This window comes from Candidatus Nitrotoga sp. BS (assembly GCF_927797785.1).
Lineage (GTDB): Bacteria > Pseudomonadota > Gammaproteobacteria > Burkholderiales > Gallionellaceae > Nitrotoga.
In genome coordinates this window covers 1-57,671 of record NZ_CAKMLL010000070.1, presented here as the reverse complement: position 1 = coordinate 57,671, position 57,671 = coordinate 1, and the positions used below count along the sequence as shown (strand labels likewise).

General features: G+C 48.3%; 50 protein-coding genes and 1 pseudogene (1 of these 51 running past the window's edge). 21 read left to right on the top strand and 30 right to left on the bottom strand.

Annotation, left to right across the window (positions count from 1 at the left end; all coding sequences use genetic code 11):
* Positions 1-703, top strand: the 3' end of a protein-coding gene (locus tag MJ769_RS09270) for an O-antigen ligase family protein (RefSeq protein WP_239236651.1). Its footprint begins 2,177 nt before the window's first position; only the last 703 of its 2,880 coding nucleotides appear in the window; its start codon lies off the left edge, out of view; the stop codon is at positions 701-703.
* Between the two features lie 262 nt (positions 704-965).
* Here the strand turns inward: MJ769_RS09270 and MJ769_RS09265 are convergent, their stop codons facing one another.
* The gene (locus MJ769_RS09265) at positions 966-4,133 is read right to left on the bottom strand and encodes a transglycosylase domain-containing protein (protein WP_239236649.1); all 3,168 of its coding nucleotides are present in this window, start codon (positions 4,131-4,133) and stop codon (positions 966-968) included.
* Positions 4,134-4,724: 591 nt separating this feature from the next.
* On the opposite strand from MJ769_RS09265, the gene MJ769_RS09260 reads away from it, so the two are divergent.
* The 3 genes from MJ769_RS09260 to MJ769_RS09250 all read left to right on the top strand — a co-directional run bounded on the left by MJ769_RS09260 (position 4,725) and on the right by MJ769_RS09250 (position 8,803).
* The gene (locus MJ769_RS09260; protein WP_239236647.1) at positions 4,725-6,770 is read left to right on the top strand and encodes a thioredoxin domain-containing protein; all 2,046 of its coding nucleotides are present in this window, start codon (positions 4,725-4,727) and stop codon (positions 6,768-6,770) included.
* Positions 6,771-6,843: 73 nt separating this feature from the next.
* On the top strand, positions 6,844-7,389 hold the full coding sequence (locus MJ769_RS09255; protein WP_239236645.1) for an NUDIX domain-containing protein: 546 nt from the start codon (positions 6,844-6,846) through the stop codon (positions 7,387-7,389).
* A gap of 202 nt (positions 7,390-7,591) precedes the next feature.
* Positions 7,592-8,803, top strand: coding sequence for an ammonium transporter (locus MJ769_RS09250; RefSeq protein ID WP_445083084.1), 1,212 nt, complete (start codon positions 7,592-7,594; stop codon positions 8,801-8,803).
* A gap of 149 nt (positions 8,804-8,952) precedes the next feature.
* Here MJ769_RS09250 and tnpA read toward each other — a convergent pair whose 3' ends face one another.
* A complete protein-coding gene (gene tnpA / locus MJ769_RS09245) occupies positions 8,953-9,414 on the bottom strand; it encodes an IS200/IS605 family transposase (protein ID WP_239236644.1) in 462 nt (153 codons plus the stop codon).
* Between the two features lie 470 nt (positions 9,415-9,884).
* Between tnpA and ylqF the strand changes: the two genes are divergently transcribed.
* Both ylqF and MJ769_RS09235 read left to right on the top strand, forming a co-directional pair.
* Positions 9,885-10,796: a ribosome biogenesis GTPase YlqF gene (gene ylqF, locus MJ769_RS09240; RefSeq protein WP_239236642.1), complete on the top strand. Its 912-nt coding sequence runs from the start codon at positions 9,885-9,887 to the stop codon at positions 10,794-10,796.
* A gap of 121 nt (positions 10,797-10,917) precedes the next feature.
* Positions 10,918-12,300, top strand: a complete 1,383-nt coding sequence (locus tag MJ769_RS09235) for a transglycosylase SLT domain-containing protein (protein ID WP_239236640.1) — start codon at positions 10,918-10,920, stop codon at positions 12,298-12,300.
* 57 nt (positions 12,301-12,357) lie between these two features.
* On the opposite strand, the gene MJ769_RS09230 is transcribed toward MJ769_RS09235, so the two are convergent.
* The 5 genes from MJ769_RS09230 to MJ769_RS09210 all read right to left on the bottom strand — a co-directional run bounded on the left by MJ769_RS09230 (position 12,358) and on the right by MJ769_RS09210 (position 20,624).
* Positions 12,358-14,430, bottom strand: coding sequence for an ABC transporter ATP-binding protein (locus MJ769_RS09230; RefSeq protein ID WP_239236638.1), 2,073 nt, complete (start codon positions 14,428-14,430; stop codon positions 12,358-12,360).
* On the bottom strand, positions 14,427-15,884 hold the full coding sequence (locus tag MJ769_RS09225) for an ABC transporter permease (protein WP_239236636.1): 1,458 nt from the start codon (positions 15,882-15,884) through the stop codon (positions 14,427-14,429). Before MJ769_RS09225 ends, MJ769_RS09230 begins: the two co-directional genes overlap by 4 nt.
* A gap of 300 nt (positions 15,885-16,184) precedes the next feature.
* Complete coding sequence (locus MJ769_RS09220; protein WP_239236634.1) at positions 16,185-17,162, bottom strand: ABC transporter permease; 978 nt, start codon at positions 17,160-17,162, stop codon at positions 16,185-16,187.
* Positions 17,163-17,857: 695 nt separating this feature from the next.
* The gene (locus MJ769_RS09215; RefSeq protein ID WP_239236632.1) at positions 17,858-18,253 is read right to left on the bottom strand and encodes a hypothetical protein; all 396 of its coding nucleotides are present in this window, start codon (positions 18,251-18,253) and stop codon (positions 17,858-17,860) included.
* A gap of 232 nt (positions 18,254-18,485) precedes the next feature.
* Positions 18,486-20,624, bottom strand: coding sequence for an ABC transporter substrate-binding protein (locus tag MJ769_RS09210; RefSeq protein WP_239236630.1), 2,139 nt, complete (start codon positions 20,622-20,624; stop codon positions 18,486-18,488).
* Between the two features lie 78 nt (positions 20,625-20,702).
* Between MJ769_RS09210 and ygfZ the strand changes: the two genes are divergently transcribed.
* Entirely contained in the window at positions 20,703-21,773 is a 1,071-nt protein-coding gene (gene ygfZ, locus MJ769_RS09205) for a CAF17-like 4Fe-4S cluster assembly/insertion protein YgfZ (protein ID WP_239236628.1), read from the top strand.
* 260 nt (positions 21,774-22,033) lie between these two features.
* On the opposite strand, the gene MJ769_RS09200 is transcribed toward ygfZ, so the two are convergent.
* From MJ769_RS09200 to tadA, 3 genes are all read right to left on the bottom strand, one after another.
* The gene (locus MJ769_RS09200; protein ID WP_239236665.1) at positions 22,034-22,408 is read right to left on the bottom strand and encodes a GNAT family N-acetyltransferase; all 375 of its coding nucleotides are present in this window, start codon (positions 22,406-22,408) and stop codon (positions 22,034-22,036) included.
* 104 nt (positions 22,409-22,512) lie between these two features.
* Positions 22,513-22,992 carry a L,D-transpeptidase gene (locus MJ769_RS09195; protein ID WP_239236663.1) on the bottom strand — a complete coding sequence of 160 codons (480 nt, stop codon included), beginning with the start codon at positions 22,990-22,992 and terminating at the stop codon, positions 22,513-22,515.
* Positions 22,993-23,118: 126 nt separating this feature from the next.
* Complete coding sequence (gene tadA / locus MJ769_RS09190; RefSeq protein ID WP_239236627.1) at positions 23,119-23,598, bottom strand: tRNA adenosine(34) deaminase TadA; 480 nt, start codon at positions 23,596-23,598, stop codon at positions 23,119-23,121.
* A 1,377-nt stretch (positions 23,599-24,975) separates the two neighbouring features.
* On the opposite strand from tadA, the gene MJ769_RS09185 reads away from it, so the two are divergent.
* On the top strand, positions 24,976-25,464 hold the full coding sequence (locus tag MJ769_RS09185) for a cytochrome c (RefSeq protein WP_239236625.1): 489 nt from the start codon (positions 24,976-24,978) through the stop codon (positions 25,462-25,464).
* Here MJ769_RS09185 and MJ769_RS09180 read toward each other — a convergent pair.
* Positions 25,441-25,785 carry a hypothetical protein gene (locus MJ769_RS09180; protein WP_239236623.1) on the bottom strand — a complete coding sequence of 115 codons (345 nt, stop codon included), beginning with the start codon at positions 25,783-25,785 and terminating at the stop codon, positions 25,441-25,443. The genes MJ769_RS09185 and MJ769_RS09180 overlap by 24 nt on opposite strands.
* A gap of 783 nt (positions 25,786-26,568) precedes the next feature.
* Here MJ769_RS09180 and MJ769_RS09175 point away from each other — a divergent pair.
* The 3 genes from MJ769_RS09175 to MJ769_RS09165 all read left to right on the top strand — a co-directional run bounded on the left by MJ769_RS09175 (position 26,569) and on the right by MJ769_RS09165 (position 29,926).
* Positions 26,569-28,113 (top strand): bifunctional aminoglycoside phosphotransferase/ATP-binding protein, encoded by a 1,545-nt coding sequence (locus MJ769_RS09175; RefSeq protein ID WP_239236615.1) that lies wholly within the window; start codon positions 26,569-26,571, stop codon positions 28,111-28,113.
* Positions 28,114-28,408: 295 nt separating this feature from the next.
* Complete coding sequence (locus MJ769_RS09170; RefSeq protein WP_239236613.1) at positions 28,409-29,110, top strand: YebC/PmpR family DNA-binding transcriptional regulator; 702 nt, start codon at positions 28,409-28,411, stop codon at positions 29,108-29,110.
* Between the two features lie 90 nt (positions 29,111-29,200).
* Positions 29,201-29,926: a DsbA family protein gene (locus MJ769_RS09165; protein WP_239236611.1), complete on the top strand. Its 726-nt coding sequence runs from the start codon at positions 29,201-29,203 to the stop codon at positions 29,924-29,926.
* Positions 29,927-30,044: 118 nt separating this feature from the next.
* Here the strand turns inward: MJ769_RS09165 and MJ769_RS09160 are convergent, their stop codons facing one another.
* The 12 genes from MJ769_RS09160 to MJ769_RS09105 all read right to left on the bottom strand — a co-directional run bounded on the left by MJ769_RS09160 (position 30,045) and on the right by MJ769_RS09105 (position 40,495).
* A complete protein-coding gene (locus MJ769_RS09160; RefSeq protein WP_239236610.1) occupies positions 30,045-30,458 on the bottom strand; it encodes a DUF1641 domain-containing protein in 414 nt (137 codons plus the stop codon).
* A gap of 16 nt (positions 30,459-30,474) precedes the next feature.
* Positions 30,475-31,674, bottom strand: a complete 1,200-nt coding sequence (locus tag MJ769_RS09155) for an NAD(P)/FAD-dependent oxidoreductase (protein ID WP_239236604.1) — start codon at positions 31,672-31,674, stop codon at positions 30,475-30,477.
* Between the two features lie 69 nt (positions 31,675-31,743).
* On the bottom strand, positions 31,744-32,028 hold the full coding sequence (locus tag MJ769_RS09150; protein WP_239236602.1) for a DUF4242 domain-containing protein: 285 nt from the start codon (positions 32,026-32,028) through the stop codon (positions 31,744-31,746).
* 124 nt (positions 32,029-32,152) lie between these two features.
* Entirely contained in the window at positions 32,153-32,488 is a 336-nt protein-coding gene (locus tag MJ769_RS09145; protein WP_256445710.1) for a rhodanese-like domain-containing protein, read from the bottom strand.
* A gap of 167 nt (positions 32,489-32,655) precedes the next feature.
* Positions 32,656-33,243, bottom strand: a complete 588-nt coding sequence (locus MJ769_RS09140; protein WP_256445708.1) for a TetR/AcrR family transcriptional regulator — start codon at positions 33,241-33,243, stop codon at positions 32,656-32,658.
* Positions 33,244-33,406: 163 nt separating this feature from the next.
* Entirely contained in the window at positions 33,407-35,272 is a 1,866-nt protein-coding gene (locus MJ769_RS09135; protein ID WP_239236583.1) for a BatD family protein, read from the bottom strand.
* Positions 35,179-36,240, bottom strand: a complete 1,062-nt coding sequence (locus tag MJ769_RS09130) for a hypothetical protein (RefSeq protein WP_239236581.1) — start codon at positions 36,238-36,240, stop codon at positions 35,179-35,181. Before MJ769_RS09130 ends, MJ769_RS09135 begins: the two co-directional genes overlap by 94 nt.
* A complete protein-coding gene (locus tag MJ769_RS09125; RefSeq protein WP_239236579.1) occupies positions 36,180-37,184 on the bottom strand; it encodes a vWA domain-containing protein in 1,005 nt (334 codons plus the stop codon). Before MJ769_RS09125 ends, MJ769_RS09130 begins: the two co-directional genes overlap by 61 nt.
* Positions 37,181-38,149: a VWA domain-containing protein gene (locus MJ769_RS09120; protein ID WP_239236577.1), complete on the bottom strand. Its 969-nt coding sequence runs from the start codon at positions 38,147-38,149 to the stop codon at positions 37,181-37,183. The genes MJ769_RS09125 and MJ769_RS09120 overlap by 4 nt, the downstream gene beginning before the upstream one ends.
* On the bottom strand, positions 38,146-38,607 hold the full coding sequence (locus MJ769_RS09115) for a DUF4381 domain-containing protein (protein ID WP_239236575.1): 462 nt from the start codon (positions 38,605-38,607) through the stop codon (positions 38,146-38,148). Before MJ769_RS09115 ends, MJ769_RS09120 begins: the two co-directional genes overlap by 4 nt.
* Positions 38,595-39,533, bottom strand: a complete 939-nt coding sequence (locus MJ769_RS09110) for a DUF58 domain-containing protein (RefSeq protein ID WP_239236573.1) — start codon at positions 39,531-39,533, stop codon at positions 38,595-38,597. Before MJ769_RS09110 ends, MJ769_RS09115 begins: the two co-directional genes overlap by 13 nt.
* Complete coding sequence (locus MJ769_RS09105; protein ID WP_239236571.1) at positions 39,494-40,495, bottom strand: AAA family ATPase; 1,002 nt, start codon at positions 40,493-40,495, stop codon at positions 39,494-39,496. Before MJ769_RS09105 ends, MJ769_RS09110 begins: the two co-directional genes overlap by 40 nt.
* Positions 40,496-41,095: 600 nt before the next feature.
* Between MJ769_RS09105 and MJ769_RS09100 the strand changes: the two genes are divergently transcribed.
* Positions 41,096-41,776, top strand: a complete 681-nt coding sequence (locus MJ769_RS09100) for a DsbA family protein (RefSeq protein ID WP_239236563.1) — start codon at positions 41,096-41,098, stop codon at positions 41,774-41,776.
* Positions 41,777-42,240: 464 nt separating this feature from the next.
* Positions 42,241-43,056: a PEP-CTERM sorting domain-containing protein gene (locus MJ769_RS09095; RefSeq protein ID WP_239236561.1), complete on the top strand. Its 816-nt coding sequence runs from the start codon at positions 42,241-42,243 to the stop codon at positions 43,054-43,056.
* 243 nt (positions 43,057-43,299) lie between these two features.
* Here the strand turns inward: MJ769_RS09095 and MJ769_RS09090 are convergent, their stop codons facing one another.
* On the bottom strand, positions 43,300-43,416 hold the full coding sequence (locus MJ769_RS09090) for a chaperone modulator CbpM (RefSeq protein ID WP_256445707.1): 117 nt from the start codon (positions 43,414-43,416) through the stop codon (positions 43,300-43,302).
* Between the two features lie 636 nt (positions 43,417-44,052).
* Between MJ769_RS09090 and MJ769_RS09085 the strand changes: the two genes are divergently transcribed.
* A complete protein-coding gene (locus tag MJ769_RS09085) occupies positions 44,053-44,538 on the top strand; it encodes a Crp/Fnr family transcriptional regulator (protein ID WP_239236557.1) in 486 nt (161 codons plus the stop codon).
* A 497-nt stretch (positions 44,539-45,035) separates the two neighbouring features.
* Here the strand turns inward: MJ769_RS09085 and ltrA are convergent, their stop codons facing one another.
* Both ltrA and MJ769_RS09075 read right to left on the bottom strand, forming a co-directional pair.
* On the bottom strand, positions 45,036-46,091 hold the full coding sequence (ltrA, locus tag MJ769_RS09080) for a group II intron reverse transcriptase/maturase (protein WP_256445709.1): 1,056 nt from the start codon (positions 46,089-46,091) through the stop codon (positions 45,036-45,038).
* A gap of 780 nt (positions 46,092-46,871) precedes the next feature.
* Positions 46,872-47,240, bottom strand: coding sequence for a group II intron maturase-specific domain-containing protein (locus MJ769_RS09075; RefSeq protein WP_239236555.1), 369 nt, complete (start codon positions 47,238-47,240; stop codon positions 46,872-46,874).
* Here MJ769_RS09075 and MJ769_RS09070 point away from each other — a divergent pair.
* Positions 47,214-47,357, top strand: coding sequence for a YebC/PmpR family DNA-binding transcriptional regulator (locus tag MJ769_RS09070; protein WP_239236676.1), 144 nt, complete (start codon positions 47,214-47,216; stop codon positions 47,355-47,357). The genes MJ769_RS09075 and MJ769_RS09070 overlap by 27 nt on opposite strands.
* A gap of 51 nt (positions 47,358-47,408) precedes the next feature.
* On the opposite strand, the pseudogene MJ769_RS09065 reads toward MJ769_RS09070, so the two are convergent.
* A pseudogene (locus tag MJ769_RS09065) lies at positions 47,409-47,627 on the bottom strand (IS110 family transposase); the annotation flags it as partial.
* 540 nt (positions 47,628-48,167) lie between these two features.
* Between MJ769_RS09065 and MJ769_RS09060 the strand changes: the two are divergent.
* The 4 genes from MJ769_RS09060 (at position 48,168) to MJ769_RS09045 (ending at position 52,669) form a co-directional block, all read left to right on the top strand.
* Positions 48,168-50,120 carry an AsmA family protein gene (locus MJ769_RS09060; RefSeq protein ID WP_239236553.1) on the top strand — a complete coding sequence of 651 codons (1,953 nt, stop codon included), beginning with the start codon at positions 48,168-48,170 and terminating at the stop codon, positions 50,118-50,120.
* A gap of 802 nt (positions 50,121-50,922) precedes the next feature.
* A complete protein-coding gene (locus tag MJ769_RS09055; protein WP_239236546.1) occupies positions 50,923-51,720 on the top strand; it encodes a PEP-CTERM sorting domain-containing protein in 798 nt (265 codons plus the stop codon).
* Positions 51,721-51,742: 22 nt separating this feature from the next.
* On the top strand, positions 51,743-51,946 hold the full coding sequence (locus tag MJ769_RS09050) for a hypothetical protein (RefSeq protein ID WP_239236545.1): 204 nt from the start codon (positions 51,743-51,745) through the stop codon (positions 51,944-51,946).
* A 255-nt stretch (positions 51,947-52,201) separates the two neighbouring features.
* Positions 52,202-52,669 (top strand): hypothetical protein, encoded by a 468-nt coding sequence (locus MJ769_RS09045; protein ID WP_239236543.1) that lies wholly within the window; start codon positions 52,202-52,204, stop codon positions 52,667-52,669.
* 7 nt (positions 52,670-52,676) lie between these two features.
* Here MJ769_RS09045 and MJ769_RS09040 read toward each other — a convergent pair whose 3' ends face one another.
* The gene (locus tag MJ769_RS09040) at positions 52,677-53,396 is read right to left on the bottom strand and encodes a glutathione S-transferase (RefSeq protein ID WP_239236541.1); all 720 of its coding nucleotides are present in this window, start codon (positions 53,394-53,396) and stop codon (positions 52,677-52,679) included.
* 273 nt (positions 53,397-53,669) lie between these two features.
* Here MJ769_RS09040 and MJ769_RS09035 point away from each other — a divergent pair, with 273 nt between their 5' ends.
* Both MJ769_RS09035 and MJ769_RS09030 read left to right on the top strand, forming a co-directional pair.
* Complete coding sequence (locus MJ769_RS09035; RefSeq protein ID WP_239236540.1) at positions 53,670-53,918, top strand: addiction module protein; 249 nt, start codon at positions 53,670-53,672, stop codon at positions 53,916-53,918.
* Complete coding sequence (locus tag MJ769_RS09030; protein ID WP_239236538.1) at positions 53,919-54,161, top strand: hypothetical protein; 243 nt, start codon at positions 53,919-53,921, stop codon at positions 54,159-54,161. It begins immediately after the preceding gene.
* Positions 54,162-54,267: 106 nt separating this feature from the next.
* On the opposite strand, the gene MJ769_RS09025 is transcribed toward MJ769_RS09030, so the two are convergent.
* On the bottom strand, positions 54,268-54,714 hold the full coding sequence (locus MJ769_RS09025; RefSeq protein ID WP_239236537.1) for a type I CRISPR-associated protein Cas7: 447 nt from the start codon (positions 54,712-54,714) through the stop codon (positions 54,268-54,270).
* A 558-nt stretch (positions 54,715-55,272) separates the two neighbouring features.
* Positions 55,273-57,360 (bottom strand): AAA family ATPase, encoded by a 2,088-nt coding sequence (locus tag MJ769_RS09020; protein ID WP_239236535.1) that lies wholly within the window; start codon positions 57,358-57,360, stop codon positions 55,273-55,275.
* Positions 57,361-57,671: the final 311 nt, after the last annotated feature.

Here is a 57,671-nt window from a genome sequence, read left to right as displayed (position 1 = left end):
TAACCGTTATCTGAGTTTGAATTCAGGTGGCACGCTGTATATGGCACAGAGTGTCGCGGTAACGCCCGATACGCCGTATACGCTCGAACTGGATGTGCGCTCAAACGATCAGACCAAACAACTCGATGTACCCATCTGCGAGAAAAAATTGCTCAACTCACATCTTTGCCAATGGGAGAGCGTAGCTGTTACACCGGGCAAGGGATGGCAGCATCGAAGCATTGCTTTTTCCAGTGAACAGATAGGACAGGGTGCGTGGTGGGCCAAACGGCCAGTTCAGTTATCACTCTATAATCCACAAGACAAGGGCGTCGTGGATGTCGATAATATTCGCCTCCTTGATCGTGGCGGCACCAACCTCATCTCGAATGGCGACTTCACGCAAGGAGGTGATTATTGGTTCTTTAAATCCGGTGACCACCTTCCTTGGCACATAAAAAATATGTGGGTTCACCTGACTTTTGAACAAGGATTGGTAGGATTGGTGATTTTTTGTGCTTTGATCATCGCAGCGGTTTGGCGCTTGATGCGCGGTTTATGGGCTGGAGAACCACTTGCAACTGTATGGCTGGCTGGAATCAGTGGATTGCTTACCATTGGATTTGTGGATAGTTTGCTTGATGCTCCGCGGTTAGCGATGATGCTTGTGTTAGCACTGCTTGTTGGCGCTTCACATAAAGCGCGGCGCGATACAAGTCGATGATATTTAAACACCTATCGTCTAAAATTGGTTGGTTTAAATTATGGACTGAAGGTTCGGATAAATATCGCTAAAACAACACGTCTTAATCGGATTCTATCTCTAAGTAATCATTCGGCTTAGGGTCAACGTGATACTCCAAATACTGCTAAATTACCCGCCTGACTTTGACTTTGGTATAGCTCAAATTTTTAGAGAGGTCGAAATCGTCGTCACACTCAATGACGACGTCCTGTAGAAATTAATTTATTGCCAGCTTCACCCATCAAGGTAAGTCATCTTCTATCGGAAATGGGAGTTGACTGGAATGCACAGCCTCATCTTCCCCTTTTTCTTTTGGCGAGCTGTGTTTGACGATTGGTTTCGATGATATTTGTTCGGGCAGAGGTTGAGCCTTATTAATGAGTGGTTTCAAAGTGGGCAAGAGGTATTTCAAAACTTGCGCAGAGAGTGCTGAAGTAAACTGATAATTAGCCGCGTCCGCACCGGGCACAAATGCTGTAAGCGTCCCGTAAAATCGATCCCCGATGAAGAACACAAAAGTTGCGGAGCGATTTACCGCATGGGATTCCTTAATAACACCCGCCGATGAAAAGGTGACATAACGATGATCGCCGGTTCCAGTCTTACCGCCTATCGGAATCCAGGTGCCATCCTCTTTCACTATTGCGTGACCGAGTCGTGAAGCTGTGCCTTTTTCCACTACTCCGGTCAATACGTCACGAACCACAGCTGCCAAATCAGGTGAAAATATTTTTTCGCCTTGGTCAGGGGTACGTTCCACTATGGATTCAAAAGGAGTGTTTGCAGCAAAGTGCAGACGTTCGATAAGTATCTCGGGTACCCGAACCCCATTATTCAAGATAATACCCATAAGTTCGGCGAGTGCGGCCGGGCGGTCAGCCGAACTGCCAATAGCGGTGGCGAGCGATGGTATAAGTGCATCGAAGGGATAACCGAGACGTTTCCAACTACCATGAATCTCCAGAAAAGCTTCCAGTTCCAATAGGCTGCGGATTCGAATGTCCTGTGCATTCTTGTGGATGGTCTTGAATAGCCAGCGATAAACAGCCACACGCTCCTCGACGCTGGCTTTGATCACGTCCTTATGTTTCGCATTCGGGTGGTTATTTAAATAGCGCACCAGCCATAGCTCCAATGGGTGTGCGGCGACGATATAACCCTGATCCGCCAGCGAAAATTTACCTGGCTCATAGCGCTGATACTGCTCTTGGAGAACGCGCTCAACTGGTTCCTGGAGGCCAGGCAGACGAGCTTTCATGAATTTATTGAACTCAGCAAGTGTAGCCTCAGGGTGAATATAGCGGTAAGCGGCGGCAAGCCGGCGCGGCGTCTGTCGTAAACTGGAAAAAAAGATCTCGTCAATCTCGCTTGCCGTTTTATGATTGTATTTAACATAAAATCGGTTGATGAATATCGTTCCTTCCTTGTCAGCAAATCGCCTGAGATATACATCGCGATCAGGATGGTTAGCATCTCTGAGGATCTTGGCAGATGAACCCTTGATATGAAGCATATGGTAGCGCACTATATCGCGCATAAGGCGGATGTAAACGAGATTGACGGAATTGTACGTCGCTTCGCGAACACTTAATGTCCTGCTATCGTCTTCATGTTTGAAATTCTTAAAATAATGCGCCCCACCACCGGTAAAGAACTGTTCATGAGGGTTAGCAGAATATGTACGTTCCAAGGCAGCGCCCAGCATGGCTGCTAAACTTTTATCCGTGCTATGCAGCAGATATTCGATCGCCCAGCGACTAAGGACGTCGTTAGGATCACTCTCTTCTTTATGTAACGCATCCGGCTCGAGTGCAGCATATTTTTGATGCAACTCTTCGATAACTTCAAGATAAGTGACCAGCGTCCTTAGTTTTGCTGTGGATCCAAGATCCAGCTTGGTGCCTTTATTGATGTCTAAGGGTTGATCGAAATTGTCGGCCTGAATTCGCGATTTTGCACCCTGCAGCGTCAACTCTGAAAGCGTGAAGCTGTAAATTATTTTGCCCGGATCCGCTTCGCCCAACAGACGATTGCCATAGAGTCCCGCAGCGCGGGCATATTCTGGGTTCTTAAGCTGACGCAAGATATCAGTTGTCTTTTCTTGTAACTCACCGTCGAGCGTGCTTTGCACTGATAAATCCAGACGATCCAACTCATACAGGCGTTGTACACCCATTTGGGAAGCAAGACGCATGCGCACCGCATTAACAGCCTTTGAGGCAGAGAAATTTCTGGTTCTCACTGGCACAGCAGCATCGCGGAAGCGAAGTGGCACTCTCAGCGCAGCCTCACTTAGCCTGGGCGATATTACGCCAGCCTGCGCCAGCACACGCAGGTGACTATTGGTAAGCTCATTCAGTGCTTTGCGATCGCTAATTAAATAACCGGAAGGCCTGCGTTGGGCAACCATGAGACTTAGCACATGTTTATAGTAACGTGCGGTCTCGGCCAGGTCTGTGCTGTTTGCAGACCAAACTTTCAGAATCCGATTTGCAACTTCGAAATCCAGGTCGTACCATGCCCACAGCCCGTCTCCCAATCCATTTACCTCCCCGAAGCCCGAGGCAGCGGCAAGTGGAACCGTATTAAGATAATCTACTACGATACGCCTGCGGGCAGGCATTGTTTCCTCCCCATCCAAATAAGCGCGTACAGAGGCGGAGGCGATCTGCTGCACCTTGTCAGTGGGACTGAGGGTCATCCCCTGGGGAGAATGCCGGTATTTCTCAATTTGAGTTGCAAGCGTGCTGCCACCTGGTACGTCGTGTTCGGGGCGAACGAACTGAATCGTTTTGTCCAGAACAGCCTTTCCAAGACGGGTCCACTCGATGGCCGGATTTTTTTTGGGGTGGCTCGGATCCAACAGCTCACGATTCTCGATAAATAGCAGGCTGTTCGTTACTAGTGGCGGAACCGATTTAAAGTTTGCATAAACGCGAGCCGGGAAAACAGTACGGTAAAGTGACTGACCGTTGTCGTCGACAATTTCTAGACCGGCCTGTGCTTTTTCGCGGTAAGGAACGAATAACCCCTGTTCAACAAGCTTCTTCATACGCGGAGAAATACTTGCCTGAGCATGCACATGGAAGCCGTGCTCGGTTAAATTCTGAAGCAAATTTGGTAACCGACCATACCCAAGGCGCATGTCGTATGGCCCTGCCTGCGGTAAGTGTAACCCGCCATTTGAACCACTTTTTACTTCCCAGCGAAGATCATTGGCCAGTTTTGACAGGCGGTGTGCCTGGTATGCAGAGGTTTCAGTTTCTCGATAAATAAAGAAGGCAGTAAATGCCAGCACAATAAGAAGCAAGATAAGAACAGCAATGGCAAGGGCAAAAAATTTGTGAGTGCGCTTAATGATTGAGTTACCAGGATAATTGAGAAACACTTGTTGAGTTCTTTTTGACAAGGCAGACGAGTGGATTCAAACTGAAGTTGCACAAATAATTAAACGAATTCGAATTTGATGGTTGTCTTATAAAATTCAGCGTTTGCCGGAATGCAAGTCATGAAATTAATTCAGGACAGCGCATTTGTCTGCATATAGATAAACAAAATATTGGGCTGAAACCTAATTTTAGAAGTGCCATGAGAAGCGCAAATATCACCTTCGCTAAGTATAGCTGATCCCAAACATATCGTTAAGCGTTCAACTCTGACCAAGTTAAAAAATGCTTTCAGCAGAGAGTCCTGAATTTAGCATGCGTGGGTATTGTGCTCATTCAGTAGAGATGGTAATGGTAATGTTGTATAACTGTAAACTCTGCGTCAAGGAAGCATCCGCGTTGACCTAAGGGCGTCTCGAATAATTCAAGTTTCTAAGCAAGGTAAGGCATGAGTATAAAATTTTAGCTGAGCATACAGTTGATATATAAGCTATATTTTTATTAAAGCCGTATTGTAACGATGCAAAGTAAGCAGGCAAGCCGGTAAGCGGCTGTTTGAAGAATTGGATTATTTAGAGGTGCCCATAATCGAAGTATTTATTATTGAGCCCAATATGCCTAATCGCCTTACCCAAGAGACCAGCCCCTATTTACAGCAGCATGCCGACAACCCAGTAGATTGGTTCCCGTGGGGTGAAGAAGCACTGAAGTGCGCTCGCGAACTGAATAAGCCGATCCTGTTATCCATCGGCTATTCCGCCTGCCACTGGTGTCACGTCATGGCACACGAGTCGTTTGAGGATGCAGACGTCGCCGCAGTGATGAACCAATATTTCATCAATATCAAGGTAGATCGTGAAGAGCGGCCCGACTTGGATCACATTTATCAGGCCGCCCATAATATGCTGACCCAGCGAAATGGCGGCTGGCCACTCACCTTATTTTTAACGCCCGATCAAGTGCCGTTTTTTGGCGGTACCTATTTCCCAAAACAGGCACGCTACAACTTGCCCGGCTTTGTATCTTTACTCGAACGCGTGGCAGAGCTTTATCGCACGCGTCAGGATGACATTGCCAAACAAAGTTTGTCGCTGATGCAAGAATTTAGCACCATCCAACCGAGCGAAAAAAATCAGGTTAGTTTCAATAAAACGTCATTAGAAGATGCATTCAGCGGATTTCAAAGATTGTTTGATCCTGTTCACGGTGGTTTCGGCGGTGCACCCAAATTTCCGCTCCCGACCGAGATGGAATTTTTGTTAAGGTATACGATGCGTGGCGGTGATCCCGACGCGCGTCGCATGGTGCTCTTCACGCTGCAAAAAATGGCGGATGGCGGGATTTACGATCAGCTGGGCGGCGGTTTTTGCCGCTATAGTGTGGATGAACGCTGGGAAATTCCCCATTTTGAAAAAATGCTATACGACAATGGCCCATTGCTGGCACTTTACAGCGATGCGTATGTGCTGTCAGGCGAAACATCGTTTAATCGCGTTGTACAAGGTATATCGGGTTGGGTCATGCGTGAGATGCAGTCACCGCAAGGCGGTTATTACTCCAGTCTAGATGCGGATTCTGAGCACGAGGAAGGCAAATTTTATGTGTGGACGCCGGAGCAGGCCGCAAGCTTGTTAAGCGTGGAAGAATATGCCATCGTCGCCGCTCACTATGGACTTGATCAGCCGCCTAATTTTGAAGATAAGTATTGGAATTTGATAGTTGCCCAGCCGCCAGATAGCATAGCGGAAGCACTACATCTTCCCCTTGAACAAGTCACGCAGCAACTCGCCAGTGCGCAAGAAAAAATGTTCGCCGCGCGTGCAAGCCGGATGCGCCCAGGACGTGACGAAAAAATACTGGTTAGCTGGAACGCACTTATGATCAAAGGTATGGCGCGTGCTGGCAGGAGACTGGGCGAAGCAGAGTGGATATTGTCGGCACAGCGCGCGGTAGATTTTATACATGCCACGATGTGGCAAAATGGTCGCCTGTTTGCTACCAGCAAGGACGGCAAATCGCATCTGAATGCCTATCTTGATGACTATGCATTCATGCTGGATGCTTTACTGGAATTACTGCAAACGCAGTTCCGACAGACTGATCTGGAATTTGCCCGCGCGCTAGCCGATGTGTTACTGGAACAATTCGAAGATCAGCAAGCGGGTGGGTTTTTCTTTACCAGCCACGACCACGAAAAGCTTATCCATCGCCCCAAGCCAGAGCATGATAATGCGATGCCTTCCGGCAATGGCATTGCAGCACTCGCATTACAGCGCCTCGGCCATATTTTAGGAGAGAAGCGCTACCTTGAGGCTGCCGGGCGCACGCTGACACTTTATTATCCATTTTTTGCAAAGCAACCCATGGGCTTCACTAGCCTGTTAATGACTTTGCAAGAATATCTTATGCCGCCGCAAATCGTCATTTTGCGTGGTGAACCGGGAACAAGCGCAGCCTGGTGCAAGCAATTATTTCAACACTACTGGCCTGACACCTTGATACTGGCTGTGGAAGGCGAGCCTGTCGGACTTCCGGAAACACTGACAAAGCCTCTCACACAAGGCCTTAGCGCGTGGGTCTGCCAAGGCGTGCAATGTTTGCCCGTAATCGAAGATTGCCAAACTTTGATAAATGTATGCAAATCTGGCGAGACGGGCTAAGACATTATCGATCCACACTTACATAGCCACCTGCGTGAAGCATCCCTTCGTTGATAAAATTTAAGGAGTATTTATGGATTTAAAAGAAACCCGTCTTGATTCGAAGCCTGTGTATGAAGGTGATTTCATCAAGGTATTCAAGGACAACGTGAAGTTGCCGGATGGCAGTGCGGGCATGCGCGAACATATAGTCCATCCCGGCGCGGTGGCCGTGTTGGCAATTCTGGATAATGGCAATCTATTAATGGAACGGCAATTTCGCTATGCGCCGCACCGTGTATTTATTGAGCTGCCTGCCGGAAAAATTGATCATGGCGAAGATATTTTGCTCACCGCGCAACGCGAATTATTGGAAGAAACTGGCTACCTTGCCAGCCAGTGGACGCATTTGACCACTGCTTGGCCGTGTATAGGTTTTTCCGATGAACGAATGGAATATTTTCTGGCACGAGGACTGACCTACCAAGGTCAACAACTAGACGATGGGGAGTTTCTTGAAGTATTTGAGCTATCGCTTAGCGATGCACTGGACTTGATAAGACAGGGGAAAATCAACGACAGCAAAACCATGATTGGCATTTTCTGGCTGGAAAAAGTGTTAAATGGCTGGGAAAATTAATAAATGACTGGAGGTCTCCATACCGTTACCTCAGGATGACGCGCCAATTTGAAGCGTCAATGAGGTAACAATGCACCAAATTGGTGTGTATATTCATGTATAAATATTAACTAAACAGAAATACGTATACAAATCAAGATACAGACAAGCTGGAACGAAACTTGCTTATAACCTCTGGGCTAGTTCATATACGGAGTAAGAAATGGAAAATATTGGAAACCTGAAAACAGGCAGTGACGCACTGTTTATACTGCTCGGCGCTATCATGGTTCTGGCGATGCACGCAGGGTTTGCTTTTCTTGAATTGGGTACGGTTCGTAAGAAAAATCAGGTGAACGCGTTGGTGAAAATTCTCACCGACTTCGGCATCTCCACGCTGGCATATTTTTTTATCGGCTACGGCATCGCCTACGGCGTTAATTTTTTCACCGATGCTGAACATTTGGCACAGAAAAATGGCTATGAACTGATCAAATTTTTCTTCCTCCTGACCTTTGCTGCGGCCATTCCCGCTATTGTTTCCGGAGGTATGGCAGAGCGTGCCAAATTCAATCCGCAGTTAGCCGCCACCTTTATACTGGTCGGTTTTATTTATCCCTTTTTCGAGGGCATCGCCTGGAACCACCGCTTTGGTGTGCAAAGTTGGCTACAATCCAAATTCGGCGCGGAATTTCACGATTTTGCCGGTTCTGTTGTGGTGCATGCAGTAGGTGGCTGGATAGCACTCGCGGCCGTTTTACTGCTTGGTGCGAGGCGTGGACGCTATACCAAAGAAGGTCGCGTCGCGGCGCACCCACCTTCCAGCATTCCCTTTCTTGCACTAGGCGCATGGATACTCACCGTTGGCTGGTTCGGCTTTAATGTCATGTCAGCGCAAGAAATTGGCAAGATCAGTGGCCTGGTTGCAGTTAACTCCCTCATGGCGATGGTGGGCGGCACACTGGTTGCACTTTTTGTTGGCAAAAATGACCCCGGCTTCGTACATAACGGCCCCTTGGCCGGGCTGGTAGCCGTATGCGCTGGCTCCGATGTGATGCACCCCCTTGGCGCATTGGTGACCGGCGGCATTGCGGGTGGGCTGTTTGTATGGATGTTCACCTTAACGCAGAACCGTTGGAAAATAGATGACGTACTCGGCGTCTGGCCGCTCCATGGATTATGCGGCGCATGGGGTGGTATAGCAGCAGGTATCTTCGGGCTGAAGGCTTGGGGGGGGCTTGGTGGGGTCAGTTTTATGGCGCAGACAATCGGTACGCTGCTGGGTATAGCGATTGCTTTCGGCGGCGGTTTTTTAGTCTATTTTATTTTGAAGAAAACAGTCGGTATTCGACTGAGTGCGGAAGAAGAATTCAATGGTTCGGATTTGAGCATACACAAAATTACGGCAACACCGGAACGAGAATCGGGGTGGTAGCGTCGAGCCTGTTTCAAGCATAAATTGCTTGAGCAAAAACGAGCTGTGCACCATCATTATGATATTTAAGGCAACTATTGATCCGGCAAGTAAACAAACCACGTTCGTAGAACGTGGTATTGCCCAATGCCCCCCAGAGGGGGGCACACCTATCGCGCCTTCCGAGAAGGCGCTCTGCCAGGTTCCAGTTGCAATTGCTCCTGATGCTGCTCTTCCTTCTCTTGAAACCGCACGTACTTTTGTATCATCTCTCCGTTCAGTCCCACCGTGTCAACACAGTAGCCCTTCGCCCAGAAATGATTGCCCCAATAGGGCCGTTTCTTGAGAAACGGAAATACGCTGAACAACCTTATCGCCGTCCGACCTTTCAATATACCCATCAAGCCCGATACCGATAATTTCGGTGGCACCTTTACCAACAAGTGTACGTGATCCGCCTGCACATTCAATTCCACTACTTCGCACCCTAACTGCTGGCTGAGTATCATCACGCATTTATAGACCTCTCGACCTACCGGCCCTTGGAGTATCCGAAATCTGTACTTCGGAACCCATACCAAATGATATTGACAATGCCAGATAACGTGCGATGCTCTTGAAAACCTGCTCATATCTTTTCCTTTCGTTAAGTGTTGCGGGGACAACACTCCGAAAGATAACTGTATGGGCAGGTACTCTGACAGGCAAAGCCAATCAGGTGATGACCACGTCCATAGGACGTGGTTTTTTAACTTTCAATAAAAACATCATCGATGAACCATTCAAACTTGACACTTCTAAGCCTTCTTCAACATCACTGGGATGATCACTTCAGTATTCGTCCAAACACAGCATCCGCTGGTCTGAACCAAATAATAATTACTTTCGAAGTGAGTAAAAATTGTTTTGAGATAGGTATATTAATAAGTAGGAAAGACCATTGAGAAGCAACTCTCTGCTGATCAAATGAGGTGGCTTCGAATGCTCCTAACTCAGGATATTGGATGGAATCTGGATTTTAGATGTACCCTCAGCAACGACATACATGACGTATCAATCAGCGAAGAGTAAAATGCACCTTTATCTAGATAGTTGATTACGAATGTCCATTCAGTGGTTCCCCGGCCACATGGTTTCGGCGCGCAAAAAGGCAGCCGAAACCATGGAACGCGTCGATATGATAATAGAGGTATTAGATGCACGCGTGCCGGAAGCGGGCAGCAATCCAGTCATTACAGAGCTGCGCGTGCATCGCCAGCGGCCCTGTTTAAAAATCCTCAATAAAGCCGATCTGGCTGATCCGGCGGCCACTAAAGCCTGGCTGAATTTCTACAATGAACAAAAAGGAATTAAAGCCATAGCGCTATCCTGCAAAAAACCGGGAGATGTCGCCAAGGTTCCTGGTTTATGCGAGATGCTTGCCCCGCATCGTGATAACAGACTTAAGCCACTACGCATGATGATCATGGGCATCCCTAATGTAGGAAAATCTACACTGATGAATGCGCTACTGAAGCGCCGAGTGGCTGCTGTAGGCGACGAGCCCGCAGTGACCAAAAACCAGCAGGGATTCGATTTGAATGAGCGGATGACGCTGATAGATACGCCAGGGCTAATGTGGCCAAAGATTGAGTATGACAGCGACGGCTTCATGCTGGCCGCAAGCCACGCGGTTGGGCGAAATGCCATAATTGACGAAGAAGTGGCCAGTTTTCTGGGTGACATCCTGCTAGCATGCTATCCCCACTTCCTGGCAAACCGTTACGGATTCTCCGTTGAAGGTCTGGATGGGGTGGGCATTGTCGAAGCAGTCGCTAAACGGCGCGGGTTTTTGCTCAAGGGAGGCGTTCCAAATCTGGAAAAAGCTGCTCTCATGCTACTACAGGATTACCGCACTGGAGCACTTGGACGTATCAGTCTGGAAACACCAAAAAGTCGCAATATAATGATTGCCGAACAAGCAGCTATTAAAGTAAGGGAGCAAGCTTCAAATATAACCGATTCATGCGAATAGCCGTCTCAAAAACTTCTTTGCCAAGTGATACTGCCTTGAAAATCTGGCTTGACCAATCATTGAAGCTCTTTGCACCCTCGGTTACCATCGACATAATTTTATTTCTGTAGGGCATCATTAAGTGCTGTTAAACAAATTATACATATTCGCTTTCTCTGCTTGCATTGCGCTGAACGCAGTGACTGTGGTTCATGCAGAGGAAAATATTTATCCTGATAGCTCGCTCGATGCCTTACAAGCAGATTCCACACCACAACCAGCTGCTACTTCCGCTGGCCTCGATCTGGCACTTACGGCCGACCTTAGCTTTTCACAAAATGACTTATGGCAACGCATCCGAAATGGTTACGCGCTGCGCAAATTGAATAGCCCGCTCGTGGCGAACCACGAGCAATGGTACGCAAAACGTCCAGACTATATGCAACGAATGACGGAGCGTGGAGAGCGCTATCTCCACTTTATTGTGGAGGAAGTCGAGCGACGCGGAATGCCATCGGAAATCGCACTGCTACCGATGATAGAAAGTGCTTTTAATCCAAGTAGTTATTCAACATCTAGCGCCTCTGGCATCTGGCAGTTCATCCCGTCTACTGGCAAACATTTCGGCATGCGGCAGAATTGGTGGTATGACGGGCGGCGGAATATTATCAGCGCGACCACCGCCGCACTCGACTACCTGCAAAAGTTGCATGGCATGTTCGGTGATTGGGAGTTGGCACTTGCCGCATACAACTGGGGAGAAGGGGCAGTACAACGCGCTCTTGCTCATAACCGCAAACTAGGTTTACCGGCAAATTATGCCAACCTTAAAATGCCATCCGAAACACGCAACTACCTACCCAAACTGCAAGCGATAAAGAACATTATTGACAATCCTGCCAACTTTGGCCTGGCGCTACATCCTGTTGCGGATCAACCGTATTTCGTTGCTGTCAGTACGTCAAACAATATTGACATGGAGCTTGCCGCAGGGTTGGCGGATGTTACGCTGGATGAATTCCGTGCGCTGAATCCCGCCCACAGCCGTCCGGTTATTCTGCAAGAAAATTCAGAAGTACTATTGTTACCCGTGGACAAAGCGGAAACCTTTCGCGCTAATCTGGCAAGCAACAGCCTGCCACTCGTATCATGGCAAGCTTACAAGATCAGAAAAGGGGAACACTTGAACGAGCTCGCGACACGCTTCGGCCTGTCACCAGAGACACTGCGATCTGTCAACGGCCTGTCAACGCGTCTTAAAGTAAATACCGGTCAGATGCTACTGGTACCACTCAATGGTCAAATTGCAGAAAATAAATTTGAATCACTCAATAATCGCCCTGCCCTTGCCAATCAGTTGCCTGGGAAGACTATTAAACACACGGTGCGTAAAGGTGACACACTGAGTACTATTTCTCGCCTCTACAAAGTGAGTGTGGAAAAACTGCAAAGCTGGAATAACAACGTAAGAGTACTCAACCCAGGTCAGCACATTTTCATCAGGCAACTCAACAAGTCGTATTAATTATCCAGTATTGATAGAAGCTACGGCAAACTTATACTGGTGAGAATTGCGCAGCCATTACTCCGCCGCACGATGACAATGCACGCGATGTGTGGCGCTAATTATGGTCTCTCCTGGATAAATCGCACTACATTCCGCTATAGCATGAACGCAACGCGTGTGGAAATGGCAGCCCTGAGGTGGATGCGAAGGAGAAGGCGTTTCCCCAGACAGACGAACAGTTTGCATGACCTGTCCATCTATTCTCGGTACTGCAGACAGCAGTGCCCGAGTATAAGGATGTTTAGGGGCATGCAATACCTCCTCCACCGTGCCGCGCTCGACGATACGTCCCAAATACATTACATATACTTCGTGTGCGAGATATTCCACCACCGCCAGATTGTGCGAAATAAACAGATAGCTTAATTTTAGTTGCTGCTGCAATGATTTCAGCAAATTTAAAATTTGCGCCTGCACCGAAACATCCAGCGCGCTGGTCGGCTCATCGCAAATCAGCAAATTCGGATTGACTGCCAACACCCGTGCGATAGCTATACGCTGCCGTTGCCCGCCGGAAAACTCGTGCGGATATCGCCACTTTGAAGATTTCTCCAGGCCAACCTGTTCCAGCAATTCGTCTATGCGACGTTGCCGCTCATCACTATTTTTAGCAATAGACAGTGCATCCATACCCTCTTGTAAAATTTCCGCTATGCGCATCTTGGGGTTCAAAGATGCATAGGGATCCTGAAATATCATTTGCATTCCGGCGCGCTGTTTGCGCAATTGCCTCGCATTGATGCCTATGAGTTCATGGCCCGCAAAACGCACGCTGCCTGCGGTAGGTGTAATAAGTTGCAGCAGCGCCTTGCCCACTGTTGTTTTGCCACATCCTGATTCGCCTACCAGCGCCAGCGTGCGTCCCGCTGGAATGTTCATTGACACGCCATCTACCGCTTTAACGTAACCTACCGTGCGCTGCAATATACCTTTGTGGATGGGAAAGTAGACTTGCAGATTGTCAACTTGCAAAAGTGGAGAGTCCCTCCCTTCTTCCCCAGATCCTTCCCCGCTTGCGGTAGAAGGCTCGGGGGAGAGAGGTACTTTCAAGTTGGATTCCTCACTCCCCATTTGCGATGTGTATAGATGGCACTTTACCCTCTGCCCGTTTTCCAACTGCGTCCACTCTGGCACCTTGTCGTGGCACAGTGCCCACGCTTTATCGCAGCGCGGAGCAAATCTGCAAGCTGCCAGTGATGCACCCAATGAAGGTACATTGCCCGGGATGGCCGCTAATGGTTGCCCACTGCGTCCAGCATCCGGCAATGCGGCAAAGAGTTTTTGCGTATAGGGATGAGCGGGACGCGCGAACAATTGCTCACGCGGTGCCTGCTCGATAATTTGTCCGGCATACATCACCCCAACCTGATGCGCCATTTGAGCTACCACGCCCAGATCATGAGTTATCAGTAACAACGTCATACCGGTTTTCTGCTGCGTATCGCGCAACAGTTTAAGAACCTGCGCTTGAATGGTGACGTCCAGAGCGGTAGTTGGTTCGTCTGCGATCAACAACTTTGGTTGTCCGGCCAGTGCCATTGCAATCATCACGCGTTGTTTCATGCCACCGGAAAGCTGAAATGGATATTCATACGCACGGCGTGGCGCGTCAGAAATACCCACTTGCTCCAGCAGTTCAACACATCGCGAGCGAATTGCATCACTACCCAATTCCTGATGTAATTTCAATGTTTCTGCAATCTGATCACCCACCGTCATCACTGGGTTCAAACTTAAACCAGGCTCCTGAAAAATCATTGCCATCTGACCACCACGCACCCTGCGCATGGCATATTCTGGAAGCGCCAAAATATCTTCTTCGTCAAGTTTAATATCACCGCTTGCGATGCGTATCCCATCCGGTAGCAACCGCATGAGTGATAATGCCGTCATGGATTTTCCACAGCCGGATTCACCAAGCAGTGCAAAGGTCTCGCCCTGTTTAATGCTGAACGAAATGTCGTCTACAATGCGCGCACCATTGTTCAGGTTTGTCACCAATCCATCTACATTCAGTAGGAATTCTGCTTTTTCCGGAAGAGCGTTGGGGAGAGGACGAAGCTGATTAATAGAGTGGTTAGATGTCATGCAACCGCTTCCGTCCGATTCAAGCGCGGATCAAACGCATCACGTACCGCATCCGCAAACAGATTGGCAGCCAACACCAGCACCAGCATAAACCCGAACGCAGCCGCCAACGTCCACCACACCATCGGCTCACGGCCCATCTCCATACGGGCGGAGTTTATCAAAGTGCCAAAACTCATCGTACTAGGGTCAACTCCCACTCCAACATAAGACAACACAGCTTCAGCCAGTACCAGGCTGCTGAAATCCATCACCACCGCAATCAGTACGATGTGCATCACATTAGGCACGATGTGGCGAGTAAGGATGCGAGAAGATGAAACGCCAAATGCCTGCGCCGCCTGGATGTATTCCATCTCTCGCAGTTTAAGTGTCTCGCCACGAAGTAGGCGACATAGCCCGGTCCAACTGGTCACACCGAGAATCAGACACAAAAACAACAAGCGTAAATCTGCACGTGCAGCAGAAGTTTCAAACCACTCGGGATGCATCTCAATATAAACCTGCATCATTAACACTGCAGCCGCAATCAACAATACGCTAGGAATAGAACTTAGTACGGTATAAAGATACTGGATCACATCATCCACCCAGCCACGCATGTATCCTGCAGCAATACCCAACAGCAACGCAAACGGCAACATCACCAGCGTTGTGACAGTGCCGATCACAAGCCCGGTGCGAATACTTTTCAGCGCGAGATACAGCACATCCTGCCCTACTTTGTCGGTACCTAGCACGTGATAAACCGCAGCCAGATTGGCAGTAACGCCAAGCAGCATGGCCATTAACAAAGCCGTTATCAGTAATGCTCTGAACGGCTTATTTTTCATTGCTTTCGTAAAGGTGAAAATCCCGCTGCCATCTTTACTGATTTCTTGTCCGGTCGATGACCGGTCTATCCTGGATTTGACGAAAAAACGGATTACCGTATTACCAACTACAATTAAGAATATACCAATTAGCAACCCCACTAAAGCACCGACCACTGTGCGTTTAAGCACATCACCTTGAAGTTCGCGCTGTGGATCAGCCAGATGGGCGCCACCATAAAGCAAGCGAGGATAATCCCGTCGTATCTTGCCATCTGTCGTTTCAATACTTTCCTTGGCATACAAATACGCCGCCAGTGGTGCAGAATATGTCTTTTCGGTACGGCTTCTTAAGCCTATTGCAAGTGCATCAAAGACACTCAACACCTCGGCCGAATAAACTGTCTGGCCATTGCTTTTTTCCGGCAGCGCCGCGCGGTAGTGCATGGTATCGAGTAAGCCCACCAACACGAATAACGACAACACCAGCAGCGATACCATACCCACACTGCCCTTTGCCACACGCTGCCATGGCAAAACAAGATGGGGACGCTTCCGTATCCACAATGCCGCAGCAAGAACCGTTGCGAGCAGCAGGAAAATCATCGCATCCGTCCAAAGAATAACGGGCATATTACTCATCCCGACATCGATTACTAAAAATCGCGCGTTCTAAGCACAAAATGAAATTAAAACATAGGCGGCTTGCCTCATACCTTAAGCTCGATCTGAGCTTAAGGTATGACTCATTTCGAACGGGAAATATGCTTAGGTAAGAAGAGGCAACCAACATCCAATTTTTGGATGCGCTGACGGGCAAATCGCGGTGCTGTGCCACGCTTCTGTGGCTAGCCACACAGCACTCGAAATGCATAGCACTACAACTAGCCAGCACCCCAAAAGATAGAACATCGGCTATTTCCTCATCCCTTGTAACGGCACTCATTGCAATCTCACACGCGGGTCAACGATGGTATATGAAATATCGGTCAAAACTAAACCAGTTATATACAACATCGAACCAAGAAATACCATGGCACGCACCACACCAAAGTCCTGTGCATTGATTGCGTCTATTGTGTAACTGCCCAGACCGGGGATACCGAAGAATGATTCGGTCAGCAAGCTGCCCATGAACAGCAGCGGAATGACTACCACCACACCAGTTAAAATCGGGATCATTGCATTCTTCAGTACATGCCGGAATAACACGCGTAATTCCGACAAGCCTTTGGCGCGAGCGGTTCGCACGTAGTCCTTACCTATCTCTTCCAAAAAAATCGTTCGATACCAACGGCTACTGGCACCGACACTACCCATTACACCAATCAACACAGGTAATAGTACAAACTTGATACTGTCTATACCGCCCGCATAACCCGAGATCGGTACCCAGTGCCACAATTTACTCGCCACGAACTGACCGCCAATAATGTAAAACAGACCGGAGATGGACATCAGCAAAACACAAAGCGACACGCCTAGCATATCCAGCGCAGTCGCTCTGAACAATGTCATCAGCAACGCGAAAGTAATGTAAATGAGCAGGCCAATAAGAAAAGTCGGCAGCGCGATGGCGAGACTGGGCATCATACGGGTCTGGATTTCACGTGCAACATTACGCCCGTCGTTGGATGAACCAAAATCAAATACAAACATCCTGGCTGACTTCTGAAAAAAAATCGTATCGCTAATTTTTTTCGCACCCTCTGCAGAAGCATTAAATAGCAGCGGTTTGTCATAACCATGCTGCTGCTTCCACTTTTCAATCGCTTCAGGCGTCACACGCTTCATACCCAATTGCATCCGCGCCATATCGTCTGCAGTATTTACCACGAAAAAAAGAGAAAAGGTGAGCAGATTTACACCGATCAAAATCGGGATAGCATACAGAATGCGACGGATAAGGTAAGCGATCATTTAGGGGTAACTGTAGGAAACGCTTGTATACCAGAATAGATTAGAAGAGACGGTACATGATGTATCTATAGTTTGCCCGAGAAAATGAGCCACAAATTTTAAATTTACAGATGTTATCCCTGAAAACAACATTTCATGGTTTAGCCGTTAACTGTTGATAGTACTTTGAGTTTTTCTGTTGCACCAAGCATGGTGGTAGTTGCTCAATTGTTGGCGAAAAAAAGCAAGCATTAGTGCAGAATATTGCACAGGTTGGATGTCTCAGCACGGCAAGGTATTAAGCACTCCCTCTATCATCCATCGACCGAGATGGCTTGATCGAACATTCCCATGTGCAAGGCACCACATAGTTAATCTGCTTCCATTCTGATCAATCTGGCTTGCAGATTGGTTTAGTGTGCGGTACTAACTCAGCAATTAATTTTACATCTACTGAAACATGTACTCCAGAGGAATTTACTTCAGTTCAGGAGGCTACATTGTTCATAAAATCTGCACTCGACAGCTTTCAATGATAATTACAAACCTCTGCTTATTCAGTCCTACGATCAAGACAAAAAATTCATCACTGATCATTGAGCAAAAACCTAAGCTGGCTCATTTTTAGCACCTGTTTAACGCACAAATAAGCCAGCAGCATGATCACTGATCAATGAGTTACTACTGATTAGATAAACACGATTAATACTAAGAATTCACTTGGATGTTTGGTAATAACTTTGTGAAGTTGAGCCATTACTTTTTTCTGGCTTAGCGTCCATTTTGCTTTCTTTATTTTCATTAGCATTGGCTGAAACGTCATGCTCCTGCAACAGTTTCAGTCTAGCTGCATCACGTGGGAAGCACACCATTTCCGAATCTATTTTCCGTTCAATCCCCTTAACCAATGCACAGACCATTATAGGGCCTAGAAGTGTTGCTTTAGGACCACGGCACCAGCCATCAGGAGGTGTAGTTTTAAAATCTATCCATATTCCTTCTGCTGCCTTGCATTCCTCTGGATTCGCAGGGTAAGCATGGCTAATAATTGGTACACCAGCCAATATTGCTACCAACGCGACCCCAGATGCTGTTTTTTTAAAAGTATTCAAAACTGCCCTTTCTTTAAAGAATTGCGGCAAAAAAAGTGTTACCGCACACCCGCATGTTTATCTAAAAAACCTTAACGTTTCATTAAGCACACTTATTAAACTGCCTTTCACTTTAACACTTAATCTAAAATTAAAGCACCCCCCATAGCAAGCTAGGGGATATCTACACCACTCTTCAAACTCTTGTCTACCGCCAACCTTGCCACAAGCAGTGGGGAAATACCCGAAAAAATCATCGCGCTTCTTCACGCTGCAACAATGCTCGCCGTAGCCACCAGCCCAGTAAGGCAAGTCCGATACCAATCAACCATAATGGCCACAGCTTCGGCTGATTCCAGCGGTTACGCAGTTCATCACGTTGCGCTGCATCTATACGTAAATATTTAATATTATTATTTGCCATTTTATTGGGCTTGCTATTGTTCAACCAAGCATTGCGCAGCACATAATCCTTAGGATGCTGTCCCCATATCCATGGTGAATCGCGGCGCAAAATTTCCAACATTTTATCAATTATTTCCTGGCGCACTGGGCTGTTTTCCATGTTTTTCATTTGCTCAAACAGACGGTCATATTCCGGGCTATTGTAATTCGATGCGTTCTCACCGCCCTTTACGACCTTGCTTTGCGCACCGTGTAGCAAAAATAAAAAATTCTCCGGGTCGGGATAGTCAGCGTTCCAGCCAAAATAAAATAGCTGTGTATCACCTTTGCGTAGCTTATCCTGGAAGCGGTTGTAGTCAGTACTGCGCGCCACCAGTTGTAAATTAAGTTTATCGAGTTGCTTGCGTAGCCAGTCCAGCCGCGACTTGCTTCCAACACCGGTGGCGGTAGTATCAAGATAGATAATCAGCGGCTGTTTTGTTTTTTCATCCAAACCATCGGGGTAGCCAGCTTCGGCCAGCAATTTTTTCGCCTCATTAATTGACTTACGTTGAGGTGCGCCGTTGACCCAGTCATACACGTAATGGTTGATACCGGCCTCGCCTTCGCGGTAACCGAAAATGCCAGGCGGAATAGGTGATTGCGCGCTAATGCCACGGCCGTTAGCAAAAATGGAAATAAACTCCTCGAAATCCACCGCGATGGAAATGGCACGCCGTAACTTGGTAGCACGTTCACTCGCTCCGCCCACAACCGGATCGAGCCAGTTGAAACCCATATACATAGTGGAGGTGGCTACCGATGTTGAAAGCTTAATGCCTTGCACTTTCATCTCGTTTGTAACGTTAGTCTCACCACCTACACTCACCTGTACCGCCTGATCAAAACTATCGGAACTGATGCCAGCAGCATCATAATATCCTTGCAGAAATTTATTCCAGTAGGGAATGGTTTCCTTCTCTAGGCTAAACACTACTTTGCTGATTAAAGGTAGAGGTTTACCCGCATCAACCAGCAACCCAGCTTCTTTATCCCCAGCCTCACCTTCCGCCGGATAAACTTCGCCAGAGAAATGCGGATTGTGCGTCAGCACCATGCGCTGATTGGGATTGTTTTCCGACAGATAATATGGCCCACTACCCACAGGCCACCAATCCAGAATCAGATTGCGCTCGGACATTCCTTCCTGCGCATAAAAGCGTTCAGCCTCCACCGGCATGGGCGAAAAAAATGTCATCGCCAACCAATAAGAAAACTGCGGATACTTACCGTAAATCTTGATACGGTAAGTGCGGTCGTCCACTATCTGTGCACCTTCCAGCGGATAGTCGTGGAGATCAAGGAAAGTATTGGGGCTCTTTTTTTTAGCAAGCTGCAAAGTTGCAATGTATTCTTTAAGACCAACGATGTAATCCACCATAAGTCCTACAATTGGCGAATGAATGTTCGGGTGAGCTAGCCGTTTTATCTGATATACATAATCTTCCGCTCTCACTTCCCGCGTGCCACTATGCGGGAAATCATTCAGTGCATGAATATTGAGTAAATCATTGCTCGCAAGCGCATGATATTCCAATTCGCCTTTGGCATTGCGTGCAAAAGCCGGATGCGGCTGGTAATTCAAACCACTACGCAAATGAATTTCGTAAACACTGAAAGCCACCTTCTCGGCAGGCGCATCGGCTGGTAACAATTGATTATCTTTGTCCAGATAACTCACTGTCGGCATTTCACTGGCTGCCTGCGGCACCAGTGTGTATGGACGCTTCAGGAAGTGATATTGCAGCGGCGGCTGATATATCTGCGCAAGGAATATATATTCATTTTCGCTATATGCAGACGCCGGATCAAGATGTTTAGGCCGTTCCGTAAAAGCAGAATAATAAATCGATTTACCTTGATCACTTACTGGGTAAGGATTGTTCCACAAACCGCCGTCGCAGGCCACAAGCATTAGGAGCAGCGGTAAGTAATATACGTATTTCATGGCAAGAGAGTTTATCCGAAATACCGCTATTCGTGGTAAAGTTGCAATTGTTTTTATACTTAACGAATGGGCAGCAGGATGAATTCGACTTGGCAAGATTTTTTACGGGAACAAGGTGCTGAAATAAAAGATGGCATAGTGCAATATTTTGGTGCTGGGCAAGGCGAACTCGCTGCCGCACAAAATGGCATGGTACTGTGCTATTTAAGCCAATTTAGCGTACTCAAAGTTTCTGGTGAGGATGCTGAAACTTTCCTACAAAACCTGCTTAGCAGCGATATTCGTGAAGTCACCCCGTGGCATGCCCAATTCAGCAGTCTTAGCAATCCAAAAGGGCGAATGCTGGCAAGCATCCTTATCTGGCGAAAAGGCGTACTTGATGACATAGACAAGGCTTTTTTCCTGCAACTGCCGCTTAGTTTGTGTGCTGACATTCAGCAACGCCTATCTAAATACATCCTGCGTGCCAAAGTAAAAATTGAGGATGTGAGCGATCGACAGCTAAGCTTTGGTTGTGCCGGAGAGGGTTCGGAGGAGCAGTTGCGGGAATGCCTGGGCTCGGTTCCGGCAGAATCTTGGGGAGCAGAAGAAGTAGGCAATCGCGTATCGGCACACAATGACACTGGTGTCATTCGTCTCGGAGAACAACGTTTTCAAATCAACACAACTATCGAGCACGCATCCGGGCTATGGCAAAAACTCGTCGTCACCGGACGCCCAGTTGGATCACCATGCTGGGACTTGCTCACGATCCATGATGGTATTCCGGTGATTCTGCCGGCTACCCAAGAGCAATTCGTGCCGCAAATGGCGAACATGGAGCTGGTTGGTGCAGTGAACTTCAAAAAGGGTTGCTATCCCGGCCAGGAAATTGTGGCGCGCATGCAATATCTCGGTAAACTCAAACGTCGCATGTATCTTGCGCATATCGAAAGCGACACCCCTCCACAACCCGGTGACGAACTCTTCAGCGCGGATATGGAAGGACAGGCCAGCGGCATGATAGTCAACGTCTCACCTGCCGCGGACGGCGGTTACGACATGCTTGCTGTGGTGCAAATCAGCAGCCACAAAGACCAAACTGTACATTGGAAATCTCTGCAAGGCGCTGCGCTACGATTCTTGAGATTGCCTTATCCGATCTACTAGCAGCCTGTCATCTATTTGACTATAAAAAAACGGACAACATTAATTTTATGAATCAAAAAATGTGAAAGGTGCCTCTAAAAATTCAGGCTGGGAGGCAAGACAAGGCACAAGTAAAAAATTTTAGCGCAACATTATAGTTAATATGTAAGCGCTAATTTTTTGCGAAAAGTACCGAATTGTGGCGAAACAATGTGAGCAACCAAGCCGCAAAGCGCCTGCACGCAAAAATTGGATTTTTAGAGGTGCCTTACAGGCATGTTTTAGGAATTTTTTAAGCTTAGCTGCATCTTGATGTGTGGCATATTGGCGTCGATGAAAATCTCGCCAACCGCTATAAAGTTAAAACGCTGATAAAACGGCACAGCATGCATCTGAGCGCCTAGATCCACCTGTGAATAATGCTGACTGCGCGCATAACCGAGCAGAGACTCCAGCAATGAACTACCGACCCGCTTGCCACGCCATGCTGACAACACAGCTATGCGTCCAATATGGCCATCAGGAGAAATGCGCCCGCACCCAATCGCATCACCAGTGGAACTTAAAGCCAGCGCGTGATAACAGACTCCATCCAGCCCGTCCCATTCCATCTCGGCAGAAACGCCCTGCTCATCCATGAATACGGCTTCGCGCACCTCGCGCAATAAAGTTTGGCCTTTATGCCAAGTAAGCAGTTGTACGCTAAAAAAATTGCTTATATTAGTCCCTCATTATCTAGCAACAAGATAAACACTGCAGATCACATGCCAATGTAAACTTCGGTATGTACCAAAACAAGGTCGAACAGCTCCACAAGGTCGGCGTTGCGCATGCGCACACAGCCCTTTGAACCAGGTTGATTAAGTTTCGTACTATCCGGCGTACCGTGAATATATATATAGCGGCGCATAGTGTCACAGGTACCCAAGCGGTTAAAACCGATTTCACTACCAGACAACCACAATATGCGCGTCAGTATCCAGTCACGGCCCGGATACTGCACACCAAGTTCCGGCGTATAAATTTCACCGGTAGGACGGCGTCTAACAAACACGGTATTGAGCGGCTGGCTTGCACCAATTTTGGCGCGGATACTGTGCTTTCCGCGCGGCGTGCAATAACTGCCGAATTTTTCACCGACTCCATTAGCAGCTGTAGAAACCGGATAACGATGCAACAGCGCGCCTGCATCGTCGAGTAACTCAAGTGTCTGCGTGGCGATATGAATGTTAATTTTTATCATATACCCTTACAAGTCGTTGAAAAAAATAGTCTCCCATTTTTTAAATGGATAAATTGTGTGAGAGGAAAGCAGGAAAAAGATATTGAATTTGCGCGACTCATTCCTTACTGCTTTTAAAAATGGTTACTTCACAGAATCATTTTTTTGTTGTTGCGCGCGACGCGCGGCAAAAAAATCACTCAACACTTGCCCACACTCTTTCGCAAGCACCCCGGCAGTCGTTTCAGCGTGATGGTTCAAACGCTGCTCGGCAAACAGATTAAGTACGCTGCCACACGCACCTGTCTTTAAATCATTTGCTCCAAACACCACACGTGCAATGCGTGCATGGAACATTGCACCTACACACATCACGCAAGGCTCCAGTGTAACGAATAGTTCACAACCAATCAGGCGATAATTTCCCAGATGTTGCGCCGCCTCCCGCAGAGCTAGCAACTCGGCATGCGCTGAAGGATCATGGCGGCTGATCGGCGCATTGCTTCCACGCCCTATGATAACGCCATCTTTCACCACGACGGCACCCACCGGAACCTCTCCAGATAGCTCGGCTTGTCTCGCCAGCGCAAGTGCGACGCGCATGTAATCATCGTCGTTTCTCATCACAGGGATATATCTAAAAAATTATGAGAATTCGTGTAAAAACAGTTTGTTAATAACGAACAAACGAAGGGGGGTTTAGAGCACAAAATAGCAGCGTGAACAAAAACATTCAGGCAACAATTCGTTTGATAAACACCGCCTGAAATGAATTGATACTCAGGCTTCATAGCCAAATTGGCTTAAGAAACTCTGTGGTATATCTGCATTTTTTCGCCCAGCAATTGCATAGTAGTATAGCAGCTCGCCTTTTATTGAAAGACGATGCCTATAGCGCGTCATGTGATAAAGGATTTAGGTGGAATATCGCCAAAACCGAGAGCAGCAACGGTTACCAAACAATTTAATTAGCACGATGCAATTTCATTTCGTTTATCGTCATTTAAATTACAGAAATCTTCAACATAGTAAGCGTCATAGACGCCAGGCCGATCTCTTTCAGATGCGGAAAACGCTTCAGGAAGGATATCGACACCGACAATTCGTGAAACACCATATTTCTTTAATTCCTCATCCAATATCCCATTACCGGCACCGAGATACAACACGCGAAGCTCAGAGAAGTTTTGCTGAGACTGTGCGATTGAAGAACTGAGGACTTCTGCTACTTTTGCAGGGGATTGGCATTTTAACTGTCGTAAAACTACTGCTCGTACAACCCCGGAACTTTATAAATGTCATCGTAGTCGTGGAATCGTATTTTTCTTTTATTCTCTTTACTCAAGTAAATAAAAAAACGTCTCATCCTGCCGCAAATCATGTACTTCGATAGCAGGAAACTGAATTTTATGCCTATAATTAACCATGCCTCTCCTTGAATCGGGCAGCCACCTATAGATCAAGAAACGATCATCCTTCTGCCGGAGGGAAGAAACGGTTTGTACACTATAGCGATGAGTTTGAATCTGTAACCCCAGAAGGCCAGAGTTTTTAGATATATTGATCTACTAACTTACGAATGCAATATACCATACGCTCCACAGCTTGCTCTTACCTGTGAGTAACGTATTCTATCAAGTCACTAAATTTATAAATAATTTTATAAATTACAGCCTGGCGTAATCTTCGGCCGATTTCCGGGCTTGGTTCAATTACCTCGCGAACTCCGCACTCAAACTCTGATTTTTGTACCCGCCACCCGGTGCTTTTGCTAACTTTCGCGACGCGGCGCGTCCGGGGCAAACGGTATGCGAGAAACCAAGGGGGCTCGCCCAACAGCTTCCAACGCAGAACGGCTGTTGCCCAGCCAAAACTCTATGAAAGAAAACAAGGTGGCATAAAACTGCTACATAGAATTACAATGTGTATCGAAAATTTGGTGATGAGTCATGCGTCTGAAGAGTCATAAAATTTAATTTATCAATCGCGATGGAGTACTGAATGAATTTTTTTCTTAAAGTTTTATCGGTGTTTTTACTGTTATACACAAATTTGGCACAAGCGTCCCATGATGAAACAGCAGGTGCGAAACAAAAGTTGCCCGATGTTAGTCAAACATACACCCCAGGCATTGGCGAGATAATGGTAGGAATACAAATTCGCCATGCAAAACTTTGGTACGCAGGGTTAGCCCGTAATTGGAGGTTGGCGAAATATGAGCTTGATGAGATCTTAGAAGGATTTGAGGATGCTAAAAAATATCAACCAGACTTTAAGGGTAAACCAATTGCAGAAATGATTGCCCTAATCACATCGGATCCCATTAGTAAGTTGGAGCAAGCAATCGAGGCAAAAGATAAAGCTGCATTCAAAAAATCGTTTGATGGAGTGTCCAATGCATGTAACGCTTGCCACACTACTTATGGGTATGATTTTATATCAATTCAAAGGCCTACAACTTTACCGCTAACTAACCAGCGATTCAATTGACGCCGAAGAGACTTTCAACCTCGCAGGGTACTGTAAGTCGCGACAGTATGCCGCGAACGGTGCTCCGATTGACATAAAGGGAAAGTGATTATTGACGTCCAAAAAAGATCTAGCGGGAGGATCGAAATACAGGTCGGCGATGTCTTCGAGCTTCTCGGTAAAATGAGGGGCTATAGAAAAGATACGGTCCGATGCGGCTTGATCCATTATCGCGCCCTCAGGAGTCCCTTCAAGCGTGACTCGCGCCAGCTCTTCCTTGGCTGCTTGGCGCGCCGTGCGTGGGCGTCCAATGCGCGCAGCACCTTGCATTACACCGTACATGCCTGTTGCAAGCCGTGTTGCACTTCGAACTTGAACCCGCCAACGAATCAAATGGATTTAATTAAGTATTTTATTGTCCACATAAACTGTGGATAACATTGTGAGTGTTTTTAATAAAACCAGGCTAACTATTCATATTACATACAGTTTTATCTAGCTGCTCATTTCATAGGCATATTTTAATTTAAATAAAAACAATCACTTAGTTTATCATTCAAATAAAAACGATACAATACATCTGGTTGCCAAATACTTATCCATCCTGTGGGCAACCAGCATAATGTCAAGCACTTTTGTTAATGTTTAGCTTAATTTTTGTACTGCCCATCTTTATCAACACAGCAGGCTGATTCTACAAACTATTCAGACCATGGCCTCGCATCGCACACACGACTTACCCTTATTCGGTAGTCAGCTTGGCTATTATCAGCGCGTTCTGTACTGACATCAGGATATTGCACATTCCCGCATGGCCGCGTTGTAAAGTTCGAAGTGTCATATACTGACCCTGTTTATTTGTTGCATACGCCTCAAAAGCAAGGATAGAAAATCCGACCGAGCAAATTAAAATGCATAGAACCGCCGCATTCCGATCGATGCCAATTTTTATTGTTGATATCCCAAAAAGAATCCGAATTTCGCCTCACCCACACTCATAATGGCAAGAATTTTTCCGGCTCCCACTGAAAACCTAGCCCTCATCAAGACACAGGTACTTAGCAGTTTGGCCATTGCAGATAAAACGAAATCTGAACAATTAAATAGCTCCCTACTGTATAGACGATGAGTAAATTAGAGAATCTGCCAACTCTTATTCGTGCGCTGATCAGCCCGGCCTGCTATGACCACGCAGTTGAAAAGATACAGTTGATTGAAACGCATATTTCCTGGGTATTACTCACTGGAAAGTATGCTTACAAGCTAAAAAAACCGTTGAATCTTGGTTTTCTGAATTTCAGCACGCTGGAGCAACGGCAGCAAGCTTGTGCCGACGAGGTACGTTTGAACTGTCGGCTGGCAGCAGAGACTTATATTGACGTGGTTGCAATCACCGGCAACACGGACGCTCCGCATATCAACGGCCAAGGCAAGATCATCGAATATGCCGTGAAAATGCGCCAGTTTCCTTGCGGTTCAACCCTTGATTCTATTGATGACCGCGGTAAACTGGCTGCTGAACATATAGACCAACTCGCCGGGCGGTTGGCACATTTCCACCTTACTGAATGTGCCCGTGCCTCCGTACATAGTCCGTGGGGTGAGCCGGACGCGATAGCACAATCAGTCGTAGAAAATTTTCAACTCCTGGACGGAGTATTGACGGTTAAAGCAGAAAAACAAGGTTTGGCTGAGTTGCAATGCTGGAGTATTGCTGAACACAGCCGACTCACACCATTGATGCGCGAACGCAAGCGCGATGGCTGGATCCGTGAGTGCCATGGCGATCTGCATTTGGGCAATCTGGCCTGGGTGAACGGACAGTTACTGATTTTCGACTGCATAGAATTTAATTCATCCTTGCGCTGGATTGATGTCATCTCGGAAGTTGCCTTTTGTTTTATGGATTTGCTGCATCGCCAGCATCGTGATTTAGCCATGCGTTTTCTCAATGCCTGGCTGGAGGTCAGTGGCGACTATGATGGCCTGGCGCTGTTGCGTTATTACGCCGTGTATCGCGCATTGGTGCGCGCAAAAATCGCTGCTCTACGCGCCAAGCACTCGGATGACGGCAATACCGAAACTAGCAGCGCCGAAGTGAGTTCTTTTTTGCAACTAGCCGAGAATCTGTCTCAAAATATACCGGTTCAACTCTGTATTACGCACGGTCTGTCCGGTTCCGGTAAAACCACGCTCACACAATTAATGCTGCAAGATAAAGGAATGATCCGCCTGCGTTCCGATATCGAACGCAAGCGTCTGGCCGGTTTAGACGCTCTGGCACGTAGTTGCAGTGAAATAGGAGAAGTACTTTATTCGGAGGAAGCTACCTTCCGCACATATACCCACTTGGCGCGTCTAGCGGAAAAATTGCTATGTGCTGGCTATCCGGTGATTGTCGATGCTGCTTTCCTCGCATGCTGGCAACGGGACTTATTAAGAAAAACTGCACAACGGCTCGGTGTGTGTTTTCGAATACTGGATATAGAGGTGGACCCCGCCACCCTACGCGAACGCATCCGCCACCGTGCGGAACAGGGGAAAGACGCTTCGGAGGCTAATTTGCATGTCCTGCAACACCAGATCGAAACTGCTCAGGTATTGAGTGCAGACGAGCTAGATGTGGTGACACAAATTTCTGGAACGACTGAATCGACCAATCTAATTTAAAATTAACCCGTCATGAGATAGGCGACATGACCAACCCGGATTTTATCTCTCAGCAATAAGTGGCATCTTTGTTTTCAGGTGTAGCTTTGACAATCGATATAGAATCGAAGCACAGCTTAATCGTCGGGCTAGCCCGCTGCCGAAGGGCGGCGAATGGCGTAGAGAGTTGAATACATTACGCCACTCGCCCCAAGCGTGTCGAAGGGAGATATTATCAGCGCTGTGATTGATGCAACTCCGTACTTGAGGCAAGATGCGGGAGATATTGAATAACCAACGAATATAGAGAGCAAACATGGGTGCACAATGGAAAGCCAGACATAAAGAAGTTGCAGCGAATGCCAAGGGCAAGATCTTCGGCAAGCTGTCCAAGGAAATTATGGTCGCAGCAAAAGGCGGTGCTGACCCGGATCTGAACTCGCGTTTGCGACTGGTGATCGAACAGGCCAAAAAAGTATCCATGCCCAAGGAAACACTGGAGCGCGCGATCAAGAAAGGTGCGGGTCTGCTAGACGGCGGTGCAAGCCTGGAGCGGCTAACCTACGAGGGCTTCGCGCCGCATAAAGTCCCGGTGATCGTCGAATGTCTAACCGACAACGCCAATCGTACCTACCCCAACATCCGCGTGCTGTTTCGCAAGGGTCTACTGGGAGCTGCCGGTTCCGTCTCGTGGGACTTCGACCATGTGGGCATGATCGAAGCAACGCCTAATTCTAAAGATGCAGATGCCGAAGTCGCTGCCATCGAAGCAGGCGCGCAGGACTTTGAACCCGCCGACGAAGGCACAACACTGTTCATCACCGACACTACCGACCTGGATGCCGTGTGCAAGGCACTGCCAGAACAGGGCTACACCGTAACTTCCGCTCAACTGGGTTACCGCCCGAAAAATCCGGTCACGTTAAGCGATGCAGAACGCGAAGAAGTAGAAGCGTTCCTGGAAGCGGTAGACGCGGATGACGATGTGCAGAATGTTTATGTGGGATTGGCGGGATAAGTAACGGGAGTGACGGTTCAAGTCGCTTGATCCGTAAATCTGAGCAAGGATATCGAATTAACGAATAAACTTGGTGAATTCAGGTTTGACATGTACATACACAACCGCCAGCCTTGTACTCAAGAAATGGGAAAAATTATCCAATCAGGTAGCACGGCTTCCCCGATAACCCGTCTTTTCTATATTCACGACCCGATGTGCAGCTGGTGCTATGCGTTTAGTCGAAGCTGGGCCGCACTGCAAGCCGAATTGTCTGAAGATGTTGCGATTATTTATTTAGCAGGTGGGCTAGCATCCGATACGACAGAACCCATGCCGCTGAGTATGCGGCATACAATTCAGCAGATCTGGCAGCGGATTGAGCAGACAGTGCCCGGCGTATCATTTAATTATGATTTCTGGTCACGTAATACGCCCATCCGTTCAACCTATCCGGCATGCCGTGCCGTTCTGGCAGCCAGAAAGCAACAGGCGGAATCGGAACCGGAAATGGTGCACGCCATTCATAGGGCCTATTATCAGAAAGCGTTGAATCCATCCTTGCCGGAAACGCTACAAGAATGTGCGCAAGAGATTGGACTGGATGTGGCAGTATTTGGCAGAGATTCGATCAGTCTGGAAATAGATGATGACCTGCAACATGAGATTCGCCAGTCACGGCAGCTCGGTGTTTGCTCCTATCCATCTCTGCGGCTTGTGCACAATAATGCCATCTTTCCCATTCCCATCGACTATCTGAATCACCGGTCTATGCGAGATGAAGTAAACCGCATTATCCGGGAAGCAGCTTTGACCAAATCTGCGCCAGAAAACTAAAGGTGTCGACCATACGTCTGTCCGGATGATGCTAATCAGGGACTCAAAACCATCACTTCGTTTAGCCTCTGTTTCCCTGATTTTCAGCGAAATAAGCGGGCATCCTAAAATTTACTGATTAGTCATTTTTCATCTGTCGGCCAATAATTCGCATCGTACCAATAAAAAAATGTAATGAACGACGAACATCGGGATCGTTTAGGGAGCTCATCAATTGAAACAAGCCGGGTGGTTTTTCTAATGCTGCCGTTTGAGCGTTCGCCATACGAACAGCATTACCGGTTGTCCAGCCCAGTGCTAAAATTTCCTCGCCGACTTTAGTGGTTTTTTCCAGAGCCGCTTCATCAAGAAATTGAATATTGTCCGATATGAGTGACAATAAATCGATGATGTTGTTGAACCGACCGGCTTGTACTAATGGCGCCGTTTTTTCGATTAAGTTCTTAATGCCTTCGATAGTTGCGGGGTCATTAAGGGCCGTATCCGACATGAGTTTTTTTTCAATTATATTTAACTGCTTTTCTTCAGACATATGCATTCCCCTTTAATCAAACTATCCCGCGCGCAACAGCCCAATAAATACCGCGATTAAACGTTTTACGCATTAATCCCCCGAGCTTGGTAGGTGGTGCGACCTGGACATCACTCTTATAGTCATACCAGAGTGGCATGCCGGCTTCCAATCCCATTTGAGCGATTGCTTGAACTTTTCCATCATAAATGGCAGAGGTATAACCGCGACGAATTTCCGAAGCGATATTTTCCACGACGACAGGTGACTGGTTATGACAGCTGCCTCCTGCTTTACTTACTGGTAAATCAACGGTATCTCCCATCACATAGACATTATCAGTACCGTACATTTTCAAGGTTTCAAAGTCAGTGGGTAACCAGCCTTCATTATTTTGTGCTTCTGATTTTCCTGAATTAATTACGGCATCTACCGCGCGGATAGGGGGAGTGGCCATTAAAATATCAAATTCTTGAGAGTTGCCTTCTTCCGAATAAGCTATTTTTGCTTCGGGATCAACCTTATCTAAAGTAAAACCACGTTGATATTTAATGTCTTTACTATCAAAAATGGTAGGCAACACATCACACGTTGGTTTTTGTAAAAATAAACAATTACGCAATAATTGAGAGACGGTAGGATAGCTATAAATAATCTCTATACGGTCTCGCACACCCCGGTTACGTAAATATTCATCAAGCATTAACGTGGTTTCGATAGGGGCAATACCACATTGATGAGGTACGTTAGGGGTTTTGGGGAAATTGACTGTTATAAATATACGACCCTCTTCAATGGTTCGTAATTTTTGAGCGAGTTGTTGCGCCGCTTTAGTCTGATAAAAATGATCACCTGCCTCCTTCAAGCCTTCAATGCGTTCTGGCGCGGGCACACAGCCTGTTGAAATAACAAGATACTCATATTCGTATCGCTTGCCACTTTCACAGAGGACGCGATTTTTCTCAAATTCAAAGCCTTCAACACCATCTACATGAAAAATAATTTCAGGGCGTAATAATGAACGTTGTTTGCGGACTAATTCATGAGGATGATAAGTATTAAAAGCCACATACATATTGGCTGGCTTGTAAATATGGTTGGGGGAATTTGAGAGCATCATAATCTCAATTTCACCATTTAAAATTTCAGGATAAAGCTTAGCGACTAAGTTGTTAGCGGTCATCGTGCCGCCAATCCCACCGCCAACAACAATAATACGTTTTGTTGCGCTAGTCATAATGACTCCTTAAATAGGTTATTAATTAATGGAAGAATCATTGTTTACCCTATTGTATTTTCATGGTGCTTAACCTCCCCTATGTTCTGCTGTTGTTGGATTGATTATGGCTTTTACTTCGGCAATAGAATTTGCCGGAAATTCACCACGTTCTGCATGTGTTTTAATGCTTTGTTTATCGGGTGCAATGTAAATGCAATAGATTTTGTCGTCCGTTACATAACTTTCTACCCACTGAATTTGCGGTCCCATATCGTTCAAAATACAGCAGGATTTTTGTGATATTTGTTGCAATTCTGCTGCGGTTAATTGGCCTGCGTTAGGGATTCCTCGTTCAATAATATATTTAGGCACATTGCCTCCTATGCAATAAGATGACCAGTCATCTTTTGATGAGTTGTAAAAAAAAAAACGATATAGGCCATTGTGGCCACATCGATTAAAACTTTTTTAGTTACACAGCTTTTAAAAGTAACACTTATGTCTGTGGTGGAACTTTCACTGCTAATCCAGCAGCTTTCCAGGCAGCAATGCCACCATTAATATTCTTGATGTTTTTAAAGCCCATTTGTTGCATCACAGCCGCAGCCATCGCAGAGCGCCCCGAACTGGCGCAAAGTAATAACCATTTTTTATCGCGATCCATTAACTCTTCACGACGACCTGTATATTGACGGTCTGCCGCCACTTCAAGTATTCCACGAGGAATATTTAACGCGCCCTCAATAGTACCTAACATAAATTCAGCAGGTTCTCGCACATCTAGTACGACATAGCCTTCATCCAATAGTGATTTAACATTTGATACCTCTATTTCGTGTATTTGCGATTTTGCTTATTGAACAAAATCCATTAAGTTTTTTCTTCACTCATATCAACCATCCATGGTTCATATATGATCGGTCGTCTTTTAATTGGTCATAAAAAGACCCAAACAACTAGCAGATATCTCGTCTTGCCTTGTTCCTAATCTATGATCAACTAAGCAACAAAATAATCATTCAGTAACGTATCGCAAAACTCTTGCAAAGGTTGCACGGACTGTTCAACTTTCATCCGTAACAACGCACCTTGCCAATTATTTACCAACAAGTTAGCCATAAATTCGGCATCCCTATCAGTACGCACCGTGCCCTCTTTTTGTGCTTGCAGTAAAGCCTTATATTGCAGCAATTTGTAACGTTCAACAGCAGACTTTAGCGCCTGATTGCACAGTTCACTGGTATCACCAATTTCACCCATCAGGTTGCCCAATAAACATCCGCCTTTGTATTCATTATTTTCTAATTCAACAATAAGTTCTGCATAGTAATTTTTTAAAGCAGTGAGTGAGTCAACTTGTGGGTGTTGTAGATGCCTCGTTAATCGCTCGATAAACGGTTCGATATAATGGCAAATGGCTTGAGCAGCAAAATTTTCTTTACTCTCGAAATAGCTATAAAACGAACCTTTAGGCACATGTACGGCGTTTACAATTTCATTAATACCGGTCGCATGATAACCCTGGTTCATCAATAGATAGACCCCTTGGTCGAGTAATTTTGTGCGTTTAGATAACTTGTTTATCATAGTTAATATGAAGGATACGACCAGTCGTCTATTCTGTCAAGAAATATTTCCCATACAAAATTAGAGCTTGAATCCGTGACTTCATTCTGTGAGGTATTTCAGGTAAGAGAGGAAGCATAAAAGTTGGGTTACCTTCTGCCAGCTCAAGCCTGCACTACTACACTTAAGGGTACAGCTCCGGTAGTGTGTTTTTGTTCTTCGGAGCAGTCGTTTGTGCAAGGGGTGCGGGTAGGGACAGCGCAAGGTCTTCACCATGCCACGCACTGCCCGTATAGCAGGCGCGATCCAGTTTCCGGAGCGCCTGGGTGAGTTTGGGATCATCCAGGCGGCGGGATAACGCATTGAGTCCGGATGGTGTGTCCGCAGGCCATACCGTGCTGGCCCACGCAAGCAGTTGCTGGCGCGCAGCATGCGGATCGTTGTCGCTGCAGGCACGTTTAAAAGCCTTGAAGGCGCTGGCAGCATGAATGCTGGCGGCCTGAACATTGCCCGGCTGGTTTTTAGCAACGTGATTTGCTGGCTGCGCATGCTGGACGCGCTGGCGTTCTCGCCACCAAGCCGCAGCTGTGCCCACCCAGAGCAGGCCCAGCGCCAGGCTGACCCACCTCCATGTATGGGTATTGGGAATCTTGATTGACTGTTCAATAGGGCTAGCCTGAGCAGCAGACTCAGCCTGAATCAACGTTTCCTGTTTTGCCGGCGGTGGTATCGCCGCACCGGTCGAACCGGCGAGAGCAGGGAGAATATCAAGGGAGCGCGCTGGCAGCATTGCTTCGTGCCGGGTGTTGTGCTGCGTGTCCCACCAGCCAAGCCGTATGGCTGGCAGCTCATAGTGGCCCGGACGCATGGCTATCAGCGCGATATCCTGGTCGCGTCTACCGAGCACCGTTTCGCCCTGGGGGCTGTCTGCTGCAATGGATCGGTCCGGATAGGCCTTGATGCCGTCGGGCACGGACATGATGGTATTGAGCTCCGGCAATTGTTCACCGGTTAGCCCCAATGCTTCGAGATGCAGATGGCGCGTGAGCGGTTCACCCACATGGATCTGTGTCACATCCGGGCGCCAGGTTTCTTCGAGTTTCACTTTTTGCGCGGGCAGCCAGTATGCGCCATCCGCGCTGTCCGGGCGCGGCAGAACGTTTAATTCGACGGGCTTGGCATGCAGACGTAGGGGACGTGTCGTATCCATAATGCCGCCGAAAGGCGTTTGACTGAACAGATTTCCGAACATCGGGTTGTTGCTGCCAGTATCCTGCACTTGGGCGTTGAGCACCGGCCCGTCCAGGCTGAGTTTGCCGCTGCGCTGCGGAAACAACAGATATTTGCGTTCAACAACATGGTAGCTGCGGTCATTGCGCACTTCATCCGTCTGCCTGTCCTTGCCAAGTTGCTTGACGAGCACATTGGCGCTGGCCTGTAAATCCATGCTGGCCTGATAGAGGGTTTGATCCGTGTAGAGCCGAACCGTCAGCACAACAGCTGCCTGAACATAAGGTTGCTTCTGGTCCAGCGTTGAAGTGAGGAAAACATGCTGCGATGTATCGCTTGCCGCTTCAGCACCTTCTCGAGTTGCGCCGCCGCTTCCGCCCACCGTCAGTTCGAGCGCCGCAGATTGCTGACCGTCCCAGTCCAGCGGCGGTATCTGAATCTTGCCATCGTGTTTGGGCGCGAGCAGGACATTGACCTGGGACAGGGAAGACATATGCCCGTTTATGATCTGAACTTTGGAGCCGCTGCTGCTGCTAAGGATGTCGAAATCGCGCTTGAGCGGGCCGAGATCGGGCTGTTTGCCGGTGCTGCCGTCATGTTGAAGAAGCAACTGTACCGTTTCACCGGATGCAACGCGGCTCCTTTCCACCGACGCCGTCACTGCCGCCCATGCGGACAGGCTGATACAGCAGGCAATCAGGGCGGCAGGAATGAGATACCTATTTTTCATTGTTGTGCTTCCCGTTGTCTCATCAGGTGTTGAATCATAAATTTGCGTTGCAGCAGGCCGCCCGGGTTGTCCGGGATACTGCGCAGCCATTGCTCCTGTGCAATCTGCTGTTCGGTCTTGCGAGCAGTGGCTGGCTTTGCGCTGGTAGTGTTTGCTTCATCGCCCATTTTCGCGCCATTTTTTCCATCGGCTGCAGGCCTGGCGAAGCTCGCTTCGGCATCGCGCCGGGCGCGTTCGGCATCATCTTTTGCCCGGGTTTGCTTGCCTGCCTGTCCGGATTGCGCAGCACTTTTTTCAGGCGATTGCGCCTGCTGGCCGCTTTCCTCTTTTTTTGTCTGCTTTCCATCCTGGGGCTTTCCATGCTGAGCCTGGTCGTTCTGTTTTTTGCCGTCCTGAGTTTTTCCGCCTGCTTTGCCCGGTTGTTCTGGCTTGTTCTGTGCGGAAGAATTCTGACCCTTACCCGGTTTATTATCGGACTGGCTTGATTTTCCCTCCTGGCTATTCTTGCCCTGGCTATCCTTGCCCTGGCTGTTCTGCTCACCCTGCTTGTCCTGCTGGCCTTCCTTTTTGCCATCTTGTGATTTTTTGCCGTCGTCATTCTGTTGTTGCGGCGGCGGCTGTTCCAGAGCCTTGGCCACCAGTTCGCGGTTATGACGTGCATCCTGATTGTCTGGATCGCTCTTCAATGCGGCATCGTATGCTTCGAGTGCACGATGCAGATCACCCGCATGCGCGAGTGCATTACCACGGTTGTAATCAGCTTCGCTATCGTGCAGATTTTCCAGATCATGCGCGGCGCCTTGATAGTCACCTGCTTTCAGTTTGGCGTAAGCTTTGCGCCTCGGGTCGGCGTACTCCTTGGCCGCGTTGCTTGCGTCGCCCTCCTGTAACAACGCTTCGCCCCGCTGGTCGGCGTTAAGCCACAGCTTTGACCAGAACTCGCTGGCCTTTACAGGCAGCATAAATACAAGCAGGATAAGTGCGAGTGCAATGCGCATCATAGCCAGCTCCTCCGCGCCAGCAGGCTCGCCAGCAGCAACAGTACGGGCAACAGCCACACACCCTCGTCGCGCCAATGCGAAACTTCAATACCCTGTGCCGCAATTGCGCTGCCGGTCGAATGCTGCGCCGCTTGCAGGTAAGTGACCAGGTTGGCCAATTGTGCAAGATCGACGTAGCTGCCTCCCCCGGCTTTGGCTAACTGCTGAAGTTGATCGATGTCGAGACGGGCCAGTTGAGACCTGCCCTGTGCGTCCTTCGCGAAATGCCCTTCCGCGTTTTGCAACGGGGCGCCGCCCGGCGTGCCTATACCCACCACGCTCAGCGTCACACCGCGCGCCTTGAGCGCTGCGGCAGCCGAAAGCGCGGCGGCAGGGTCATCGAAGCCGTCTGTCAGCAACACGATGCGTTGATCTTTCATGCCACCCGCTTGCAGCAGTTTTTCCGCACGATTGAGTGCGGGTGCGAGATGATCGCCTGCACTGGGCATGATGCCGGGTACGAGCGGAGGCAGCAGCGCCTGTATAGTGGCAACGTCCTGCGTCAGCGGTGTTACGGTATAAGGCTCTTCGCAGAATACGACCAGCCCTGCACGAGAGTCACGAGCCGCAGCCAGCAGGTCGTCCAGCGCGTACCGTGCGCGCGTGACACGATCCGGCGCAACATCTGCCGCCATCATAGAGGGTGAAAGATCGAGCACAAAAACCAAGTCAGCCGGAGCACGAAAGGCTGCGGTCTGGTTACGCTCCCAGCTGGGGCCGGCCAGAGCCAGCGCGGCAAGGCTCCACAGCAGCGCCAGCCACGGCCAGGGGCGCATGCTGGTAGCACTGGCAGCGTCCATGCGCAGCTCCGGCAGCAGATCGGCGTCGATGAAGCCGGACCAGTCGCCGTCACCTTTGTGCCGCCGCGCCAACCAGAACACCAGCATCCACAGCAGAGGCAAAGCGATCAGCCAGAGCGGACGCAAGAAATGGAAAGCATGTATGTAGGTACTGATGTTCATACCCGTTTCCTGATCATCACGGCGGGTATACTGAGCAATAGTGCCAGCGCCAGCGGCCAGATAAACCATTCGCTGTGCGGTCGGTACCATTGTTCGCGTCCGGCGCTCGGTTCGAGTTTGTCGATGCGTGCGTAAACCTCTTGCAGTGCGTCTGCGTCAGTGGCACGGAAATATTCACCGTTGCTGATGCGCGCGATGGACTTGAGAGTGTCCTCGTCGAGGTCGGTGTTGCCGCGTGTACCGAATAATATGCTTTGCTCGACCTCGGCACCCACGCCGATGGTATAGATGCGCAGGCCGGTGCTTACAGCAATTTTGGCAGCCGCCAGCGGACCCATCAGCCCGGCATTGTTGCCGCCGTCGGTGAGCAGGATCAACACCATTTCCCCCTGTTTGCCCGGGTCTGCTTGATTGCTTTGCAGACGCTTGAGCGCGAGCCCGATGGCGTCGCCTATCGCTGTCTGGGTCCCTGCCTCGCCGACTACCGACTCGCGCAAAAACTGGCTGACCGTGTCTAGGTCGGCTGTCAGGGGTGCCTGCAGATAAGGCCGCGTGCCGAACAGGATCAGGCCGACCTGGTCGCCATGGCGGTGTTGTATAAAATCGCCCGCCACTTTTTGAACGACATTGAGGCGAGAATAATTGCCGGCCATGTCCGGCGTCGCCATCGAGCCGGATACGTCGACTGCCAGCAAAATCCGCCGCCCGGTGGTCGGAACCGGCAGCGGATCATCCAGCCACTGCGGGCGCATGGTGGCAGCGACCAACAACAGCCATGCCAGTGCAAACAGCATACTGCGTTTGCGCGAATTCACCTGCAGGGCAGGTATCTTGTCTATCGGCACCAAAGCTGCGAACGGCAGGAACAATGCGCTGCCTTGCACAGTTGCCGGAGGCAGCCAGCGGCGCAGCAACCAGGGCAGCGGCAGGAATAAAATCATCCAGGGCCAGGCGATATGGATCATGACCGCCCCCTGATAAAACCATGCGCACCTTTCAGCCAGCCGCTGCGGTCTGCATTCACTGCGCCGCCGTAGGCTGCGCGCAGCAGGCTGGTTCCGCTCTTTCCGGACCATGCGGCACCGCCGTGTTTGACGACGAAAGCGATCCAGCGCTCTCCGCTTAAATTTGCCACCGTGTCGCGTCCGAAACGCGCCACCGCGTAACGGCGCAGCAGAAGCTCAAGCTCTCGCGCCAAAATGATGTCGTCGATTATGGTGGCTTGCAGATTTTTCAGTTCGCGCAAGGCGATGCGGCGCAGGCGAACAGCCGGACGGCGCTGCCAGTAAATGTAACCTGCAACCATCACAGCCAGCAGAATCAGCAACCCCCACCAGCCCGGTGCGAGCGGCCACCAGCCGGGCGGCGGCGGTGCATGGGCCGGTGCAAGCCGGGTGATCCAATCCGGGGTCATGTTGCCCATGCCGGTTCCTTCAACAACGCGACCATGCTGTCGATTACGGCATCGTGCGTATTCACGCGGCTAAGCGGAAGATTGAGACGCATGGCCAAATCGTTCATATTCTGTTCGCGCGCGCGCCAGGTGTTTTGCCATTGGACGTGCGTATCTTCGCCATTCATCCACCACAGGCGGCCAGGCAAACCGACACGGTAAGTGCCGGACGGCAGACCACCGCTTTCGAGCGGATCGGTAATCCATAACAGGCGGCCCTCGCTATGCAGGGTCGCACTGGCGAGGATATCTTCGCTAGAGGAATCCAGCCCGGCAAAATCGCTCAGCAGCAGAATCATGCTGCCCGGTTGCAGCAACGGGCGCAGTGTCGCAACGGCATTGTGCAAGCCGCCGTTTACCGGCAGACCGGGAGCGAGCGGTTGCGCTTCCACCAGCGCTTGCAGAATGGGCAGTACGCCCGCTTCACGGGCACGCGGTGGAAAAATCAGGGGTTCGTCATTGCCGACGGCAATCACCGCACCGACACGATCGCCGCCGAGTGCCGCCGCCCAGGCAAGCATGGCTGCGGTGCGCAACAGTACGGCCGATTTAAACTGGCGGCGGCTGCCGAAATAAAGACCCGGATGCAGATCTGCAACCAGCCAGACGGGGCGCTCGCGTTCTTCCCGGTACAGCTTGGTATGTGTCCGCCCGCGCCGTGCGGTGACGCGCCAGTCGATATTGCGCGCATCATCGCCGGGGGCGTAGAGGCGCACCTCTTCGAATTCCAGCCCGCGCCCGCGCTGGGCGCTGCGATGCCCCCCCTGCAACTGCGCCATTGCCGGACGGCGCGCCCGCAAACTTAATCCGCGAGCTGCGCCGCGCAAGGCCGAAAGCTCTGCAAGATCGGGAAGGATCATGGTGCGGGCACCTTCTGCAGCAATGCATTCACGCAATCCTGCGCGACAATGCCGCGCGCCTGTGCGGTGTAGTCGAGCAGCAGGCGGTGGCGCAACGCATCCGGCGCGATGGCCTGAACATCCTCCGGGCTGACGTAGTCGCGTCCGTCCAGCCAGGCCAGCGCGCGCGCACCGCGCTCGATGGCGATGGCCGCGCGCGGGCTGGCGCCCCAGCGCAACCATTCTTTCAGTTTGCCGCTGTAGGGTTCAGGCCGCCGGGTTGCATCGACCAGCGCAGCAATATAGTCGGCGACGGAAGGAGCGAGGGTGAGATTCAACGCTTCAGCGCGCGCGGCAAATACTAATTCCTGAGGCATGGTCTGAGCCGGCGGCGTCAACTCACGCCCTTCCAGCGCTTCACGTCGCGCCAGGTCCATAATCAAGCGAGTGGTTTCACGGTCCGGATAATCGATGAGCGTGTGCAGCATGAAGCGGTCAAGCTGGGCTTCGGGCAGCGGATAAGTGCCCTCATGCTCGATCGGGTTCTGGGTCGCCATCACCAGAAAGAGGCGCGGCAATGCATAGGTGGTCAGACCCACGCTGATCTGGCGTTCGGCCATCGCTTCCAGCAGCGCAGATTGCACCTTGGCAGGCGCACGGTTGATCTCGTCGGCCAGTATCAAATTGTGAAACAGCGGGCCGCGCTGAAAACGGAAACCGCCATCCTCCGGCCGGTAGATGTCCGATCCGGTAAGATCAGCCGGTAACATGTCGGGAGTAAACTGAACACGCTGGAAGTCACACTCCAGGCCGTGTGCCAGCGCCTTGATGGCGCGCGTCTTGGCCAGACCGGGCGGACCTTCAATAAGCAAATGGCCTTCTGCCAGCAAAGCGACCAGCAAGCTTTCGACCAGGCCAGGCTGGCCGAGAATCTGAGTATTGAGGTAGCGGCGCAGTTCTTTGAAGACAGCGAGGGCGTTGCCGTTTGAGCTGATTGAATCAGCCGCAGGTTTGTTCATTATAACTATCTCCTTTTTGAAGTTGAATCGTAGATTCAGCAGGCAACAGGGGCTTCACAGTCGTACTGAGCGCAAAAAATACTCGACCAGAACTATGCTCGGCACTCGCTTTTTCGATTGCGAAGTGATCGCAGACGGCCAACAAGAATAGCCGGATCGACATTTTTTCGCACTTACATATTGTTGTGAACATCTTTTTTGGATACGGTTAAGCGCAATATTTATTAATAGAAACTGCGGATGCTGCCTGAATATAAAATCTCGTAACGGGGCAGAAAATTACAAGTTAAGATCAGTGGACAATTCACGAAGTTCCGCAGAAAAAGGTACTCTACGGATTGTTCAAGCAATCGTGACGTTTTTGCATGGCAGCGTGACGCATTTGGTCCATCTGGGCGGTTTAACAGGGAGATTTCTGATGATGCGCTACTGAAAAAAAATGGCGTTAACTTTAAAGGAACAGACAGGAATCTATTCGATGCTAAGCGGGGACCGAAACCCATCAATCGATCGCCCCAAGGGACGAGCGCTATCCCTATTTAACCTGATAAACTCACTTTTGACACGCGCATCTCAAGCCGTAAGACTTCTACTCAAGCAATGAAACAAATTATCCAAACAGGTAGTACCGCTTCCTCCATAACCCGTCTTTTTTATATTCACGACCCGATGTGCAGCTGGTGCTATGCATTTAGTCGGAGCTGGGCTGCGCTGCAAGCCGAATTGCCTGAGCAAATTGCGATTATATATTTGGCAGGTGGACTCGCGCCCGATACGACAGAACCCATGTTGCTAAGTATGCAACATACAATTCAGCATATCTGGCAGCAGATTGAGCAGACTGTGCCAGGGGTATCGTTTAATTATGATTTCTGGTCACGTAATACGCCCTTCCGTTCTACCTATCCGGCTTGCCGTGCAGTTCTGGCAGCCAGAAAGCAACATGCGGAACCGGAAATGGTGCGAGCTATTCAAAGAGCCTATTATCAAAACGCATTGAATCCATCCTTACCGGAAACACTGCAAGGATGTGCGCAAGAGATAGGGTTGGATATTGCAATATTTGCCAGAGATTTGAGCAGTACGAAAATAGATAATCTACTGCAACACGAGATTCGCCAGTCCCGACAGCTCGGTGTTTCCTCCTATCCATCTCTGCGGCTTGTGCATAATAATTCTAACTATCCCATTCCCATCGACTATATGAACCACCAGACAATGCGGGATGAAATAAAACGCATTATTCGAGAAACAACATTGGCCAAATTTGCGCCCGGTTAGGGTCTATATCAATATTTGGAAGTAATAAAACCAGGTACCCGACTTAAAAATCAACAGCCGTATCAACGCAATTACCTGAAAGGGAAAAAATTGTGTGCAGATCTAATCCCTACGATTCTAAATCCACGATTAAAAAATAAGCGGTTGTGATTGGTTATTCAATCTGAAGAATAGTTTTATTAGAGACTGCCCACCTATGTAACCCATGTCGAATTTCTTTACAGTTCCTGAAAATTTTAAGCCATCAATTATGAAATAATTTTAGCGAGTTATTTTTATTCATTTTAAATCATATATATAAACCAACACATCTATTTATGGCATATTTCATGCTTGTTTTAAATACGCTTCAATTTAGCACTTCGTGTGGCATTTTTATCTTTTAAGTCCAACGAGGTTATTTAGATTGAAGGCAAACATATTGTGCCAATTATCTATAACCCTTAATTTTTTAGGAGGTTGAAATGCGATCTATAAGTTCGAAGGCAACAGAGCCAGCAACCAAGGCTTCTTTAGTAATCAATATTAATTTGATTCGTTCAATGAGCATTGTTGTAGGTCTGTTGATGTCCACTGTGGCTCATGCTGGGTTTGTCGACTTTATTATTCGTGGTACGCCAACGATAAGTTATCCAGCTGTTGGTCAAACAGATTTTTTAATCACAGTGGCTGGCCAAAAGGCTGCTTTAGGTTCGAATGACATTAACGGGCAAACGCTGGGAAGTTTGCAAAGTGTCGCTATAACACGGCTAGACGACGTGACTCGGTTCACTGCTGGTTCAGGACCTCAAGTGGCACCCTATCTTAATTTCTGGATTACTGATGGCGCTGGCAACTTTGCAGTAGTAGCAAATGAACCTTCAGACGTTAATTTTCAACCGCTGTACAGCAATGGTTACGATTTGAGCTTTGCTGATCTCTCAGACAAGGTGGCAAAAATTTTTGAAGTCACTGACAAAAGTTGGTTGCCGAATGCGGGCGTCGGGCTCACCTTCGCGGATCTCGCAAGCTTTGTTATTCAGGCACCTACGCCTGCTCAGCTAACTGCTGGCTGGGCTGGTCTGGGGACCGGTGCACCGGATGAGTTGGTTACCAATAAGGCCTACGGAGTAAACTGGGTATTCGGCGATACGCTATCAAATTATGTCTCAGGCACCCCAGGCTATCTGGTCTCAAATGCTTCAGTCAGCGCGGTGAGTGGCGTGCCTGAACCAGCAACTCTGGCATTATTAGGTTTGGGTCTTGCAGGTTTTGCAGTTTCTCGTCGTCGCAAAATATAATTACTTAATCAACAAGTTATTCTAAATTTAGACATCTGGCGTAGTAGTTCTTTACTCCAATGTGTTTGGTTTTGAGGTAGATGTATTTTAACTACCTCAAAACCTTTTTGAGTCTGCAATCATTACAACACCAAAATTTAAAAATCGAATAACCCGCTTGTAATTGCAGTCAATTTTTTTAACTCACACTTCTCAAAACACAATACTCCAGCGGAAAAATTCCGATGCCGAGCGATTAATCGCTCAGTACTCGCCACCCACCGTCCGCAAACGAGTGCGCAGCAATTCGATCTCATCCATTAATTGCATCGCCAATACCGCCCCGGCGAGACCAATATCCAGATCGCGCTGCAAGCGCAAAGCCTTACGAATTAATGGGGTCAGAATTAATGAGAATTAATGAGGTCAGAGGAATTAATGGGGTCAGAGTAGTATTGATTGGTAAGGTCTATTTTATTTTGTGGGCGCCCTGCCTTTCTTGGAGTAATTAATATTACTCTGACTCTATCTATTCTTCCCCCAAACTCCTGACCAATCTCATTCACCGTTTTGATGCCACGAATCCCTTCGATGGCCACTTTGACCTTAAATTTACCACTGAAATTCTTACGGTTCGATTCACTCGCAACCCGCTCCTTTTTACAGCAGGCTACCATCTTAATTCACTGTCCGGGAAACAGGGTCCACTACAGACAAGCAGCCTGTCGGACTTAAAGAATCGTAGCGAAAATTGAGCTGAGCGAGGGCAGATTTTGACGATTTTGCAGGGTAATAGTTGTTCTATTGCCCAAAAAAGCGGCGAAATATACACCGCTCAGCTCAATTTGCAGCCGATTTCCTTTAAGTCCGACAGGCTGCTAGTGTTGGCTCGGTCTTGAATGTCGAGCATGCAAAGTGACATTTTTCTGTCACCACGCCATGAGGATGCCCTTAAGCTATAATAAAACCGTGCAACATTACTGACTCGACGGCATAGAAGAAAAGGAGCATCTTGAAATGAGAAATGAGGCAGACTACAAGCTAATCGGCAAATCAGCGGTATGTTCGGAAATCACAGAAGACGAAGCCAAGATTCTGGCGGAGAAAATGGGTGTACGCCAGTTAAAGGATGGCGAATTGCTCGTCAGCGAGGGCGAAGCCGTCCAGTCACTTTTTATTCTCGCCTCCGGCAAGCTTGCCGTTTTCAGCGCCGACATTAGTGGCATGCAGAATTCGATATACACAATGACTGCCGGCGAGTGCGCCGGTACTCGCGCATTTGTAGACCAGACGCCGCGCAAGGCGACTCTGCGTGCGGTAGGCGATGCCACGGTCTACACGCTCACCCCGGAGGACTTTGACACAGTGGTGGACGCCCACCCTCGCCTAGCCTATAAAGTGATGCGCGCACTGTTCAGGGTTACCCACTCCAACTTAATGCGAATGAACCAGGAAACCCAGCAGCTTTCCAATTACATCAACAAAACACAGGGACGCTATTGAAACGCGGATAAACAGAATTTAAGGGATGGACTTGAGCCGCTCCGTTTGATTCTTTAATCTTCCTTGACAACAATTACAGGTGGCACTCAAGACGTGAGTTTTTACTCATCTGTCGGCTACAGCGCCACTGCCAAGTACGAAAGATCAATCTGATCTCATAATCCGGCTCGACGAAACATTGCGAGCATGGGGCGATGCCGACTTCAGGGTATCCGCTTCTCGGCGCAGCTGGTTTTATTTATTTACTTTAACAAGCAGTTAACAGCAGCACCATGAGGTAGAGTAGAGAACAGGTTCTCGCCTGCCCTCCCTCATCAGTAGGGTCGAGAACAGGCGCGCGCACAATCGTCACGTTTCCAGCTCCCGCCACGTCGAACGCAGCAGGCGGATTTGCGAGTTTTTGCTTCGCAAAAGCCCTGCTAACCCCAATTCCCGCACTACGCTCTCCTGCATGTTTCACCCCAAGGGTTATGTGACCTATCCTGCTGGCGTTGCTTTCAACCTTGATCCTGAAATACGGTAGCCTTTAAACAGCTCCAGCGTCTCATACAACCATTGCCTACTCCACCGCTGACGCCTGCGCCCTTGCGTTTCCGGGATCGCATCATATGCCGCCTTACCTTCTTTTCTACCCAGTCTTGGATAAAGTTAAAGCACTTGCCCGAGTCCCCAACTGCGAAGTAGTTCACCCAACCACGTATCATCGGGTTGATCAATGCTACTACGCGATCAACCGGTTGCGACTGATGTCTGCGGAACACCTCCCTGAGTTTCTCCAATAGCCCCGTCCGCTTTTTCAGCTTCGGTGCATAGTGTGGTCGCCACACCCCTTTTTTGCTGCGGATGCGTCGAAAGTCAAATCCGAGGAATCCGAAACTTTCCCCGCGACTCAAGTCCACCATGCTGCTTTTCTCTTCATTCACTTCAACCTGTAGCTTGGCGAATTCCTCTCGTAGTCGCTTTTCTACCGCCTTCACTAGCCATGCATTGCGCGGATGCGCATCGATCAATATAACCAGATCGTCTGCGAATCTTGCATACTCAACATAGGTGTACTTGCTGTTGCGTGTAACTTCCTTTGCCCGTTCCAACATTTTATCTACCTCGTTGAGGTAAATATTGCTGAGTAACGGTGAAATCACACCACCTTGCGGTACGCCTTGTTTGCCGGAAGCTTTCAGCATCACTTTCAACAAGTGCATCACGTCACAGTCATCGATGCGTAGCGCCACTTTCTTCAATAGCAGTTCATGCCGAACCGTATCAAAATAGGCGCGCAGATCAAAGTCAATCACGCGTGTCTTGTACTGAGCAATTGCTTTTGCTACCCGGTTCACCGCTTCATGCGCTGTCCGTTTGGGTCGGTAGCCAAATGACCCTTCCTGGAAATCAGCCTCGAAGACTGGTTCCAATATCAGCTTGAGCGCACCTGCCACCACCCGATCACGTATAGCCGGTATCGACAGGGTTCTGAACTTTCCATCTCCCTTCGATATTTCCTGCTTGCGCGCCGGTAACGGTACGTAGGTTCTCTCTGTAAGTTCGTCTTGTATCTGCCCGAAAATGTCGCCACCCCCAACGCCTCAATGTCCTCGAACGTGACCCCGTCTATTCCCGGTGCCCCGTCATTTTTCCGAGCCATCTCATACGCCATGACCAGTGTTTCCATCTTGCAGACGTGAACGTACAGCCCCCAAAAACGCCATGACGGTTCTGCCTTCGCCTTGACGTATATTCTCCTTCTCAGATCTTGCAAACTAACGGACGTTTTTATCATTTCGTCCCTGCCTTTCTTGTGTCAGAGAAATTACAATGCAGCAGGGTACCTTCGCTCCACGGACATTACTCCGCTTTATCGCTACTACTAACCCGTCCGCCTCCCTCCCGCCTTCAACCCATTTCCCGGATTTACCGGTTATAAGGTCTACCTTGCTCCAGCGATTTCGCGTCGGGGCGAGTAGGGTTTCTCCAGTTGCTTAGCATGTCCTTTGTCTCCGTGCTGTCGCTTTAACCCCGCCAAAGTGAAATAGTCGTATCGGTCAGATTTCGTCTACCCATGCTGCCTTCACCTTACGGTTAGAGGTTCGGCCTTTGGAATTAGCATTTTCGAGGCTAGTTCTGCGTTCACTTTCGTTACGGCCCAGTGACTCGCGCTTCCCCAAGGAAAGCTTTGTCGATAGGCTTCAGAGTTTTGGTTACCCGCTACCCTGCTATCCAAGCTACGGGGTTTCTGACTCTTTCCCCGGCAGGTCTATCTCCTGCTGAACACGCCAGCCTTCGCTGGACGCACAACCGTACGTGCGCTACTAACGCATACGGCTTTCCGATGTTCTTCACACCGAGGCATGCGCCGATTTCCAGCCTGCCGTTGTTGGAACCTTGTATAGCCCATATTTCGTATAAAGCTGCTGGCTCGGGAAACGGCCAAGGCCGATCCCTCGATCTTTGACCTTGTGCCGTTTCATCAGATGCTTTCGCAAACGTTCTTCCGCATGCGTCTTCATCTTCTCCAGCACACCATTGGAATTACGGTAGTGGAAGTAGTTCGACCACCCGCGAAGGCTGGCATTCATGCTCCCAACTATATTTTCCAGCAGTATCGGCGCTCGTTCCCGTGCAGTCAGTTGCGTTATACGCTCTTTGATTTTTACAAGAGATTTAGCTGACGGGCAGACATGCGGATAGCTTTTGCCCGTCTTCAACCCTTTACCCCCTGTGTCAGGCTAGTTGTCGCCGAGCGCGAAAAAGTGGAAGCGTTCCTGGAAGCGGTCGATGCGGATGACGATGTGCAGAATGTTTATGCGGGATTGGCGGGATAAGTAGCTGGCTTTTATGAATGGCTGGCTAGCGAGTAGATACCGTCTTTAAAGTCAAACATTTTTCAGATAATTGTGTTGATATGGCTGTTGAGTTTTGAGTACGCCAAAGCATAAATGCACCAGCTTGCGCATTGCGGCACCGAGGGAGGACGTCTTTGACTTGCCTCGGGCAAGCAGGCGGTCATAAACAGCTTTGACGTGTGGGTTGTAGCGTGTTCCTGCGACGGCAGCCATATATAACACGGCACATATTCTGGCGGAGCCGGCCTTTAATTTAAATGCGGCTTCGTAATGCGTGCGTTGCTTGTTCCTTGGACTTGTCTCTCTAGCTGAATAATGATCCTATCGAGGTGTACGTTTCTATTAGACCACTACATTTTAGGGCACCTCTAAAAATCCAATTTTCGTCACAATACTGCGTTACTCGAAAAAAATTATCGCTTACATATCAACCATATGCCGCGCTCAAATTTTTTACTCGCGTCTTGTCTTGTCTAGAAAATTGAATTTTTAGAGGCGCCCTTTAGAGTTATAGCGAAATATTATCTGCATCAGTCGATATACGATATGAATTTTGTGGCCGCGGTACTGATTTGACTCCAAGAACTGATAACGGCTCCGATATTTATAATCGACTAAGCGCGATCGCGCACAGACCCTGTCCAAAATGCTTTGTTATTCTTAATATTTAAGGGTTAGCCAAGTTAATGTAATCCGAGTAAAGCTTTTAAGAGTGACATGACGTCATGTCCTATACTCAATGCTCATGGAAAAGGTACATTGTTTTTCCTAATACCCCGGGAGAAAATCGTGTCACGTAACTTTCGCTCAAGCTTGTTCGTGCTGATATTGTTGTTGCTGGTTGGTGTGGTTGTCAGTGAACTGCTGGGGTGGCGATATTTGCGATCCCCGATAGCCACGTTTGCAAGCTCCGCCCTGAACCGTGAGGTTCAAATCGACCCTCCGTTTCGATTGCACTTTCGATCGACTATCCAGATAAGTGCTGGGGGCTTGTCGATTGCTGCGCCAGAATGGGCTGGAGAAAAGCCATTTCTGAGCCTGAAAACATTCGAAATAAGGGCAGCATGGAAAAGTCTGTTTGGTGGCCCGGTCTCGCTGCCACTTGTCGCTATTGATAAAGGTGAAGTACGGCTGATCAGGTCCAGCCTCGACAAGGCCACCTGGCAGTTCACAGACTACAAGGAAGCAGCGCCCAACGAAGTGGACAAATCACTTCCGCTGCCGGTTGTCAAAAAGGTCGAACTCGGACTGATTAAGATCGTACTCGGTGACAATGTGAATGATCTACGTCTCAATATCGTCGCACATACAAGTGAATCATCCGACGGCAAAGTATTATCCATTATCGCGGATGGGAGTTTACGCAACGATCCGGTAACCGCAGAGATTGAAGCGTCAAATATTCTCAGTACCGATGCCGGCGATTCAACCAAGCTCTTTCGCGTCAAAAGTTCCCTCGGTGAAACTAAGTTTTTTTTCACTGGCAGCGTTGAAAATCTGTTCGCGGCCGATGGCATCAAAGGCCAGGTGCGGGCTGAAGGTCCAAGCCTGGGCGTAATGACGGCTATTCCCGGCGTCACTTTGCCAGCGACGCCGCCCTACCTATTGGAGGGCGACATCACGCGGGAAGGACAGGTAGTTACCCTCAAGCTAGAGACGGTAAAAATTGGTCATAGCGACCTTTCCGCCAACCTGAAGTTTGATGTACAGCCCGAACCGCCAATGCTCAGTGGGAATATCAATGCCAAAAAACTAGTGTTGCAAGACTTGGCGCCATCTGTCGGCGCTAAACCTGAACCGAAAAAAGGCAAGCGGAAACCAAGTACACCAGGAGGGCGCGTCCTGCCTGCTAAAGAATTTGACATTCCCTCATTACACGCAATGGACGCCGATATCAGACTCGATATTGACAAACTTGATCTGGGTACTAATGCGTTGCTTCCTCTGCAAGCTCTGGCGACGCAGTTGGTGCTAAAAGACGGTCGCTTGGCGCTCAACGACATTGAGGCTACGATTGCTAAGGGCAGCCTGGCCGGCATGTTTAAACTGGATGCCGAAACAAACAACGCTAAACCTATCTTCGAAGCGGATCTCAGGCTAAAAAATGTCGATCTGGCGCAATGGGTGAACGGTGACAAGATCAATGGCGAGGACATGATCTCGGGACGATTTACAGGCAATGTCCGCGTTACAGGTACCGGGCGCTCTGTTGCAGCCATCCTGGGCACGCTGGATGGTCAGCTTCATGGCCAGATCCGCCATGGAACATTGTCACACCTAGTGATGGAGTTGGGTGGCCTGGACCTGGCTCAGGCGATCGGTGTGGCCATCAGCGCCAAAAAGCCTCTACCGCTTAATTGTGCCATGATTGATCTTCCGATCCACAAGGGGCAGGTTAAATCTAAACTATTCTTGCTCGACACGACCGACACTCTTTTCTTTATGACCGGATCTGTGGCACTCGACAGTGAGAAGCTGGATCTACGTCTAGTGCCTGCGCCCAAAGACTGGAGTCCCGTAAGTCTGCGTTCTCCCATCACGATCAGCGGTCAATTTGCCGATCCTTCAGTGGCTATCGATGCCGCGCCTATTGCCATGAAGATCCTGGGAGGCCTTGCCCTAGCGGCCATTACGCCGGCTGCCGCCATATTAGCACTTGTCGATTTCGGTGAGACCGATCGTGGCGACGGCTGCAAGGCAGCGGTGACGATGATGCGGGAAAAAATCAAAAAAAACGGGTAATCATACTGCCACACAATTCGCTTGTTTCCCGCGAGGTACCCACCCGACAACCCTATTTACAAACTGTTACGGTTAGGCAACTCGCGAGGAAGGTGCCGACCTTGCTATAAAAATTGAATCGTCATGTAGGAAATAATTAGGGTCAGAGTAGTATTGATTGGTAATGTCTACTTTACTTTGTGGTCGCCCTGCCTTTCTTGGCATAATTAATATTACTCTGACCCCAATTATCGTACTCTGACCCGAATGCCACTAAGTTAAGGGACTTCAGCATAGCTAAACAATAAGCTAAGGAGCTTCAGCATTTCTAAAACAATAACTTAAGCCAGTATTAGTGCAGATTTCAAAATGGTTTAACCTTGCTAAAAAGGCTTATCTTAGTGGCATTCTACTCTGACCCCAATTATTTCCAATTATTAGTCTACCCAAACAGTAGAACCTTACGGGCGATATTGCAACGGGATGGTTACTCAGCATGAACAATCTTGCTCAGACAAATGATTGATCCATTGATAAGACTTGGTTCTCGCTGCGACTGAAAAAATTCACAATCGTGTCTGCCACCAGGCCAAGTGTGAGTGAAATGTTGGGCTTCATTTCATTCAGACCAACCTTCCGCGCTGTACCAAAGGGATATGGTTTAAGGTAAGTCAGTTGGCAGTTGAATTTGTCGGAAAGTTTTACATCGCTGGTTAAAAATTGATTATCAATAATATAACTACTTGAATTAATTTATATAAATATTATGGCACGATATATGCTTAAGTTGATTGGGTACAATAAATTTTTGAGGAGAATAATTATGAAATATAAACAAATCCCAGCGGTAATCAGCTTAATCAGTGTTGTGATGGGGAGTCACTCAGCTTTGGCGGGAACGATTGATGTCACCTATGCAAATTCAGCTAACTTCGGCAGCGGAGGCGTGGGCTATTACAACGGTCAAATCGCTCCCAATCCATCCTCCGGTACGAATTTGGTCGGTGTTGGAATTGGCGGTGACAGTTTTTCGACGACAAATCTTACATATGACTTCTCCGCCACTGGCCAATTCAATACATGGTGCGTTGACATTTACCATTGGCTGATCGGTGGCAGCGTTACCTATACAGTGGGTACTGGAGCTGATCTTGCAGCTTCATTAAGTACTTTGCGTCCTGGGACTCCAGATGGAGCAACGAGAGTGAGCCAATTGGGGCAATTGGCCAATCAAGTGTATAGCATTGTTGACACTAAAGAAGAGTCAGCGGCCTTTCAATTGGCCGTATGGGCGATCACTTACGGGGAGACTGAAAGCGGGTTCTATCGCATCAACACGGGGAACTCGGGTTTCAAGGTAGACAGCGGTACAGCGACTTCGACCTATGGAGTCCTGGCCGACACGTGGCTGCAGAACTTGAATTCAACAATCTATACTGGGAACTACAGCCTCACGTACTTGAATGACGGCACTGTTAACAATACGCAAGACATGGTTGTGTTCACAGCTTTAAAATTTCCCCTTACCACTGTTCCCGAACCCGGCACCCTTGCCCTTCTCGGGCTCGGCCTAACTGGACTTGGATTTAGCAGGCGAAAGGCCAGTAAATATCGTCTTTAACATCAAGTTTTTTCAGATAATCGTGTTGATATGGCTGCTCAGTTTAAAGTACGCCAAAGAACAAATGTACCCGCTTACGCATTGCGGCACCGAGGAAGGCCATCTTGGACTTACCTCGGGCAAGCAGGCATTCATAAACAGCTTTGACACGTGGGTTGTAGCGCGCGTCCCATTACCCAACTATCCGACTGTCGATCCACTGGAACGAATCCAGATATGCCGCTAACTGTTCAGCCAAACGCATAATCATGGCTGTGCATCACAGATGAGTATATTACTCCCCATCTGTAGGCCAATTGCTGTAATACTCTGTAGCAATGCCCTATCTTTCTGAAGATCTGAATGCTTGTCGATATGCGCGTCAATATCCTTTTGTATTCGAACTAACTACTTGGCCAGAAACGTAATACGTCGCACGAATGTTGCATTCTCAGCGCGATAGGTTTGGCTGAATGTAATGAAGTCCAACATCGAATGGGGGATGAATACATACGTTATCGACGTGCCGATGCAGCGGGAGGCACAAACTTTTTTACTGCTAATCTGGCTGAACAACGTTTCGATTTATTGGTGCAGCATTATCAATGAGTTGCGTGCAGCCATGAAAACGGTGAAAGACGCACATCCGTTTGCTATTCTGGTGATGGTTATGATGAGCGGTGAGATGTTGGGTTTTATTTCATTCAGCCCAATCTACCGTACTGCTTCAGAAACTCAGACATCGACAGACCCTTTTGAAACAGAACTCGATTCATTCCATGACGCATCTCCTTGGATAGATGCGCCTATTATTACCCCCTCAGTAGCTCACCACATGAGCCTAGAAGTAAAAAATTGTACCCAGCTGAGGCATGTAACTAATCAAGATAAGAAAAGCGCATTGCGCCTTACGCGGGTTACGTCATTTCCACAATGTACCGCCTTACGCAGGTTCACTCAAGCTTTCTAGCCTTTACCTATAGATACACAATTACTTTATCTAAACCCTGTTTCCAGGGTATATATTTTTTCATAATACGTTCAAATGCCGAACTCTCGACACAGCTTCTTAACCAACTTCTCAAGAAAACGAATTGCGAAGCGTCGAACCAATTAGTATCTACCGATGCGAACTGCCTGATAAAAGGAAAAATCGCGATGTCAGCAACACTTAATTGAGCACCCAACAAGTAGCTATTAGACATCAATCTTTCTTCGAGCTCCATGAGAAAAAACTCGCACTCGGCACGGTGCTCTTGCACACTTTTTTCAGGAGACCTCACAGCATATTTATATTTATCGAGTTTCAGTTTGAATTGAGAATCATTCTTTAATATCAACTGGCTGATATCTTGTTGGCGCTCAATTAAGAGCAAATTTTGTGGATCATTCTGCTCCAGAGCCCAATATATGATATCGAGGCTTTCATCAAGGAACTTCCCGTCTGGCAAAACCAAAACAGGTACCGTTGCTTTCTCTGAAATAGATGTCATTTGAACAGGCTTGTCCCTAAGCAAGATTTCTCGCAGCTCAACCATAACCCCACTGGCCTCAATTGCTAGCCGCGCCCGAATTGCGTAGGGGCATCTTCTGAAACTATAAAGAATCGGCAAGTTTGTTTGAACAACCATAGTTAGATTTACAAATTGGGTAAATTCAAGTTTTAAGAACAACAGCTTCAGAAAAGAGGAAAGCATCGTAAGAATCTGATAAATTTAAATCACCAAAATTTAAAATCAGGAGCCTACGATGACTTACACTCATTTAATCTCACAAGAACGATATTGTAAAAAACCATCGGGACAGATTTATTAGTATCAGCATAGCTAAAACAATAAGTTAAGAAATTATTGGCGTGGATTTCACAATAGTCTAACTTTGCTAAAAGGCTTAACTTAGTGGAATTCGAGTCTGACCCTAATACACTGACCCTAATACACTGCATAGCATTTGAATTTAAGGACGGCATCATGGCAGCGATATTGAAAGAAATTGCAGACCAAGCATTAAGTCTAACGCCCAAGGAGCGAGGCGAATTGATCCACCGCCTAATCGTCAGCCTGGAAGGCGAAGCAGAAGACTCACCCGAAGCCATCGCCAAAGCATGGGACGAAGAAATCGCCCGCCGTGTGGCAGACATGGAAGCTGGAAAAACGGTCTGGATTCCAGCAGAAAAAGTTTTCGCCCGGCTCGACGCCATTATTGATAGCGCTCGCTGATTGATGCACGTCTCGTTCAATTCAGAGGCGCTCGCTGAAGCAGAAGAAGCGACCCGTGGGTATCGAGATAATGGCGGATCATCACCCAGCCGCACTTTCACCCAAGAATTGCAGCGCGTCGTCTGTCTGGCCGCCGAGCAACCCGGTGTTGGCAATGCTGGACTGCATGGAACGGTTCGTCTGTATTTCAAGCGTTCCCATACACATTGGCTTTTCGAATTCAAAGCGCATCCGTCAGAGTGATCGCAATTGCTCATCAAAGCCGCCGACCCGGGTATTGGCTTGGTCGACGTTGAGATTCCGGCATTATCTTTGACCATGATCGTGCACAACCTCACGACAATTGCAATCAGCCGACTTTCCGCTGCAACGTGACTCCCGCAGGTATAGCAGCTTCTTTCACTAAAACGGTGTAATCGGCAAAGTCGCGCGCAGGTTCATCAGTGTTTTTCTTCGCCTGAATCAACTCGAACAACTTGTGCGCTGGGGCGTTGCCCAATTCGCTTTCATGCTTGAAGACATACAGCCCGCGCGTTGTCATTTCGCCTCTGGCAGCGGAACGGTCATGTTCGAACATCTGCCCCAGTGCCTGCCAGAGCAATTCCAGATCGTTTCCATCGAAGTCGGTTTGCTTGGCGAGGAAGGAGGACACAAAGCCGTGGGCGGCATAAAGGCCATAATAATAGTAACGCGTGACGGGGCAAGTCGCTTGATCAGTAAATATAAGCAGGGATATCGAATTGACGAATGAAGAAAAAGAGGTCTGTAAATTTATTAATGAAGCAACTTGACCCATTATTTTTTCAAATTTACTGTTTCATGACCCTATGCTTCAAAATTAATTTCTCCAAGGCGATTCCACCAACCGAAAGTATATCCACCTTGTGCGCTTAACGCGGCGAACGGGGAATATGGTAATGGCGATATTGGGAAAACCTGATTCGGAATGAGCGAGATTATCGGGCGAATATGGATTACGTGCATATCAACCCGGTGAAGCACGGCTTGGTCAAATGTGTTGCGAATTGGCCTTATTCAACTTTTCATCAACAGGTCGAAAAGGGAATCTACCAGAAGAATTGGGCGGGTGGTAATGAAGATGAGGTGAAATGCGATGATTAGCATCCGGCGCAATGCCCGTTGGTTATTGCGCCCTACGTCATTTCAACAATGTAGGGCGTCAATAAGCAAAGCGCATTGCGCCTTACGCGGGTTATAGTCTAACCTTGTTAAAAAGGCTTAACATAGTGGCATTCGAGTCTGGCCCCAATTTACCCATTTACTCAGCGCAATTAGACCATGACACATTTCATAATTGAATCTGGCTATCCGATAGAGAACAATGGAGAAAGCCTTAGTCTGGTCTCTGATCAAACGTCTCGAACATTTGAACCCATTTGTTGACCAATTTCTCCTCAACGTCTTGGATGCCGCGCATTAGTGTTGCAGTTTTAACCCGTCTTGCTACATCAACCTTCCAGCCCTTAGGAAGATCAACCGATTCGTTTTTCGCCCAATCTTCCACTTGAGGAATAATGGGTAATCCCGGTTTCGCAACTTCGGAAAATGAGCGTTCCGGCTCGCGAAAAATCCGGTCTATGGCCTCGCTAAATCGATTCAAAGGAATGAGATCCTCAAGTTCGGACCCCTTAAATCCTGCGTAGCTGTCCGTCGAAAGAACTTTTTCTCTTTCGGAATCGTACAAGCTTGTGGTCAACTCCTTAGCCATACGAGCCCCCATTTCATCACCATCCAAAAGCACCACTGGCAACCTTTCGTCGCGTCCCGTGAGAATGGCCGCAGTCATTCTTAGAGTTTTTGTACCGCCCGCCGGTGGAAAAACCAGCTCTCGACATGGTGAAATTTTCCCGGCGCCGATGAGTAAGGCTTTAATCAAGGTGAGGTAGTGCTGGTCCGACTGACCTTCAACAACTACGGGCGTACACCCAAGCAAAAGGCTCTCAGTAACGCTCAAATTTAGTGCGGAATAAACAGCGTAAGCTGCGCCAGCTTGTGCTACATCTGAGCCGGACTGGCGTAAGTTCGACGAGGATTTTGTAGTACCGTCTTCCGCCACAAAAACCTTTCGCACACGATCTAATCGATCCGCATCAACAAGGAACGGCGAATGGGTCGTGTAGATGATTTGATTACTCTGAACAAGTCCATCAAAGAACGCCGACAGATCCCGCTGCGCCAAAGGATGAAGCGACAATCCAGGTTCATCGAGCAGGAGAATAGCGCCTTGATGGTCACGCTGACTCTCCACTAGAAAAACTAAATAGAAGCTCAAGAACCATTGAAGCCCAGTGCTGCGACTCTCCAATTCAACTTCTTCGGGCCGACGATGGTCGGAGACCCAAATTCGAAAGTGATTACCGTCCGCTTCAAATCTGAATCGATAATCGCCTTGCTTCCACCAGTCCTTAAAACTTTCAGTTAGTGTTGTTCCCGCAGACTGCAAAAGAATCGATCGCTCGCGCTTCTTCTCCGTAATGATCGCTACTTCCGCTGTTGTGGGTGAACGACTTTGATCTTGAAAATCTTGACCTAACTCTAAAATTTCTTCAGGTTGAAGTCGAACAAAGTTGAACAGTACGCGTAATGTACGAGCCTTTGCAGATTCTTTTGCGCCGAGATCTTCCCTTTTCAGGTTTTCAACAACATGAGGCAGATATATTTCTGAATCCAGATTCCCGTAATTTGAATAGTAGACAAACTTAGGTAACGCCGCGAGCACTAAATCCTCTACTCTAGGATCCTCCTGAGGGGCTGGGGATCTAATCTCTGACAGCCATGATTCCATCAGCTCTAAAGTCTGACTGACGCGAGGAACGAGTGTTGAGGTTTTTGCGGGATTTTCAGGAAGCAGTTTTTTCAAAGTTTCAATGGCATTCGCAACATGCTCATCAACCCATCCGCTCTTCTGCAAATCAGTGGCCATTTTGCTCGCGGCTTGAATGACTAACGTTTTAAGAGAATCTTCCTGCTTAAAAGGCTCAATCTGGTCAATAGCTTGCTTAAGGTCCGAAATGGTTATTTTCACTTCATCAAATGAAATTGATCGTTTTGTTCTGTGGTTGGGAAAGGTGATCTCATAATGACTGTCGAAGTATCGTGTTACGTGAATTAGACTAACCTGATCCCGTGGCGCATTGGTTATTGCAGACAGATCATTCGCCAGTTCGTTTACCTCAAATTCAGCGGTGATAAAGCAATATTCCGCTGGATTTTCACGGATTTCGCCAAACATCCGTTTTGGAAAGTCAGACGTTGGCTGGATTTCGCCTTCGCGCGCGGGATTTAGTTTCCAGAGAGGGAGAAGCAAATTAGTCTTTCCGGACTCGTTAACGCCGATTAATGCTGTGACTCCGTCAGAGTCAATCCAACCACTTTCCTTGACCGACCGAAAATTGAAAACCTGATAACGCTTTAACTTCATATTTACCTCTGTAAATTTGACTATTTCTTAACTGAAGGTATCGGCGCATAGTGCGCAGACAGATTTACTCCCGCTGATTTCCAGTCGTGACAGGACTTCATTTTAACGTACTGCATTTACGAATAACTCTAATTAAAACAAATTGGTATAACATATATAACGTGTCTTTACTATAGTAACAATATGCCAAGGCCCTTTCGCATAAGTTAGTGCTAGATAAGATCGTCAGGATTAGACGTTTCATTAAAGATATTACTTTAACAATTTAACAATTTAACAATTTAACAATTTAACAATTTAACAATTTAACA

Coding starts and splice junctions, on each gene's coding strand:
- MJ769_RS09160 (WP_239236610.1), bottom strand. CDS start 30,458: ATGTCTGAAGAAAAGCAGTTAAATATAATTGAAAAAAAACTCATGTCG.
- MJ769_RS09100 (WP_239236563.1), top strand. CDS start 41,096: ATGAAACAAATTATCCAAACAGGTAGTACCGCTTCCTCCATAACCCGT.
- MJ769_RS09225 (WP_239236636.1), bottom strand. CDS start 15,884: ATGAGTAATATGCCCGTTATTCTTTGGACGGATGCGATGATTTTCCTG.
- MJ769_RS09185 (WP_239236625.1), top strand. CDS start 24,976: ATGAATTTTTTTCTTAAAGTTTTATCGGTGTTTTTACTGTTATACACA.
- MJ769_RS09135 (WP_239236583.1), bottom strand. CDS start 35,272: ATGGCTGCGCAGTATCCCGGACAACCCGGGCGGCCTGCTGCAACGCAA.
- MJ769_RS09170 (WP_239236613.1), top strand. CDS start 28,409: ATGGGTGCACAATGGAAAGCCAGACATAAAGAAGTTGCAGCGAATGCC.
- MJ769_RS09085 (WP_239236557.1), top strand. CDS start 44,053: ATGAGAAATGAGGCAGACTACAAGCTAATCGGCAAATCAGCGGTATGT.
- MJ769_RS09210 (WP_239236630.1), bottom strand. CDS start 20,624: ATGAAATACGTATATTACTTACCGCTGCTCCTAATGCTTGTGGCCTGC.
- MJ769_RS09180 (WP_239236623.1), bottom strand. CDS start 25,785: ATGTACGGTGTAATGCAAGGTGCTGCGCGCATTGGACGCCCACGCACG.
- MJ769_RS09125 (WP_239236579.1), bottom strand. CDS start 37,184: ATGAACATCAGTACCTACATACATGCTTTCCATTTCTTGCGTCCGCTC.
- MJ769_RS09115 (WP_239236575.1), bottom strand. CDS start 38,607: ATGGGCAACATGACCCCGGATTGGATCACCCGGCTTGCACCGGCCCAT.
- MJ769_RS09140 (WP_256445708.1), bottom strand. CDS start 33,243: ATGATAAACAAGTTATCTAAACGCACAAAATTACTCGACCAAGGGGTC.
- MJ769_RS09020 (WP_239236535.1), bottom strand. CDS start 57,360: ATGAAGTTAAAGCGTTATCAGGTTTTCAATTTTCGGTCGGTCAAGGAA.
- MJ769_RS09165 (WP_239236611.1), top strand. CDS start 29,201: ATGTACATACACAACCGCCAGCCTTGTACTCAAGAAATGGGAAAAATT.
- MJ769_RS09105 (WP_239236571.1), bottom strand. CDS start 40,495: ATGAACAAACCTGCGGCTGATTCAATCAGCTCAAACGGCAACGCCCTC.
- MJ769_RS09220 (WP_239236634.1), bottom strand. CDS start 17,162: ATGATCGCTTACCTTATCCGTCGCATTCTGTATGCTATCCCGATTTTG.
- ylqF (WP_239236642.1), top strand. CDS start 9,885: ATGTCCATTCAGTGGTTCCCCGGCCACATGGTTTCGGCGCGCAAAAAG.
- MJ769_RS09175 (WP_239236615.1), top strand. CDS start 26,569: ATGAGTAAATTAGAGAATCTGCCAACTCTTATTCGTGCGCTGATCAGC.
- MJ769_RS09255 (WP_239236645.1), top strand. CDS start 6,844: ATGGATTTAAAAGAAACCCGTCTTGATTCGAAGCCTGTGTATGAAGGT.
- tadA (WP_239236627.1), bottom strand. CDS start 23,598: ATGAGAAACGACGATGATTACATGCGCGTCGCACTTGCGCTGGCGAGA.
- MJ769_RS09045 (WP_239236543.1), top strand. CDS start 52,202: ATGAATACATACGTTATCGACGTGCCGATGCAGCGGGAGGCACAAACT.
- MJ769_RS09260 (WP_239236647.1), top strand. CDS start 4,725: ATGCCTAATCGCCTTACCCAAGAGACCAGCCCCTATTTACAGCAGCAT.
- MJ769_RS09040 (WP_239236541.1), bottom strand. CDS start 53,396: ATGCTTTCCTCTTTTCTGAAGCTGTTGTTCTTAAAACTTGAATTTACC.
- MJ769_RS09055 (WP_239236546.1), top strand. CDS start 50,923: ATGAAATATAAACAAATCCCAGCGGTAATCAGCTTAATCAGTGTTGTG.
- MJ769_RS09155 (WP_239236604.1), bottom strand. CDS start 31,674: ATGACTAGCGCAACAAAACGTATTATTGTTGTTGGCGGTGGGATTGGC.
- MJ769_RS09230 (WP_239236638.1), bottom strand. CDS start 14,430: ATGACATCTAACCACTCTATTAATCAGCTTCGTCCTCTCCCCAACGCT.
- MJ769_RS09025 (WP_239236537.1), bottom strand. CDS start 54,714: ATGGGTCAAGTTGCTTCATTAATAAATTTACAGACCTCTTTTTCTTCA.
- tnpA (WP_239236644.1), bottom strand. CDS start 9,414: ATGAGCAGGTTTTCAAGAGCATCGCACGTTATCTGGCATTGTCAATAT.
- MJ769_RS09070 (WP_239236676.1), top strand. CDS start 47,214: ATGCGGATAGCTTTTGCCCGTCTTCAACCCTTTACCCCCTGTGTCAGG.
- MJ769_RS09095 (WP_239236561.1), top strand. CDS start 42,241: ATGCGATCTATAAGTTCGAAGGCAACAGAGCCAGCAACCAAGGCTTCT.
- MJ769_RS09035 (WP_239236540.1), top strand. CDS start 53,670: ATGGCAGCGATATTGAAAGAAATTGCAGACCAAGCATTAAGTCTAACG.
- MJ769_RS09120 (WP_239236577.1), bottom strand. CDS start 38,149: ATGATCCATATCGCCTGGCCCTGGATGATTTTATTCCTGCCGCTGCCC.
- MJ769_RS09250 (WP_445083084.1), top strand. CDS start 7,592: ATGGAAAATATTGGAAACCTGAAAACAGGCAGTGACGCACTGTTTATA.
- ygfZ (WP_239236628.1), top strand. CDS start 20,703: ATGAATTCGACTTGGCAAGATTTTTTACGGGAACAAGGTGCTGAAATA.